Raw genomic sequence first — 53408 nt, 5'->3', positions numbered from 1 at the left:
CGGCGTCGCAGGCGTTCGCGACGAGGCGCGGCATGGTCCTTGGCATGAAGCAATGGCGGTGGGCGAGAGGCTTGGGCGCGGCAGGGCTGGCGCTCGCGGTGCTGGGCCTGGCCGCGGCCTGCGCGTCGGCGCGCGACGCCGCGCGCACGCCGCGCGCCGAGTCGGTGGCGCCGGGCGTCTACGTCGTGCGCGGGCTGCCCGGCGACGTGGACACCGTCAATCTCGGGCGCGTCGGCAATGCCGGCTTCATCGTCGGCGAGCAGGGCGTGATCGCGATCGACACCGGCACCTCGTATCGACATGGCCAGGCCTTGCTGCAGGCGATCGCGCAGGTGACCGACCGGCCCGTGCGGCTGGCCATCGTCACGCACCCGCGTCAGGAGTTCCTGTTCGGCGCGGCGGCCTTTCGCGAGCGCGGCATCGCCTTGCACATGCACCGCGACGCGGCGCGGCTGATGGCCTCGCGCTGCGAGACCTGCCTGAAGAACCTGCAGCGCCAGCTCGGCGAAGACGAAATGCGCGGCACCATCATGTGGCAGCCCGATGTCGCGTTCGACGGTTCGCCGCGGATCGACGCGATCGGCCGGCCGGTGCAACTGCTGTACTTCGGCCACTCCAGCGGGCCGGGCGACGTGGCGGTGCTCGACGAGCGCAGCGGCGTGCTGTTCGCCGGCGGCCTGCTCGATGCGCGGCGCATCCCCGACGTGCTCGACGGCGACCTCGCCGGCTGGCGCCGCGCGCTCGACGCGCTGCGCGCGCGCGCGCCGTCGGCCATCGTGCCCGGCCACGGCCCGGTGACCACGGTCGCCGCCATCGACGCCGAGCAGCGCTATCTCGTGCGGCTGGAGTGGCGCCTGACCCAGCTGCTCGAACGCGGCGTCGCGCTCAGCGAAGTGGCCGACGCTGCGGCGCTGCCCGAGTTCGACCGCTGGGACCAGTACGACACCATCCACCGCCGCAACGCCTCGATCATCTACGTGCGGCTCGAACGCGACCTGCTGTTTCGCGAGGAGAACCGTCGATGAGCCTGCTTCGGATTCGCCGGCGCGCATTGATCGCGTCGGCCGCATCGGCCGCGTTGCTGCCAGTGGTGGGGCGCGCCGCGCCCGGCGGCCTGCCGAGCAACGTCGGCCACGCCGACTCGTCGCCCGAGTGGGAGCGCCTGCGCGAGAAGCTGTTCGGCGCGCGCCCGATCGTGGCCGACGGCAGCCGCGTGCAGCTGGTGGTGCCGCTGCGCGCGGCCTACGGCGCCTCGGTGCCGGTCAAGGTGGTGTCGAAGCTGGCGCAAAGCGAGTCGCTGTACGTCAAGCGGCTGGTGCTGCTGGTCGACAAGAACCCGTCGCCAGTCGCGGCGACGCTCGATCTCACCACCGACATCGGCCAGGCCGACCTGGAGACGCGGCTGCGCGTCGACGAGTACAGCCACGTGCGCGTCGTCAGCGAGCTGTCCAACGGCGAGCTGCACACCGACTCGCGCTACTGCAAGGTCTCGGGCGGCTGCTCCGCGCCGCCCAACCGCGACCAGCTGCACAACATCGGCAAGACGGTGATGAGGCTGCCCGAAGGTGTGCACATGGGCCGGCCGACGCCGGTCGACCTGACCGTGATCCACCCCAACGACACCGGCTTCGAGCTGAACCAGCAGACGGTGATGTACATCCCGCCGCATTTCGTGCGCTCGATCAAGCTGCGCTACGGCGAGCGGCGCCTGTTCGATGCCGAGCTCGACTTCTCGGTCAGCGAGAACCCGAGCCTGCGCTTTTGCTTCGTGCCGCGCGAGGCAGGCGAGCTGCGCGCAGAGGTCGAGGATTCGAAGGACGGCCGCTACAGCGGCGTGCTGAGGATCGGCTAGCGGCCGAGACCGAAGGCCGGCTGGCTCAGGAACTCTCCGACTTCGTCGTCATGATCGCGCCGATGTTCGGCGCGATCGGTGCGTCCGAGACTGGTGCAGCCCATTGGGGGCTTCACCCATCGAGGAACACGCATCATGAAGAAGGACGACTACATCAAGCTGGTCACCGAGCTGCACAAGATCGCGGGCGATCCCAAGGATGCGCCCGACGATGCGGTGAACAACTTCGCGCTGAACGGGCACACCGTCGCGCTGGCGTTCGACGAGTCCATTCCGGACGTCGTTTTCGTCCTGGCCGATTGCGGCGGCACGTCGCTGGACAACGATCGCGCGCTGCTCGAGGCCAATACCCAGCTTCCGAGTGCCCAGGACGGTTACGGCTGCTACGGCCGCTGGAACGCGACCGACTCGATCGTCTACCGGGCCCAGCTGCCTTTCGCTCCGACGACGAAACCCGAAGACATCGCCAAAGAAATGGCGCAGATCGCCGCGCGCGCGGTCGCAGGCCTGCCCACCAACACGGCCACCGCCGCGAAGTAAAGGGAGATCGCCATGTTCCTCAAGCCACTGATGGGCCTGCGGCAGGTCCACGGCAAGCTGCCGCCGGCCGCCAAGCTGATGCCGCCCATCCCGAAGACGCCGGTCCGCAAGCTCTACGTGCGCGGCCTTCCGACGCAGTTCATCAAGTCGAAGCATGTCGCGCAGGTCGGGGAAGGGGTCTCCACCATCGTTCCCGGGCACGTCGATGCGGCATTCGTTGCCCAGGATCTGGAGGAGCTCAACACCGGACTCGGGAGCTGGCTCATTGCGATTGGAAAGCAAGGAAGCCAAATCGACTTGCCGGAAGGGATGGCGTCGGTGCTCAAGTCCTTGCTGCAGTCCGGGCGCGACGCGGGCAATGTCAAAGGCGGTGCCGCGGTGACCCTGGGGCAGCAGCCCGATCCGAGCGGCTTCGTCCACCGCGCGTGGAAGTGCCGCAGCGTCACGGATCCCGATACCCAATTCTGGAATACCGAAACCGACGCGAAGAAGCTGACCGATCCCCATTCGGGAACGGATTCCTCCGCAGCCACCATGGTCGACCTGGGCACGTTCACGCCGGCGCTCTGGTTGGTGCTGCTTCACGCGTTGTGGGAGCGCGGCGACAAGCACTACGCGCTGGCCGGTAAGACGCAGACCGTGCCCTACCACCTGTGGACCGCGCAGGAATGGATGGACTTCCTGCGCGGCGTGGGTGTGCATGGCGGCGAGAACTGCGTCGGCTTTCTCGAGTGGTTCTTCGACACCATCGCGTCGTACATGGCCCCGGGCGGCGAAATGCTGCCGCATCTGAAGCGGGCGCTGTCGCAATGCCGTCATGTCGAGGACGTGATGGCCGTGGCTCAGGCGTTCTTCAGGAAGAACGAAAAGGGCCACATCTCCCTCATCCCCAGCCCGCCGAAGCTGCTCACCCTGCCGTCGCAGGAGAAGAAGCAGGAACTCAACCGGGACGAGGTCAATGCCCTGCGGGAAAGCATGGGCATGGAGACCCTCGAGGAGGAAGAGGAAAGGGAGGCGAAGGAAAAGGCACAGGCTCTCGTCGAACGCCGGCAGAAGTCCGAGGCGCGCGCGACCAAGCTGCCGCTTTACGCCGACTACGCCAAGGCCTTCGGCGACGATCCCGACAAGCAGTTCGTTCGCTTCGCCGCGGCGCTGGTCGAGGACGAATCGATCTTCGAGCTCATCTTCACCGACCCACAGTACAAGCCCGCGGGCGAGAGGATGTTCGAGGTGCTGGGCAAGCGGCTGCGCGCGCTGCCGGCCAAGCAAGGCAAGGGCGTGGCCTTCGTCATGCTGCACCAGAACACCTATCCGGGCGACATCACCCACATCTCGACCACTGGATTCTCCAGGGACGACGGCCGGGTCTCGATCTCCCACCAGGAGTCGATTCCGAAGAAGGAAGGCAAGACCGAGATGATCGACGGCCTCGCGGTCGACATCATCGGCTGCGCATCGGCCAGCTACAACACGCTGACGATCACGAACGCGGTGCGCAAGAAGCACGGCCTCGCTCCGATCGAGTGGAAGGATCTGCCGATCGTGCGGTCGCTGCTGGAGACAGGGACGCCGATGATGTTGGCCGTCGACCTGGACGACTTCGACGGATTCGAGCAGTTCAACCTGCGCTCTGCACAGGAGTCCGCCAGCGCCCAGGGTCTGGACACGCACTACGGCACCAACCCCAGCATGACGCTGCAGGCACTGGCCGAAGGGGTGAAGTCGGGCAAGATTCAGCTCACGGAACAGCAGGCCAAGCTGCTGATGACCGAGCGACGCTTCGCCCTGCACCCCATGCTTCCGCCGCCCGGGCACGACGGCGACTTCAGCTGGGGCGATTCCACCAACAACTGCGCCCGTCAGACCTACCTGGCGCTGGAAGCCGGCAAAGCGCCCAAGGTGGCGGCTTTCAAGTACCGGCCGGGCATGACGCTGGCTCAGGTGACGCGTCTGTTCATCGATGCGGGCGTGCTGCCCAACACCGACCCCGACACGGCCGACCTGATGGACAAGGGCGGGTACACGTGGGACAGCAAGTCGCAGACGGTGATGGCCCATCCGTACTCGTTCCTGTGCCTGGCCTACTCCTGGTCGCTGGCGCCCGACGGTATGGCAGGTGTCGTCGAGCCGGACGTGCCTCGCCTCAAGCTGAAGAATCACGACGAACTCCAGAAGCGGCTGCTCGGATACCAGCAGAAGCTGCAGGCACTCGCGCAGAAGAACTGGGACGCCTTCAAGGCGAACTACCAGCCGTCCAAGGCGAAGGATGTGATCGTCACGCCGCCGCCGGGACCAATGGTGGCGCTCGGACCGGCGGACTGGCCTGCGGTCGCGGCGCATGTGAAGCGCCTGACGGAAGACGAGCGCAAGCGCCGCTTCCCGTACGGCGATCCGGATCAGGTGATCGAATCGCTCAAGAGGGGCAGGAGCCGGCTCTACGGCGTGCGCGATCCGAAGACGCACGAGATCCTCGTGATGCTGGAGGTCAAGCTCTACCTGCGGGGCGATGACTTCGTCGCGGAAGGCGCCATCAGCACCGTTCCCGAAGCGCGCAAGAAGGGTTGGGGGCTGTGGGCATTCAAGTGGTCCTGCGCTTGGGCGCGCAATCGAGGTGCGGTGCTGCGCGTCGGCCAGTTCCGCGCCGACAACGTGGCCGCCGCCAAGATCATCGACGACCTCGCGAAGGTCGGCCCCGTGGAGATCGTCAAGGATGACGGCAGCTATCGCTACTTCCAGATCCCGCTGGCGCAAGCCGACCGGGACTCCTGGTTGATGGAGCACTTCAGCCTGGGTCCGGCTGAACCGCAGCCGCCGTTGGCGGGCATGCCGCCGAAGAAGTAGCCGCGCGGCGCGTCGTCCGCCCTCGCGCGCCACCGCAGGGTTTGCCCTGCGGTGGCGCGCCCCGATACTCGGGGCCGATGAGATCCGGATGTCCGACATGGCTTCGCTGGCTGGCGGTGCTCGCGCTCGGCTGGAGCGCCGCTTTCGCCTGTTTGGCAGGTCTGCCGGCCGCCTATGAACCCGTCGTGCTGCAGCCCACCGGCCGGCCCGCGCGCGCCGAGTTCGACCTCGCGCCGCTGATCGAGCGCGCGCGTCGCGAAGGCCGCTGGCTCTACGTCTACCTGGGCGCGACCGATTGCCCCTATTGCCGGCGCTACGAGGCCTTCCTCGCGCGCCATGCCGACGAACTGGCGCCGCGGTTCGCGCGGCGCTGGCTGGTGGTGGAGCTGCGCAGCGAGCTGTCGGTGACGGCCGAGCGCCTGTACCTGCGCGCGGGCGGCGCGAGCCTGCCCTATGCCGCCTTCCAGCGCTCGATCGGCGACGAGCGCGCGCGGCTGCTGGTCTATCCCAGCGTCTGGCTGCTCGACGCCCAGGGCCGCCCGCTGATGCAGATGCCCGCGGGCACGGGCACCTTCGAGACGGTGGCCGAGCAGATCGAGATCCTGCAGCTGGTCCAGTAGCTCCCAGATCAGCCCTCAGTAGCCGGCTACTACCACCGGCCGCCGCGTCGTCTCAACAATGGCCGTTCCCCAACGCCCACCAAGGAGACAGGCGATGAGCAAGAAGATCCTGATGATCTGCGGCGACTTCGGCGAGGACTACGAGACCATGGTGCCGTTCCAGGCGCTGCTGGCGGTGGGCCACCAGGTCCATGCGGTGGCGCCGGACAAGAAGGCCGGCGATTTCGTCATCACGGCGATCCATGACTTCGAGGGCCAGCAGACCTACAGCGAGAAGCCGGGGCACCGCTTCACGCTCAATGCCAGCTTCGCCGACGTCAAGCCCGAGGGCTACGACGCGCTGGTCGTGCCGGGCGGTCGCGCACCGGAGTACCTGCGCATGAACGCCCGCGTGGTCGAGATCACGAAGCACTTCCTCGCCGAGGGCAAGCCGGTCGCGGCGATCTGCCACGGCGCGCAGCTGCTGGCGGCCACGGGCCTGCTCAAGGGCCGCCGCGTGTCGGCCTATCCGGCCTGCCAGGTCGAGGTGGAACTGGCCGGCGCAGAATACGTCGGCATCCCGGTCGATCAGGCGGTCACCGACGGCAAGCTCGTGACGGCGCCCGCCTGGCCGGCCCATCCGGCCTGGATCGCGCAGTTCCTCGCGGTGCTGGGCACGCGCATCACCCACTGAGCAAGGCCCGAGCATGTGCGAAATCTTCGTCAGCGCCGACCCCGCCAGCTACGACAGCCGCACGCGCTCGGTGCGGCTGCACGGCGTGGTGAGCAGCATCCGGCTGGAGAACCTGTACTGGACGGTGCTCGAAGAGATCGCGCAGCGCGACGGCATGAGCGTCGTGCAGCTGATCGAGAAGCTGTATGACGAACTGGTGCACTCGCGCGGGGCGGTCGGCAACTTCACGTCCTTCCTGCGCGTGTGCGCGCTGCGCTACGAGGCGCTGATCGCGCATGGGCGCATCCCGGCCGAGACGGCCGTGCCGATCCGCTCGCTCGATGCGCGCGCCGTGCTCGGCGACCTGCCTGGCGGGTGGGGCCGCGGGCACGATCCGGCGCCGCCGAGCGGCTCGCGGCACTGACCCCCCGGCCCAGGCGGCCCCGCAGCCCGCGCACGTCCTCATTCGGGTGGGGCGCAGCGCGCGGGCCCTGGATTTGGGCCTCCTTGTGGAGTAGGGTTCCTCGTCCTACTTGCCGCCGGCTGGATGCGGCATGGGGCCAGCAGTCCGAGGGGGCCAGAACATGCGCGATTTCGACGAGTCCACGCTGTGGCGCGTCAGCGAGTACGAGCGCGTGTGCCAGGAGACCGGTACCAGCGGCTTCACGCCGCTGGACGGCAAGTCCGGCATGCTGCCCAGCGAGTTCCTGGCCGACATGCGCCGGCTCGAGCGCGACATGCCGGCCGGCGTCGATGCGCTCGAGGTGGTCGCGACCTCGCTCCGGCACCACGAGCCTGCGCTGCTATGCCTTCAGTGCGAGGGCCTGGTCTGGCCGGTGACGCTGTTCCCGACCGAGCGGCTCTACCACTGTCCGCGCGACATGGCCGTGCTGCCGCACGCGAGCTTCGAGCACCTCGGCCTGCTCAGCTGCGACGCGCCGGGCGTGCGTCCGCCGGGGCACTGGATGCATGAGCGCATCGCCCAGGCCGAGCACTACCGGCAGCTCGACCCGCTGCTGTGGCTGCTGGCGCTGTACGGGCCGCGCACCGCGCTGCTCAGCGACATCGGCGGCACCGCGGCCTACCGGGCGGTCTACTCGCAGGACGGCTTGCGCCCACCGGTCTCGGGCGTCATCGCGTCGGCGATGGAGCACCTGCGCCGCGAGTCGGTGCCGCTGCGCGAGCTGGCCGGCTGGCCGGGCATGAGTCTCGAACGCGCCGCGCGGCTGCTCAACGGCCTGTACCTGACCGCCGGCCTGCTGGTGACGCGCTCGCACCCCGCGGCGCGCGCCGAGCCGGGCGCGGTGCGGCGCTTCCTGGGTGGCTGGTCGTCGACGCGGCGGTGATCGAGCCCCCACGCTCACTGCGTTCGCTGCCCCCCGAGGGGGCTGGCCGGCCTCGGGGCGGCCCGGCGGCCGGCCGCGCCCCCACGCTCGCTGCGTTCGCAGTCTTCGAGGGGGCTGGCCGGCCTTGGGGCGCCCGCGCGCCCGCACTCTCTGCGTGCGACTGCGCGCCCAGATGAATGCGGGTGCCGGCCAGCGCGACCACCTGGCCGGCGCGCAGCTTGCAGGTCTTGCGCAGCTCCATCTGCCCGTCGACCTCGACCTTGCCGGCGGCGACCATGGCCTTGGCGGCGCCGCCGCTGTCGGCCAGGCCGCAGGCCTTGAGCAGCGCGTCGAGGGTGATGTGGTCGCCGCGCACGGCGAAGTCGATGCGTTTCATCTGCGCATAATGCCTCGATGCGGCCGCTGTTCCTGTCTGCCTGGCTCGTCGTCGCGCTCGTCACGCCACCGGCCGGCGCCGCCGACACGGATGACGCCGCGCGCTACGTGCAGTTCGTGCAGGACTTTTCGGGCAATTGCACCGCGCGCAACGGCGTGCAGATCCTGGTGAAGAACGCGCATCCGAACCGGCCGATCCGCGTCTGGCTGGATCGCTACCACATGGGACGCGGCACCGGCGACCGTTCGCGCTCCGACCTTGCGCCGGGCGGCGAGCCCGAGCCGCTGGGCTGCTCGCGGTCGGACTACGGCGCGCAGGAGTGGCGCGTCGTGCGCGCCGTGTTCGTCGACTGAGGCCGCAGCCTCGGCTACCAGTCCTGGATCTCGGGGTTCTGGTAGCTGAACGTGTTGTCGAACGCCAGGTTCGAGAACGAGAACGACAGGCTCAGTTCGAGCGAGCTCACCTGGTGCCACCAGCCCAGCGGCAGGAACATCGTCTCGCCCGGCTCCAGCACGACCTCGAGCACCTTGACCTCGGCAAATCGCGGGTAGCGGGCGAGGTCGGGCGCGTCGACGTCGACCTCGCTGAACACGCCGTTGTAGTTGTACACGCGCGGCGTCTCGAGCGGCGAGACGAAGCGCCAGCGCTTGCGGCCCACCACCTGGGTGTGCAGCAGCATCAGCGTGTCGTGGTGCAGCGGCGTGATCGTGCCGCCGGGGCCGAACCAGAACGAGCAGGCGCGCGAGAGCGCCGAGCGGTCGCAGAACTCCGGCAGGCTGCCGATGTCGGCCAGCAGCGGCGCGAACTCGGGCCGGCGCAGCATCTCGTTGTTGGCCGTCAGGTAGTAGTCGTTGGTCGTGCCGCCTTGGACCACCTGGTCGACGAAGTCCGCCAGGCGCACGGTGCGTCGCAGCTCGAGCTTGTTCTGCTCGTAGCGGCGGTCCTTGTGCCGCTCGGCCTGCACTTCGACATCCAGGTGGCCGAAGCGCTGCTTCAGGTCGGCCGCCGACCAGCGCGACAGCGCCGGCCAGTCGCGCGCCAGCTCGGTGATCACCAGCGGACGGCAGCCGTGGACATAGCGGCTCATGAACTCGTCGGTGGAGACGTGGCTGCGCTTTTCCACCCGCTCGTAGTACGGCACGCGCTCCCACAACCGCTGCTGGTTGGCCAGCACCGATTCGAGCTTGCGGTGCAGCTGCTGCATGCGCCGCGCGGCGGCGAACACCGGGTCCGATTCGATCTGCGCGAGCGCCGCCTCGCAGGCTGCACGCGGCAGGTCGGCCGCCAGCATCGTCTGCAGCATCGACTCCGGCGTGCAGTCGCGCAGGCGGTTCTCCGCGACCCACTGCCACCAGTTCGAGGGCAGCAGCTCGGCGTCGATGCGCGGCGGGCGCGGTGCGGGGGGCAGCGGTGGCGGCTTCATCGCGGGCTTGGGGCTTGCCATTGCACCACCGAAGTCCCTGTCGCGCGAGCGATTTCCCGCGCGTTCACACTGTGCAATCCGTCGTTCATCCTGAAACGCATGCCGCTGAACCGATACGGCGCGACGGGTTTCCAATTCGGTTCCTGTTCGCGAGGAAACACCCATGAACGAGCAGCGATTGACCTGGCTACTGAGCGCGCTGGCCGCGCTCGTGGTGGCGGCCGCCGGCTACCTCGTGTGGCGCGAGTACGGGCGGCCGAAGCCGCCGCTGTCGCTGCCGGCCGAAGCCCCGGCCAGCGCGCCCCTGCCGGTGACGGAGGTGCCCGCCGAGCCGGCGTCGGCGGTGCGCTACCCGCTCGATCTCGGCGAGCCGGCCGCGTCGGCGCCGGGGCCCGGCGGCGAAGCGGGCATTCGCCAGGCGGTCGAGGGCTTGGTCGGCCGCAGCGCGGCGCTGAATTTCGTCCAGTTCGACGGCCTCGCGCGGCGCTTCGTCGCCACCGTCGACAACCTGCCGCGCGAGCGCGCGCCCTCGAACCTGTGGCCGGTCCATCCGACGGCGGGGCGCTTCAGCACCACCGATGCGAATGCGCTGCGCTACAAGGCCTTCGTCGACCTGGTCGCGTCGCTGGATGCCGAGCGCACGGTCGCGCTCTACAAGCAGTTCTATCCGCAGTTCCAGCGCGCCTACGAAGACCTCGGCTACCCCGGGCGCTACTTCAACGATCGCCTCGTCGACGTGATCGACCACCTGCTCGCGACCCCGGCGCCGGGCCAGCCGCCGGCGCTTTCGCTGCCCGAGGTGCGCGGTCCGAACCGGCCGGCGCTGCCTTGGGTGATGTACGAGTTCGACGATCCAGCGCTCGCCTCGCGCTCGGCCGGGCAGAAGGCCTTGCTGCGCATGGGCCCGGCCAACGCGCAGCGCGTGAAGGCCAAGCTTTCGGAGATCAGGGCGCTGCTGGTGCGACGGGCGCCGGCGGCGGGCTGAGCGCATCGGCTCGCGCGTTCGGCGCCTCGATCACGAGGTCCGCGGCCGGGTGCGCGACGCACGGCAGGATCCAGCCTTCGCGCTTCTCCTCGGCCAGCAGGCCCGGCCACTCGATGCGGTAGCTCACAGCGCCCTCGACCAGGCGGCTGATGCAGCTACGGCAGGTGCCGTTGCGGCAGGAACTGGGCAGCACGATTCCTGCGCGCCGCGCCGCCGCAAGCAGGGGCAGTCCGACCGGCGCGGCGAAGCGCAGTCCCGACGGCTCGAGGCGGATTTCGAACACTTGCTCGTCGCCGCAAGCGCCGCTGTGCTTAGAAGCAGTCACCGCCACCGGGCCCCTGGAGCCGGCAGGCCCAACGGAACATCGTGCGTCCGCCGTTCTTGGCCGAGCGCTGGAAGATCGCGGTCGGCTCGCGCTCGATCGCCTCGGGCAGCGGCAGGCCCAGCGCGGCGCCGCTGGTGTTGGTGAAGAAGCGCAGCCAGCAGCTCGCCTCGGCGGGGCACAGCGCAGCAATCGCGCGGTCGTAGTAAAGCGGGTCCGCGGCAGCCGTTTCCGGCACGACGATGAAGGTCGCCAGGCCGAGCCGGCCGGCCACTTGCCAATCGGGCGTCGACTGGGCGCGCGCGGCAGCGGTCGACAGCACGGCGGCAAGGCCCATGGCGATGGGCAGGGCGCGCTGCATGCAGGCATTCAAGGCGGTGTTCCTCCCGTGGCGGTGGAACGCCGCAGCGTGTCGATCACGACGGCCATCAGCGGCTGCCAGCGCCTGAGCGCGCGCCAGCCGAGCCAGCCGCGGCCGAGCAGCCGCAGCGTGCGCCGCGGGCGCAGCAGCGCCAGCGCGGCGCCGCCCAGCCACAACCATTGGCGATGGCGGCTCAGCCAGCGCCAGCCGTCGCGCAGCCGGTCGGCGGTGGCCAGCGGCGCTTCGAGCGCGCGTGACTGCAGGGCCATCTGTGCGCGCAGCTCAGCGCTGCGGATGCGCAGTGCGGTCTGGCGCTCGACGAGCGTCGGCTTCACGGCGCGTTGCCCTCCGGGCGCTGCGGCGACAGCGCCGAGCGGTCGCGCGCGAGTTCGTCGACGCTGGCCGCGAAGGCGCCGCGCGGCGCCTGCCAGCGGCTGCGCGCGGCGCGCCAGGCGAGCACGGCGCCGCCCAGGCTGGCCAGTGCCAGCACCGCCAGCGCGGCAATGCGATGGCTGTCCCAGAACAGCAGCACGACCAGCAGCGCGACGAGCAGCGTGCCGACGCCCAGCAGCACCGCAGCGACGCCGGCCCACATCAGTGCGGCGGCCAGGCGCAGCTTCTCCTGCTCGAGCTCGGTGCCGATCAGCTCGAGCCGCACCTGCGCCATCTCGACCAGCGTGGCCGAGAGGCGGCGCAGCGAGGCCAGCAGGCCGGTGTCGTCGCTCATCGCGGGGCGTTCAGCGGCGGCTAATCAGCAGCCCGATCACCAGGCCGATGCCGGCGGCGATGCCGATCGATCGCCAGGGGTTCTCGTGCACGTACTCGTCGGCGGCCCGGCCGGCAGCCTTGGCGCGCTCCAGGGCGTCGCGCTCGAGCTGGCCGAGGTTGGCCTTGGCGCGCGCCAGGCTGGCCTTGACCTTGTCGCGCATCTCGGCGGCGCTCTCGCCGGCCTGGCCGGCCGTGGCCTGCAGCAGGGCCTCGGCATCGGCGACCACGGTGCGCAGGTCTGCCATCAGCTTTTCGCTCGGGGTGGTGCTGATCTCGATCATCGACGGCTCCTCGGTTGGACGTGACGAGCGGCGGGCCGGGCCCGCCGCGCTGTCCGGACCTTAGCGCCGTTCGCCGCGCGCGGCCATGACTTGACGCAATGCCCGAGGCGCGGCATGCGGCAGCGTCGCCGCCGGGCCGTCCCAAGGCGACGCAGCCCCGTTGGGGGGGCTGCGAACGACGTGAGCGTGGAGACCCTCAGCCGCGCTCGTCGGGCAGGCCCTCGGCGCCGACGGGGGCGGGCGCGTCGTCGATCCAGGCATTGAGCAGCTTGTAGGTCACCGCCAGCACGACCGGGCCGACGAAGATGCCCACCAGCCCGAAGCCGAGCAGCCCGCCAATCACGCCGGCAAAGATCAGCAGCAGCGGCAGGTTCGCGCCGCGCTGGATCAGCACCGGGCGCAAGAAGTTGTCCATCGTGCCGACGATCAGCGTCCACACCAGCAGGAAGATGCCCCAGCCGGTCGAGCCGCTCCAGAACACCCACACCACGGCCGGCGCGAGCACGAGCGTCGGGCCCACCTGCACGATGCACAGCAGCAGCATCACGGCGGTGAGCAGCCCGGCCAGCGGCACGCCGGCGATCGCCAGGCCGATGCCGCCGAGCACCGACTGCGTCAGCGCGGTGACGCCCACGCCCAGCGCCACGCCGCGGATCGCGCCGGCGGCCAGCCGCACCGCGTGGTCGCCACGTTCGCCGCCGAGCCGGTGACCCAGGCGGCGAACGCCCGCGGCCGCGCGTTCGCCGCCGGCGTACATCAGCGCGGCGATCACGACGATGAGCACGGACTGCAACAGCAGCGCGCCTACCGTGCCGGCCTCCGACACCAGCCAAGTGCCGACCTGGCGCGCATAGGGCTGCAGCCGCACGATCAACTCGGCGATGCCGCCGTCGACGATCTGGATCCAGGCCTGTGCGATGCGCTCGCCGACGAAGGGCAGGCGTGCCAGCCAGTCGGGCGGCGCGGGCAGCTGCAGGCCGGGCAGGGCCTTGACCCATTCGGTGATCTGCGGGCCGTAGTCGACCACGGTGGCGACCGCCACCGTCAGCGGCAGCACGAACAGCAGGATCAGCAGCAGTGTCATCGCCGCCACGGCCAGGGCGCGGCTGCCGCGCAGCCGCTGCTGGAACCAGGTCAGCATCGGCCAGGTGGCCACGACGATCATCGCCGCCCAGATCGCGGCGCCCACGAAGGGGCGCAGGATCCACAGCGTGGCGGCCAGCAGCGCGCCGATGATCAGCACGTTGAGCGTGGTCTTGGTGAGATCGGACGGCGGCATGACGGTCATCTGCGGTTTTGCGGTGGCGGACTGCGCGCGAGTATCTTCGCTTCCGCGCCGGCCGCGGCGGGGCCCAGCGGGGCCGTTAGCATGCGCACCCGTCAGCCACCACGCCTTCCTGTCATGGCCGGATCCAGCCTGCTCGCCCTGCTCGACGACATCGCCACGGTGCTGGACGACGTCTCCGTGATGACCAAGGTCGCCGCCAAGAAGACCGCCGGCGTGCTGGGCGACGACCTCGCGCTCAATGCCCAGCAGGTCACGGGCGTGCGGGCCGAGCGCGAGCTGCCCGTCGTGTTCGCTGTGGCGCGCGGTTCGCTGGTCAACAAGGCCATCCTGGTGCCGGCAGCGCTGGCGATCAGCGCCTGGGCGCCCTGGGCGGTGACGCCGCTGCTGATGATCGGCGGCGCCTTCCTGTGCTTCGAGGGCTTCGAGAAGCTGGCGCACAAGTTCCTGCACTCCGAGCACGAGGACGAGGCTCACCACGCCGAGCTGACGCGCGCACTGGCCGACCCCAACGCCGACTTCAAGGCGATCGAGCGCGACAAGATCAAGGGTGCCGTGCGCACCGACTTCATCCTCTCGGCCGAGATCATCGCGATCACGCTCGGCGTGGTCGCCAGCGAGACGCTGGCGCGCCAGGCGACGGTGCTGGCTGGCATCGCGCTGCTGATGACCGTCGGCGTCTACGGGCTGGTGGCCGGCATCGTCAAGCTCGACGACGCCGGCCTGTGGCTCAGCCGCCGCCAGGGCGCTGCGCAGGCCCTGGGCCGCGGCATCCTGTGGCTGGCGCCGTACCTGATGAAGTCGCTGTCGGTCGTCGGCACCGCGGCGATGTTCCTGGTCGGCGGCGGCATCCTCGTGCACGGCGTGCCGGCGATCCACCACGCGATCGAGGCCGCCGCGCACGCCGTCGGGCCGCTGGCCGGCGCGGTCGTGCCGCTGCTGGGCGATGCGCTGGTCGGCGTGGCGGCCGGCGCGCTGGTGCTCGCGGTGGTGAGCCTCGTCAAGCGGCTGATGCCGGCCAAGGCGGTCTCGGGCTGAGCGATCCCGGCGGGTGCGGCCCTGCATCGAGGCGGATTGTGCTGCGCGGCGGATCGCGTTATGAACGGCCCTGGATGCCACGGCATCGATGAACCTTCACCGCGGGAGTCCCTCATGAGCGAGCACGTCTACAAGCAGGTCGAGCTGACCGGTTCGTCCCAGACCAGCATCGAGGACGCGGTGGGCAAGGCCATCGCGAAAGCGCACGAGACGGTGCGCAACATCCAGTGGTTCGAGGTCACCTCGACGCGCGGCCACGTCGTCGACGGCAAGGTGGCGCACTGGCAGGTGTCGCTGAAGATCGGCTTCACGCTCGAGTGAGCGTTTCTGCCCGGATGCCGGGCGGGCGTCGTGTAGGTGAGATTCCTACACGCACAGCGGCGATTTTCGGACAGCTCCCCTGGACCTTGGCTACATGCGGGAGGCCCTGGCGCTGCCTAGTCTTGGGGCATGGAAGTCCTCGATCTCAGGAGACCTGCCATGACCTCAGCCGCCGTCCCCGCCGCCTTCGCCCTGTCCGGTTTCGAGTTGCGCTTCGATTCGATGTTTACAGAGGGCCGCGGGCTGTCCTTTCCCTGCGACGCGAAGGGCCAGGTCGACCTCGACACGCTCAGCGAGCGCGCGCGCTGCAATTACCTCTACGCACGCGCCGTCGTCGGCCGCGAGTTCCTCACGCCGGCGGTGCGTCGCTGCTGAGCCCCGTCGGCGTATTTACCGTTCTCGACAAAACGTCAAGGACAAGTCACGGCCGCGGGCCTATCGTGTGACCGTGGAGCCGCCGTCGCGGCCTTCAGGAGAACGACACCGATGACTCGCTCGCACCAACGTTCGCATCCGCCCGCCTCGCTCCTCGTGGCCGGCACCTCAGGCAACTCGCTGCATCAGGCCGCGCGCCGCCGCGCATTGGCGCAGTTCGGCGCCTGTGCGGCCGTCGCGGCGGCATGGCCGCTGGCCTCGCGCGCCGCCGACGAGGACACCTACGACCAGGAGTCGACGCTCAAGGCCGCCACCGAGTTCTTCGGCCAGACCACCGAGGGTCTGGCCAAGGTGATCGAGAAGGCCTTTCGTGAACAGGGGCGGCCCAACGGCTACATCCGCGGCGAGGAAGTCGCGGGGGCGATCACCGTGGGCCTGCGCTACGGCGAGGGCGAGCTGATGCTCAAGTCCGGTGCGCGGTCCAAGGTCTACTGGGCCGGGCCGTCGATCGGCTTCGATCTCGGCGCGAATGCGTCGAAGGTGTTCGTGCTGGTCTACAAACTGCCCGGCGTCGATGCGATCTACAAGCGCTACCCGGGCGTGGACGGCAGCGTCTACGTGGTCGGCGGCGTCGGCATCAACTACCAGCGCCTGGACGGCGTGACGCTCGCGCCGATCCGCCTCGGCGTGGGCTGGCGTGCCGGTGCCAGTGTCGGCTACATGCACTACCGGCGCGAGAAGTCGCTCAATCCGCTGTAGGCGCCCCCGCCGGCGAGCGCCCGCGCCGCCGTGCACCGCGGTTGCGGGGGTATGCGGGCGCGGTTTGCGCGGCTCGGTCATGACCCGACCCGTCCTGGTCATGGAAGCGTCGCCGATGCGACGACGACACTGCCCGCTCTTTTGGCAGCACAGGGCGGGCTGGATTGATCGATTCCCAGGTGGCCGACGCGAGCCCCGCAAGCCCAGGCAGTGAGCCGTCGCGCCTTGACTGCCTGCGCGGCTATGACATCCTCGACACGGCGCCCGAGCGTTCGTTCGATGACATCGTCCTGCTCGCCGCCCGCATCTGCCAGGCGCCGATCGCGCTGGTTTCCTTCGTCGACGAGCAGCGGCAGTGGTTCAAGGCGCGCATCGGCCTCGACAGCGAACAGACGCCGCGCGACATCGCCTTTTGCAACCACGCGATCCGGCAGCCCGATGCGCTGCTGACGGTGCCTGACGCGCGGCTCGACGCGCGATTCGCGGGCAACCCGATGGTCACGTCGGCCCCGCACATCCGCTTCTACGCAGGCACCGCCCTGGTGACCCCCGACGGCCATGCCCTCGGCACGCTGTGCGTCAAGGACGTCGTGCCCCGCCAGCTCGACGCCGCGCAATGCGACGCGCTCGAGGCGCTGGGGCGCCAGGTCGTCACGCTGCTGGAGCTGCGCCGCAGCGTGCGCGAACGCCGCCTGCTCGACGAGCGCCACCGGCTGGTGCTGGAGTCGGTGGCCAACGCCATCGTCATGGTCGACGAGGCCGACCGCATCGTGCTCGCCAACGCGCAGGCGCAATCCATCTTCGGGCACGCGCCGTCCGATCTGATCGGCCAGCCGATCGACCTCCTGATCCCCCCGCGCCAGCGTCTGCAGCGGCGGCTCGAGCGCCAGGCGCTGCGGGCCGGCAGCGCCGCCCAGCCCCAGGCCGCCGAGACCCTCGGCCTGCATCAGGACGGCAGCACGATCGCCACCGAAACCGGCCTGACGCGCCTGGTCTCGGACCGACAGACTTACCTGATCGAGTCGGTGCTCGACGTGAGCCATCGCAAGTCGATCGAGGCGCGCCTGAACGCCATGCAGACGCTGCATCAGGCGATCGTCGACAACGCCGGCTGCGCCATCATCGCGGCCTCGCCCGAGGGGCTCGTCACGAGCTTCAATCCGGCCGCACAGCGGATGTTCGGCTACAGCGCCGAGGAGGTCGTGGGCCTGCGGCGCCCGGAGGTCGTCGACGGCGTGCTCGAACTGGCGGCGGCCACCTTGGCGTCGCGCCCGCCGGCGTTCGAGATGCCCGCCGCCGGCGACCGCGAGGGCGGCCCGAGCGGCTGCGAATGCGCGTGCGTTCGCAAGGACGGCAGCCGCATTCCCGTGCTGCTGTCGGTCACCGCGCTGCGCGACGGCTTCGGCGCCCAGACCGGCTTTCTCGGCCTGGCGATCGACATCAGCGATCGCAAGCGCACCGAGGACCTGCTGCGCGCCAAGAACGAAGACCTGCGCACCTTCGCCTACACCGTCTCGCACGACCTGAAGGCGCCGCTGCGCGGCATCGTCGGCTATGCGCAGGAGCTGATGCGCCGCCACCAGGACGGCCTCGGCGAGCGCGCGCGCTTCTGCCTCGCGCAGATCATCACCGCCACCAACAACCTCGACCAGCTGATCGAAGACCTGCTCGACTATTCGCGGCTGATCGCCGAGAAGCCGCTTTGCGGCAAGGTCAGGCTGCCCGAACTGGTCGATCGCATCCTGTCGGACCGCAGCCACGCGCTGGCCGAACAGGGCGTCGAGCTCGACGTGCATGTGCCCGGCCTGGTCGTGCGGACCTGGGAGCGCGGCCTGCACCAGGCGCTCAGCAACCTCATCGACAACGCCCTCAAGTACAGCCGCCAGGCGCAGCCGCCGCGCCTGCGCATCCGCGCCGAAGCGGCGGACAACGGCTGCCGCATCAGCGTCGCGGACAACGGCATCGGCTTCGACATGAAGTACCACGATCGCATCTTCGGCCTGTTCAACCGGCTTGTGCGCGCCAGCGACTACGAGGGCACGGGCGCGGGGCTCGCGATCGTCGCCAAGGCGGTCGACAAGCTGGGCGGGCGCGTTCATGCCGAGTCGGTGCCGGGGCAGGGCGCCGCCTTCTTCATCGAGGTGCCGCACCTGCCGGCCGAGGTCTGCGCTTCCTGATGAACGCCGCAACACGCCCCGACGGCGGCCCGCCCCGCCTGCGCCCGATCCTGATGGTCGAGGACAACGACATGGATCTCGACCTGTGCATGCAGGCCTTCAAGGAACATGCGATCGCCAATCCGCTGGCGGCCTGCCGCGACGGCGAGGAGGCCATCCAGTACATCGATGCGCATGCCGATCCCGCCGATCCGGCGCTGCCCGTCATCGTGCTGCTCGACCTGCGGCTGCCAAAGATCGACGGCATCGACGTGCTGCGCTACGCGCGACGGCATCCCGTCTGGCGGCAGGTCCCGTTCATCGTGCTGACCACGTCGCGCCAGGACAGCGACATCGGCGCCGCCTATCAACTGGGCGTCAACTCCTACATCGTCAAGCCGGTCGATTTCGTCGAGTTCACCGAGGTGGCGCGGCGCATCGAGATGTACTGGGTCCTCACCAACGTCCAGCCCTTCCACAGTCCCTGAAAGGGCCGCCGCGCCGCGGGCCGCACGATGAAATATCTCTACGCCGAGGACAACCCGGCCGATGCCGACCTGCTGCGCGCGCACTTTGCCGCCGCGGCGCCCGAGGTGCAGATCGACGTGGCCGACAGCGGCGAGGCCTGCCTGCGCAAGCTGGCCGCCGATCGCTTCGACCTCCTGCTGCTCGACAACCACCTGCCCGACATGGACGGCCTCGCGGTGCTGCGCGAGCTGCGCGAGCGCGGCCACACGCTGCCGGTCGTGATGGTCACCGGCGCCGGCGACGACAGGATCGTCTGGCGTGCGCTGCATGAAGGCGCCAACGACTACGTGCCCAAGTCGGCGGATTACCTGGACGGCCTGCCGCAGCTGCTGGCGACGCAGCTGCGCCGCCACCGCGACCGCAGCCTGCTCGACCGCGCGGACCGCAAGCGCCAGCACCGCGTGCTGTACGTCGAGCCCAACGCGATGGACGCCGAGCTGACGCTGGCGCACTTCGCGCAGTGTTCACCCGATCTGCAGCTGCATGTCGTGGCCAGCGCCGACCACGGGCTCGTGCAGCTGGATGGCCATCGCGACGATCGCGCCTTCGACCTCGTGCTGACCGACCTGCGCCTGCCCGGCATGTCGGCCATGGAGTTCATGCGCGCCGCGCAGCACCGCGACATCGAAGTGCCCTTCGTCGTCATCACCGGCCGCGGCGACGAGGCGACGGCGGTCGCGCTGCTGCGACTGGGCGCCTACGACTACATCGTCAAGCGCGACAACTACCTGGTCCAGCTGCCGCACGCGCTGCGCCACGCGCTGCACCGCTTCGAGCTCGACAACGTCACGCGCGGGCTGCAGGCCGAGCTGATGGCGCTGAACGCGTCGCTCGAGCGCAAGGTGGCGCAGCGCACCGCGCAGCTGCAGGCGGAGGTGCAGGCGCGGCTGCAGGCGCAGGCCGACCTGCAGCGCAGCGAAGACCTGCTGAAGATGGCCGGCCGCATGGCGCGGCTGGGCGCGTGGATGATCGACCTGCCGGCGCGCGGCATGGTCTGGTCCGAGGAGCTGGCGCAGATCTACGAGGCGCACGTCGACTGCGCCCCCAGTCTCGAGGACTTCATCGCCTCGTGCGAGCCACCGGGGCGCGAGACGATGCAAGCGCGCCTCGACGCCTGCCTGCGCGACGGTGCGCCCTTCGACGAGGAGGTGCAGATCGCCACGGCGGTCGGCCGCATCGTCTGGGTGCGCGTGATCGGGCAGGCGGTGCGAGACGCCAACGGAGGGCTGCTGCGCGTGCAGGGCACCGTGCAGGACATCGACGAACGCAAGCAGGCCGAGGCACACCGTCAAGACCTCGAGGCGCGGCTGCGCGAGTCGCAGAAGCTCGAGGCCATCGGCACCTTTGCCGGCGGCATCGCGCATGACTTCAACAACATGCTGGGCGCCATGCTCGGGCATGTGGCGCTGGCGCGCGGCGAGGTCGAGCCGCAGCATCCGGTGCAGTTCAGTCTCGGCCTGATCCACCAGACGGCGGCGCGCGGGCGCGGCCTCGTGCAGCAGATCCTCGCCTTCTGCCGCCGCCAGCCGCCCAGCTTCGTCGCCCAGCCGCTGCGTCGCCTGGTCGACGAGGCGATCGCGATGCTGCGCCCGATGCTGCCGGCGATCGTGCGCGTCGACGCGGTCTGCCGGCCGACGCCGGTGTGGATCGAGGCCGACGGCACGCAGGTCCAGCAGGTGCTGATGAACCTGTGCGTGAACGCCTGGCATGCGATGCGCGGCGGCCCTGGCCACATCGAGATCGGGCTCGACATCGTCGCGCCGGACCAGGCCGCGGCAGCCCCGGCGCATGCCCCGCGCGCGCACCTGTGGGTGCGCGACGACGGCTGCGGCATGGACGCCGCGACCCGCACGCGCATCTTCGAACCCTTCTTCACGACCAAGTCCGGCCACGGCACCGGCCTCGGCCTGGCCGTCGTGCACGGCATCGTGGCGGCACACCGCGGCTCGATCGTCGTCGACAGCGCGCCCGGCCAAGGCAGCGTGTTCCACCTCTACTTCCCGCTCGCCGAGCCGCGCCGCAGCGAGGCGCCGGCCCTGCCGCAAGACGAGGCCGACGACGCCCCGTTCGGTGCGCGCGTGCTCTACGTCGACGACGACGAAGTGATGGCGCTGGTCGTCGAGCGGCTGCTGCAGCGCGCGGGTGTTCGCGTCACGGTGTTCCAGGACGCACGCGCGGCGCTGCAACAGGTGCGCTGCGACGCGCAGGCCTTCGATGTCGTGGTCTGCGACTACAACATGCCCACGCTGACCGGCGTCGACCTCGCGCGCGCGCTGGGCGGCATCGCCCCGCAGCTGCCGGTCATCATCAGCTCCGGCTACCTGCCGGACGAGGCGCGTGCCGAGGCCATGCGCCTGGGCGTGCGCGGCATCGTGCACAAGGAAAACATCGTCGAGGACCTCGGTCGGCTGATCCGGCAGGTCCTGGCGCAGCAGCTGGTCAATTGAGCTCGCTGCGGCCGCCGTCGACCGCGGCGCGCGCATCGGCCTCGCATTGGGCCTGCAGTTCGGCCCAGCCGTCGGCGCCGAGGCGCTCCAGGGTCTCGATGTTGCGCTCGTAGATCGACTCGGCCTCGGGAAACGCGTCGACGGCGCGATCGACGCTGGCCTCGCGCAGCAGGTGCAGCGTGGGGTAGGGGGCGCGGTTGGTCGCGTTGGTGACGTCGTCCTCGTCGGTATCCTCGAACTGGTAGCGCGGGTGGAAACTCGCGACCTGCAGCACGCCGGCATAGCCGAGCTCGTCGACCGCGGCGTCGGCGGCCTCCAGGAAGTCGTTGTAGTCGAGGAAGTCGCCGAGCACGCGCGGATGGATCAGCAGCGTGGTGTCGTGCGCCGCCGGGTCGGCATCGGCCAGGCGGTGCATCTCCTCGCACAGCGCGGCCAGCAGCGCGTCTTCGTCCTCGGCCGGCGTGACGACATAGCGCACCTGGCCCTTGACCTGCACCGCGCGCGCGAACGGGCACAGATTGAGGCCGATCACCGCGCGCTCGACCCAGGCGCGCATGCGGGCGATGACGAGCGCGTCGTCGTCGTTGGGCAAGGTTTCCATGAGCGCATTGTCCCTCGCGGCTCGGCGATGATGCGCGCCTTGCCGCTTGCCGACCCCCGCATGACCTCGCTCGAACGACGCCTCGGACTCGACGCGCCCATCACGCGGCGCGACTTCCTGCAAGGCGTCGCGCTGTCGGGCGCCGGGCTCGCGGCCGGCGCGCAGGCCGCCTCGCCGGGCGGCTATCTCGGCCAGACCGATGCCGACAGCGCCGCCTTGCACGCGCTGCGCTTCGGCGCCGAGCGGCCCGAGCTGCCGGCCTTCGATGCCGCGCGCGACGAGACGCACGACCTGGTCGTCGTCGGCTCGGGCATCAGCGGGCTGTCCGCTGCGTGGCTGTACCGCCGCCATGCCGGCGCCGCCGCGCGCGTGCTCGTGCTCGACGGTCAGGCCGAGCTGGGCGGCCATGCGCTGCGCAACGAGTTCGTCAGCGCCGGCGGTCGGCGCGTGATCGGCTACGGCGGCTCGCAGTCGCTGGACTCGCCCTCGCAGTGGTCGCCGGCGGCGCGCGCCTTGGTCGCGGACGTGGGCATCGATCTCGCGCGCTTCGAGCAGTGGTACGACCGGCGCTGGTCCGAGGCGCGCTGCCTGACGCGGCGCGCGATGTTCTTCGACCAGGCGCAATGGGGCGAAGACCGCTTCGTTCGCCATGCCGCGGACGCCAAGACGGCGCAATGGGCGGCACTCACGCCGCTGCACCCGCGTGCAGCCGCCGATCTCGCCGGCCTGATCGAGCGGCCGCGCGACTGGCTGCCGGGCCTGTCGTGCCGCGCCAAGCGCGAACGCCTCGCCTCGATCACCTATGACGACTTCCTCACGCGCCTGTGCGGCCTGGATGCGCAGCTCACGCGCTTTTTCAGTACCCGCACACGGGCCTACCTCGGCGCCGGCACCGACGCCGCCAGCGCGCTCGACGCCTACGCGCTCGGCCTGCCCGGCTTCGCCGCGATGTCGCTTGGCGGCGCCGCCGACGAGGCGATGAGCCCGAGCGCGCGACAGGCAATCGCGGGTCGTGATGCCTACATCTACCACTTCCCCGACGGCAACGCCGGCCTGGTGCGCGCGCTGCTGCGCGGCCTGATCCCGGCGGCACTGCCGGGCGAAGGCATCGAGTCGCTGGTGCTGGCCGAGAGCGACGACGCCCAGCTCGACTCGCCCGGCAACGCCGTGCGCATCCGCCTGCGCAGCCCGGTGCTGCGCGTGCGCCATGCGGGCGCGCCGCGCGATGCGCAAGCGGTCGACGTCAGCTATCTCGATGCGCAAGACCGTACCCGCACGGTGCGTGCGCGCCACGTGGTGCTGGCCTGCTGGAGCCGGGTGATCCCGCTGTTGTGCGGCGACGAGTTGCCGCGTCGCCAGATCGAGGCGCTCGACGACCAGGTCAAGGTGCCGCTGGTCTATGCCAACGTGCTGCTGCGTGGCTGGCAGGCCTTTGCCGCCGCCGGCATCGACGGCTTCTCGATCCCCGGCGCGGACCTGTTCACCAGCGTCGGCATCGACATGCCGGTCAGCATCGGCAGCTACCGCTTCGCCGACCGGCCCGACGATCCCGTGCTGTTGCACCTGAGTGCGGTGGTGCTGGGCGGCGCGCCGGGCTCGTCGCCGCGCGAGCAGGCCGCCGCCGGCCGCGCCCGCCTGGCGACGCTGCGCTTCGAGGATCTCGAGCGCGCGATCCGCTCGACGCTGCAGCGCGCGCTGGGCGCCTTCGGCTTCGAGGCCGCACGCGACATCGAAGCGATCACGATCAACCGCTGGGCGCATGGCTATGCCTACGAGTACATGCGACCGTGGGACCGCTACTGGCCGCGCGGCGCGCTGCCCGCGCTCACCGCGCGCCGCGGCTGGGGCCGGGTGGCCATTGCAAACTCCGACGCCGGCGCCTTTGCCTATGCGCACGGCGCGATCGACCAGGCGGTGCGTGCCGTCGGCGAGTTGCTGCCGCAGGCGCGGCTGCCGCGGGCAGCGCAATTGCCGGGGCCGTTCGGGGGCTGACACGACAACGAGGAGATTGACGATGACACGCAAGCCTTTCTCGCGGCCGCTCGCGCTGGCCGCTGCGCTGTTGCTGGCGGCCTGCGCCAGCGTGACCAACCCGGTGACCGGCGAACGCGAGTTGTCGGTGATGGACGAGCAGGCCGAGATCGCCGAGGGCAAGAAGGCGCATGCCCAAGTGCTGCAGGAGTACGGCGTCGTGCAGGACGCTCGCCTGCAGGCCTACGTGAACGATCTCGGCCAGCGCCTGGCGAAGCAGTCGCATCGCGCCAACCTGCAATGGACCTTCACGGTGCTCGACAGCCCGGAGATCAATGCCTTTGCGCTGCCCGGCGGCTACGTCTATGTCACGCGCGGCATCATGGCCTACATGGAAAGCGAGGCCGACCTCGCCGGCGTGATGGGCCACGAGATCGGCCACGTCACCGCGCGCCACGGCGCGCAGCGCGCGACGCGCCAGCAGACCGCCGGCCTCGGCGTGCTCGCCGCCAGCGTGCTCGGCGCGGTGGCCGAGGCCTACGGTTTCGGCGGCGCCGGCGACCTGGCGAGCCAGGCCTCGCAGGCGGTGGCGGCCGGCTATATCGCCAAGTACAGCCGCGAACAGGAGCTGCAGGCCGACCAGCTCGGCGCCGAGTACCTCGCGCGCAACAGCTACGACCCGAAGAACATGGTCGACGTGATCGAGGTGCTCAAGCGCCAGGAGCAGTTCGCCGCCGACGCCGCGCGCGCCGAAGGCAAGCAGCCCAGGCAAGGCGGCGACTGGCTCGCCTCGCACCCGAGCAACGAGCAGCGCCTCGCGCAGATCCGCCAGACCGCGGCCAACTACGTCGGCAAATCGCCCGCCGGCGGCTACGCCGAAGACGGCCGCGCCCGCTACCTGCAGGCCATCGACGGCCTGGTGTTCGGCGACAGCCGCGAGCAGGGCGTGGTGCGCGGGCGCGGCTTCTATCACGAGCCGCTGGGCATCGCGATGACGGCGCCCCAGGGCTGGAAGATCCAGAACGCGAGCGACGCGATCACGCTGGTCAACGCGGCGAGCGACGCCGGGCTGGTCGTCAAGACGGTGCCCGACAAAGCCGGATCGACGCACGAGGAGATCCTGCGCAACGTCTTCAAGCCGACCGCCGGGCGCGTCGAGAAGCGCGAGCTCAACGGCTTGTCGGCCACGCATTTCGTCGGCCAGCGCCAGAACGCGCAGGGCCAGCGCCAGGCGGTGACGGCGACCGTGGTGACCGGGCCGCAGAAGCAGAACTACGTGATGCTCTACGCGGCGCGCAACGAACAGGCGCTGGCGCGCGCGATGCCACAGCTGGAAGAGGCCGAGAAATCGTTTCGCGCGCTGAGCGCAGCCGATCGCCAGGCCGCGCGACCCTGGAAGCTCAACGTTGCGCCGTTCCCGCGCGGCGGCTTCGCCGAGCTGGCGAAGCGCTCGCCGCTGCCGCCCGAGAGCGCCGAGCGGCAGCTGCAGCTGATCAACGGCGTCTACGGCGGCACGGCGGCGCCGCAGGTCGGGCAGAGCGTGAAGGTCGTCGAGTAGCGAGCGACCAGGCGAGCGCTACTTCGCCCAGCCGTCCTTCAGCCCGGTGATCTTGTTGAACACCGGGCGGCCGGGCGCGTGGTCGACGCGGTCGGCGACGAAGTAGCCGTGGCGCTCGAACTGGAACTTGTCGTCGGGCTTCGCCGTGGCGAGCGAGGGTTCCAGGTAGCCGGTGACGGTCTTCTTGCTCGCCGGATTCAGCACGGTCAGGAAGTCGCGGCCTGCGGCATCCGGCTGGGCTTCGGTGAACAGGCGGTCGTACAGGCGCACCTCGGCGGCGAGCGCGTCGTGCACGCCGACCCAGGTGATCGTGCCCTTGACCTTGACCGCATCGGCGCCCGGCGTGCCGCTCTTGGTGTCGGGCACCAGCTTGGCGAGCACCGCGGTGACCTGGCCGGCCGTGTCCTTCTCGCAGCCGGTGCACTCGATCACGTAGCCGTACTTCAGGCGCACCTTGTTGCCGGGGAATAGGCGGAAGAAGCCCTTGGGCGGCGTCTCGGCGAAATCGTCGCGCTCGATCCAGTCCTCGGGACCGAGGCTGAAACGGCGCGCACCGAGCTCGGGACGCTGCGGATGCGCGGGCGCCGAGCAGGCCTCGCGATGCGATTCGCTGCCGAACACCTCGGCCCAGTTCGTCAGCTTGAGCTTGACCGGCTCGAGCACCGCCATCGCGCGGGCGGCCTTGCCTTCGAGGTCGTCGCGCAGCGCGACGTCGAGCGTGGAATAGTCGATCCAGCTGTCGGCCTTGCTGACGCCGATGCGCTCGCAGAACAGCTGGATCGCCTCGGGCGTGTAGCCGCGCCGGCGCAAGCCCACCAGCGTGGGCATGCGCGGATCGTCCCAGCCGCTGACGTGGTGTTCGTCGACCAGCTGCTTGAGCTTGCGCTTGCTGGTGATCACGTAGGTGAGGTTCAGGCGGGCGAACTCGTACTGGTGCGGCCGAGGCTGCGCCAGCAGGCCCAGATCGCACAGCTTGTCGAGCAACCAGTCGTAGAACGGGCGCTGGTCCTCGAACTCGAGCGTGCAGATGCTGTGGGTGATGTTCTCCAGCGCGTCTTCGATCGGGTGCGCGTAGGTGTACATCGGGTAGATGCACCAGGCGTCGCCGGTGTTGTGGTGCGTGGCGCGCTTGATGCGGTAGAGCGCCGGGTCGCGCAGATTGATGTTGGGCGACGCCATGTCGATCTTGGCGCGCAGCACCGCGGCGCCGTCGGGGAGCTTGCCGTCGCGCATCTCGCGAAAGCGCGCGAGGTTCTCCTCGGGCGTGCGGCTGCGGTAGGGGCTGTTCGTGCCGGGCGTGGAGAAGTCGCCGCGCGTGGCGCGCATCTGCTCGGGCGTCTGCTCGTCGACGTAGGCCAGGCCGGCGGCAATCAGTGCCTCGGCCGCGCGGTACATGAACTCGAAGTAGTCGCTGGCGAAGTAGAGATGGTCGGTGCCGCCGGCCTGCCAGTCGAAGCCGAGCCACTTGACCGCGTCGACGATGGCGTCGACGTACTCCTGCTCTTCCTTCTCGGGATTGGTGTCGTCGAAGCGCAGGTGGCAGATGCCGCCGTAGTCGCGCGCCAGGCCGAAGTTCAGGCAGATGCTCTTGGCATGGCCGATGTGCAGGTAGCCGTTCGGCTCGGGCGGAAAGCGGGTGCGGATCTTCGCCGGGTCGGGCTGGCCTGTGGCCTGGTGGGCGGCGTCGCCGGGGCTGCCGGCGAAGCGGCGCTGGGCGTAGGTGCCGGCCTCGAGGTCGCGCTCGATGATGCCGCGCAGAAAGTTCGCCGGCTTGTGGCCGGGGGCGTCGGTGGCGTCTGAGGAATGGGCCATGGGTGCCAGATGGGGCGCTGTGGCGGGTCGAAACCCGCATGAATCAAGGGCTTGCGAGCGATTCTATCGACGGGGGTCGAAGCCCGCGTCGGCGCTGTTCACAGAGCTTTACTTACCCACGGACACAACCGGCTGTGAACCGCGCGCCGGCTTCAGTCGTTCAAACGGGTACGCGGCGTGCCAACGCTGCGCCAAGGAGTGATTCGATGAACAAGCTCGTGTCCCTGCGCAAGACCCTCGCCGTTGCCGCCCTGGGCGTCGCCGGCCTCGCGGCCACCGCCAGCGCACACGCCGGCAACGTGTTCTGGTCGATCGGCGTGAACCTGCCGCCGGTCGGAACTGTGGTTTCCAACGCGCCGGTCTATCCGGCGCCCGCCGTGGCCTACCCGGCACCGGCCGTGGTGTATCCCGCCCCGGCGGTGGTGTATCCGCCGGTGGTCTACACCCCGCCGCCGGTGGTCTATCGACCGGCCCCGGTGGTCTACCAGCCGGCGCCGGTGTACTACCAGCCCGGCTACTGGCGAGATGGACGCTATTACCACGACCGCGACGACCGCCGCGCCTATCGCCACGGCTGGCGCGACGGCCACCGCGCCGGCCACCGTCACGACGACTGACCAACAACGACAAGCGTGGTTCGAACGGCGCTGAATCCCAGGCTTCACCCCGCCCGCAAGCCCCGCGTCCGACAGGCCGCGGGGCTTGTCGTTTGGGGCGCTACATCGCCTTGAACCGATAGGCATAGAGCCGGCTGACGACGACGCGCTCGCCGGGGCGGCCGCGAAGCGTGAGGTGCAGCTTGCCGGCTTCGTCGCGCACGGCGGTCTCGATCGCGGTGGCGCGCACGATGGTGCCGCGGTGCACCTGCCAGAAGGCTTCTTCGTCGAGCCGCGGCTGCAGCTCGCGCAGCGAGGTGCGGATCAGGTGCTCCTTGCCGGCCGTGATCACGCGCACGTACTTGTCGGCCGCCTCGAACATCAGCACGTCGGCGACCGGCACCATGTGCAACGTCTGACCGCTGCCGGCCTGGATCACCTGCAGCGGCGCGGCCTGGGTCGATGACGGCGCGTCGGGCGTGCCGAGCAGGGCACGCAATTGCGCGAGCAGCGGCTCGGCCGCATCCGAGGGCACCGCCGGCGCGGCCGAGGCGCGCAGGCGCAACGCGGCGCGCAGCCGCTCGCAGGTCTGCGCCAGGCGTGCCGGCTGCACCGGCTTTTGCACGTAGTCGACCGCGGCGCGCTCGAACGCGGCCATCGCGTACTGGTCGTAGGCGGTCACGAAGACGATCAGCGGCAGCGGCCGGCCGTCGTCCGGCCAGTCCTCGACGATGGCCTGCGCGGCGTCCAGGCCGTCCAGGGCGGGCATGCGGATGTCCAGGAACAGCACCTGCGGGCGCAGCGCGAGCGCCCGCTCGACCGCCGCCTCGCCATCGCCGGCGTGGGCCAGCACCTCGAGTTCGGGCCACAAGGTCTTCAGCTCGGCGCGCAGCGCCTGCGCGAGCAGCGGTTCGTCTTCGGCGATGAGGGCGGTGGCGTGAATGGCGATGGCGCTCATTCGAGAGGCAAAGTGATGGTCGCAAGCGTGCCGCCGGCCGCAGCCGGCGCGAGCGAGAAGCGCGCGCGATCGCCATAGACGGCGGCGAGCCGCTCGCGCACCTGGTGGGTACCGAAACCGTGGCCTTCGGCCGGCGGGCGCTCGGGGTCGAGGCCGACGCCCGTGTCGTGCACGGCCAGCACCAGTGCGTCGGCGTCGCGATGGGCACGCACGGTGAGCCGCCCGCCCGCACGCGCGGGCTCGAGGCCATGCTGGATCGCGTTCTCCACCAGCGGCTGCAGCAGCAGCGGCGGCACCGGCTGCGCAGCCAGATCGGCGGGCAGCTCGAGCGCGACCTGCAGCCGCTCGTCGCCCATGCGCACCTGCATCAGTGCGAGGTAGTCGCCGATGCGCGAGAACTCGTCGGCCAGCGCGTGGCGGTCGCTGCGGCTGGCGGCCAGCGTCGCGCGGAGGAATGCGATCAGCCTGTCGAGCATGGCCTGGGCGCGCGGCGGATCGAGGGCGATCAGCGCGCGCAGGTTGGCCAGCGTGTTGAACAGCATGTGCGGCTCGAGCTGCGACTCGAGCAGCTTGAGCTGAGTCTCGGCGGCGACACGCTGGGCGGCCTCGGCCTTGGCATGGGTCGCGGCGAGCCGGCCGCGCAGCCAGAATAGATAGGTCGCGATTGCGCCGATCGTGATGCTGAACGTCAGTGTTCCGATCGAGCCTTGCCCCTTGAATTCCCAGGGCATCGGCAGGTCGAGGCCCGTCAGGAAGTTCCCGGCTGCGACGCCAACCGTATAGCCGGCCAGTGTGCCGGCCATGACGACGACCGTCATGCCGGGCCATCCTGGCCAGTGGTGACGGGCATGCTCGTGATCCGGAACGCCACGCCAGACCCAGCGGCTCATCGCCCGCCTCCCTCGGTCGATGATGAATCCGCACGAAAGCCCGATCGTGCAGGAATAGGCAAGGTTGTGGGCAAAGTTGCCGGCGTTGAGCGCCGTGAGGAAGACGGCCACGCCCAGGCACATCAGCATGGCGTGCAAGAGCCGCCTCGGCAGCGAATCGTTCGGCTTGATCATCGGGGCGCGTGTGCTTGGCATGGACTGGATCGATCCCGGGTGTGCGTCGCAGGCATGCTGGCTGACGCGCGTTTCAGTGGCCGCCGCCAGGCGACCGGCGCCGCCGGCGTGTCGTGAAACGCCATCTGCGCGGCGCGAAATGCGTCCCGATTTTTATGGTTAGGTCATCAAATCCAAGTTTCGTCGTGAAACTCCGGCCTCTGGCGCGCTCCTGTTGCACCTAAAATTCCGAATGTAAAGACAAGTGACCACAAAGCTTGCTTGCAGGGGAGGGTGGGATCAGCGCGCGCGAAAGCCGGCTGTTCTGCCACTGCAGCAGCAGGTACGCCGGGGATGGATTTCCGACTTCTCGACTGGTCCGCCTGGGCGGACGGTCTGGCTTCGCCTCAAGACTGGCACGCATGGGCGCGTCGGTCCGCCGGCGTTCCCCAGGTTGGCGCCGCGCCAAATCTGCCGGACGTGCCAGCAATGACCCGGCGCCGGCTGGGACGGCTTGGGCGCATCTGCTTCGAAGTTGCGCGGCGGGTCCATACGGGCGCGCCCGAACTGCCGGTCGTCCTGGCTTCTCGTTATGGAGACGCTGAGCGTGCACTCGAGCAGCTGGGTTTGCTGGTCGGGCCGGAAGGCGCCTTGTCGCCGACCGGGTTCGGCCTGTCGGTGCACAACGCAATCGGCGCCATTCACTCCATCGCCACGGGGTCGCGCGCGAATGTGACCGCGGTGGCCGCGGCGGGCGAGACCGCCGCCGCCGGCTTGACCGAAGCGGCCTGCCTGCTCGAGGACGGCGTGCCCGAAGTGGTGCTGGTCTGCTATGACGAAGACCTGCCGGCGGCATACGCGCGCTTCCAGGACGGCCCGATCGGTGCATGGGCCTGGGCCTGGCGCATCGGCCGCGCCGATGATGCCCACGAACGCTTGTCGCTCGTCGCTGGGCAGCCGTCGGACGGTGGAGGGTTGCAGGCCGGCTCGCTGCCCGACGGGCTGGACGTGCTGCGCTTCGTGCTGTCCGGCGACTCACGGCTCGAGCAACGGCATGCGGGGCGCTCGTGGATCTGGGGACGGCATGCTGCAAGCCATTGACCGTCTCTGGCGAACGTTCGCGACGGGGCTGTGTTTCGCGAGCTTCGGCCTGGGCGGATTGTTGCTGCGCCTGATCGTGTTTCCGGCGATGACGCTGATCGTGCACGAACACCGTCTGCGCATGACGCTGGCGCGAGCCCTGATTCGGCAGTCGTTCCGGCTGTTCGTGTGGATGATGCGCAGCGTCGGCGTCATCAGCGTCGAAGTGCGCGGTGCCGAACGCCTGGCGCGCAAGGGCCTGCTCGTGCTGGCCAACCATCCTTCGCTGATCGACGTCGTGCTGCTGATTGCGCTGCTGCGCGATCACGATTGCGTGGTCAAGGAGGCGCTGCGGCGCAACCCCTTCACACGCGGACCCGTGGAAGCCGCGGGGTTCATCACCAACGACGGGGGCCCGGCGCTGGTCGACGCCGCGATCGCTTCGGTGCGCAGCGGCAGCAACCTGATCATCTTTCCCGAGGGCACGCGCACGGCGATCGACGGCGAAGGCCCGCGGTGGCAGCGCGGCGCTGCCAATATCGCCGTGCGCGGCGGGTTGCCCGTGACGCCGGTGCTCATCCGTTCCACCCCGCCGGTGTTGCGCAAAGGCGAGCCCTGGTGGCGGGTGCCCCAGCGGCGGGCTCACTTTGTGCTCGATGTCCGTGAAGACATCGATGCACGCCCCGCCATCGATTCGGCGAGCAGCGAGGCGCAGGCCGCGCGCCTTTTCAACGAGCAGCTGCGCAACTACTTCACCAAGGAGCTGACCGTCCATGCAAACGCGTGAACTCGAAACGGAGATCAAGGAACTGCTGATCTCGTCGCTGGCTCTCGAGGATCTCGGCCCCGAGGACATCGACCCCGCGCAACCGCTGTTCGTCGAAGGTCTCGGCCTGGATTCGATCGATGCGCTGGAACTCGGTCTGGCGCTGCAAAAGCGCTATGGCGTGACGATGAGCGCCGACGCTCAGGAGGTTCGGCAGCACTTCGCGTCGGTACAGGCGCTGGCCAAATTCGTTGCCGCGCAGCGCACGCTGTGATTCAGGCGGCCGCGAGGAGGAGAACCCGATGACCCAAGACGAGATCCTGGCGCGCATGACGCAGATCTTCCAGGAAACCTTCGATATCGAGCCCGAACGCGTGCGCCCCGAGGCGCGCCTTTACGACGACCTCGACATCGACAGCATCGACGCCGTCGACCTGATCGTCCAGCTCAAGCCGCTGGTGGGGCGCCGCCTGCAGCCCGAGGCGTTCAAGTCGGTGCGGACCGTGCAGGATGTCGTCGATGCGCTGCACGGCCTCATCCACACGCCCGCGTCGGCCTGAGGAAGGGCCGCGTCCGCATGCTGCTGAGACTGCTGGCCGGCGCACTGACCGTGACCTACCCGCTGCTGGTGTGGTGGAGCCTGGGGCATTTGTCGGTGCGCTGGTTGGCGTTCGGCCTGATCGCCGTGGCCGCACTGCAGTGGGCCTATCGGCGCGCCGATGAAACGCGTGCCGGCGCCTATGGCCTGCTGATCCTCGCCATGGCGCTTCTGCTCGGCGTGACGGCGCTCGTGGCCGATGCGGTGGCGCCCTTGAAGCTGTATCCCGTGGTGGTCAATGCAGCGCTGTTGTTGTTGTTCGGCGCGAGTCTCATGCGCGGGCCCACCGTGATCGAACGGTTGGCACGCTTGCGCGAGCCGGAACTTCCCCCAGCTGCCGTGCAGTACACGCGCCGCGTCACGCAAGTCTGGTGCGGCTTCTTTATCGTCAACGGCAGCATCGCCGCGGCGACGGCGTTGTGGGCCGACACGCCGACCTGGGCGCTGTACAACGGCCTGGTGGCCTATGTGCTGATGGGTCTGCTGTTCGCCGGCGAGTGGTGCGTGCGGCAGAGCCGGCGCGCAAGGTTGTCGCGTGGCTGAACTGTTCCCTCTCGCGGCGCTGGCGCTGCCGGGCCGGGATCCGGCGGGCGTCGTCGCCTTGCGTGACGGCCGGCCGCTGATGCGAGCCGACTGGTTGGCGGCGATCGATCGCTGGCAGGCGGCGCTCACATCACCGCTGGCCCGGTCGGTGGCGCTCCATCACGACGATCCGTTCGAATTCTCCGCTGCACTGTGGGCTGCCTGGCACGCCGGGTTGCGGGTCGTGGTGCCCGGCAACCGGCAACCTGCAACGGTCGAGCGCATCGAGGCACAGGTCGACCTGATGGCCGGTCAACTTCCGCGCGGCCTGGAGCCGGTCGATGCAGCGTTGCCTTCAGCGCGCGTTGCGCTCGATCCACAGCGCTGCGAGCTGGTGTTGTTCACCTCCGGAACCAGCGGCGAGCCTCTGGCGATCGGCAAGACCCTGGCGCAACTCCAGGCCGAGATTGAGGTGCAGCACGCGCTGCATGGGCACGCATGGGCCGAGGTTGCCGGGCTCCAAGTTCATGCCACGGTGTCGCATCAGCACATCTACGGCCTGCTGTTTTCTCTGCTCTGGCCGCTGGCCGCCGGACGTCCATTCGAGACGCGGCGCATCGTCTACCCGGAGGAAATGGTCGCCCGCCTGGCCGCCTCGCCTTCGCTGCTGGTGGCCAGTCCGGCGCACCTCAAGCGCCTGCCGGACACCCTCGCGTGGGACCGCGTGCGCGGTCGCATTCGCGCCGTGCTGTCGTCGGGCGGCCCGCTGCCGCCCGAGAGCGCTCGAGAGTCCGGCGAGCGGCTGGGCGTCGCGCCGATCGAGATCTACGGCAGCTCCGAAACAGGCGGCGTCGCCTGGCGGCAGCGCGCCGTGCATGGCGACACATGGCAACCGTTGCCGCGCGTTTCGTGGCGCATCGAGGACGACCAGCTCGAGCTGCGCTCCCCCTTCCTTCCGAACGGCGACTGGTATCGCACGAGCGACCGCGTCTCGGCCGTCGACGGCGGCTTCGAGCTGCTCGGCCGCGTCGACCGCATCGTCAAGATCGAGGAGAAGCGTGTATCGCTGACGGCGATCGAGCAGGCTCTGCGGGCCACGCCGTGGGTGGCCGACGCGCGGACGCTGGTCCTGCCCGGCGCCGGCGCGGGCGAGCGCATCGCGGCCGTCATCGTGCCGAGCGAGGCGGGCTGGTCGCGCATCGAGGCCGAAGGCCCGCGCAGCTTGCGCGAGTCGCTGCGCGAGGCGCTGAGCGCGCACGTGGAACGCGTTGCACTGCCGCGGCGATGGCGCGAGCAGCTTGCGCTGCCTTTCAATGCCCAAGGCAAGGTCACATCGGCGGCGCTGGCGGCGCTTTTCGAGCGCGAGTCCGGTCTTCCGACGCTGCATTGGCAGCGACGCGATCCGATGGCCGCCGAGGCGCGCCTGTGGCTCGCGTGCGGCCATGCCGCCTTCGACGGGCATTTTCCGGATCAACCGATCTTGGCCGGGGTGTTGCAGGTCGATTGGGCCGTGGCCGCCGCCCGCGAAGCCTTCGGCCTGCGCGGCGCCGTCATGCGCCTTGAGGCGCTGAAGTTCCAGAAGGTCATCCGGCCCGGCATGCGGCTGACGCTGGCGCTCGAGTGGCGCGCGCAGACATCGGTGCTGGCGTTTTCCTGGACGTCGCAGGCCGGCGTGCATGGCGGCGGACGTGCCGTATTCGAGGAGACCCGCCATGGCTGAGCCCATGCTTCGCCCGGTGGCCGTGATCCCGGTCTACAACCATGGCTCGAAGGTGGGCTCGGTGGCCGAGCGGGTGCGCGCCTGGGGCCTGGACTGCGTGCTGGTCGACGACGGCAGCGAGCCGGGCTGCGCGGCCGTGCTCGATGGCCTCGCGCGAAGGGACGGGGTCATGCTCGTCCGATTGGCCCGGAACCAGGGCAAGGGCGGTGCGGTTACGGCCGGGTTGCGCGCTGCGCGGCAGCGCGGCTACACGCATGCGCTGCAGATTGACGCCGACGGCCAGCACGACACGGCGGACATCCCGGCCTTCCTTGCGCTGTCGCGCTGCAAGCCAGAAGCGGTGATCGCGGGGCGACCGATCTATGACGGCAGTGTGCCGATCGGTCGCCTGGTGGGGCGCTACGTCACCCACGTCTGGGTCTGGCTCCATACGCTGTCGTTCACGGTGCGCGATTCGATGTGTGGCTTTCGCGTCTACCCGCTGTCGCCGGTGGTGGCCTTGCTCGATCGCGTCTCGATTGGCAGGCGCATGGACTTTGACATCGAGGTGCTGGTGCGCCTGGTGTGGGCGGGCGTCGAAGTCGTGCAGCTGCCCACGCGCGTGACCTATCCGCAAGGCGGCGTGTCGCACTTTCGCGTGTGGCGCGACAACTTGCTGATCACGTGGATGCACACGCGGCTGTTCTTCGGCATGTTGCCGCGTGCCCCGAGACTTCTCTGGCGCAAGGTGGTCGCGTGAGCACGGCGACCCCAGCGCGTCACTGGGCCGCCATCGGCGAAAGCACGAGCGTCGCGGGCATCTGGACGCTGTGGGCGGTCTACCGCCTGTTCGGGCGCGCGCCGATGCGGCTGGTGCTCTATCCGGTCGTTGCCTGGTACTGGGCCACGCGGCGCGCAGCGCGTCACGCCTCGCTCGACTACCTGCGCCGCATCGAGCTGGCCCACGGTGCGCTCGGGCACGCGCCCGGGTGGCGCGACACGCTGCGGCACTTCTTTTCGTTCGCCGAAACGCTGCTGGACAAGCTGCTGGCCGTCAGTGGCCGCGCCGGCCTGTCAGGCGTGCGCAGCGAGGGACGAGGGGAGATCGCCGCGGCGCTCGCCAGGGGCGATGGCGCGTTGGTCGTGACGGCGCATGTCGGTTGTCTGGAAATGTGCCAGGCGCTGGCCGACCACGGCCAGCGCTGGCGGTTGACGGTGCTGGTCCATACGCGCCACGCCCAGCGCTTCAATGCCGTACTGCGCCGCCTCAACCCGCGCCAGCGCATCGAGCTGCTTCAGGTCACCGAAGTCGATGCCGCCACCGCGACAACGCTGCAGCAGCGCATCGCGGCCGGCGGCGTGGTCGCGATCGTCGGCGATCGCGTGCCGGTGCGGCAGAGCAAGACAGTGAGCCTGTCGTTCCTCGGCCGCGAAGCCGAGTTCCCGGTCGGCGCCTACGTGTTGGCCGCGCTGTTCAAGTGCCCGCTGTACTTCATGGGTTGTGTGCGCGAGCCAGGGCGCGGCCATGTGCAGGTTTTCGAGCTGCTGGCCGCGCGCGTGGAGCTGCCACGCGGCGATCGGGAGCAGGCCATGCGGTATTACGCCGCGCGCTATGTCGCCGCGCTCGAGCGCTTGCTGCGGCGCGCACCCCTCGAGTGGTTTAACTTCTTCGACTTCTGGGCGCAGCCAGCCAATGGCGCGCCGCATCGGAACGATCGCCAATGACTACTGCAGCCCATCCGGTCACCTTCGACGGCCGGCGCCTGTCCATCGAGGACGTCGTCTCGCTGGCCACGCGCGCGCGACGTGCCGAGCTTGGCCGCGATCCGGCCTTCCTGCGTCGCATCGCCCAGGGTGCCGAGCTGATCGATCGGCTGCTGCGCGAGGACGGCGTGGTCTACGGCGTGACCACCGGCTACGGCGACTCGTGCACGGTGAACGTGCCGCTGCCGCTCGTGCCCGAGCTGCCGCACCACCTCTACGCGTATCACGGTTGCGGCATGGGCCGCTTCCTCGCGCCCGACGAGACGCGCGCGGTGTTGGCTGCGCGCCTGCAATCGCTTGCGCAGGGACACTCGGGCGTCAGTGTGGAGCTGCTGCAGCAGCTCGAGCGGCTGCTCTCGCACGACGTGCTGCCGCTCATTCCGGCCGAAGGATCGGTCGGCGCCAGCGGGGATCTCACGCCGTTGAGCTACGTGGCCGCGGTACTGTGCGGCGAGCGCGAGGTGTGGTTCCAGGGTCATCGGCGGTCGGCCGGCGAGGTGCTGAACGAGCTCGGCATCGAGCCGTTGAAGCTGCGCCCGAAGGAGGGCTTGGCGATCATGAACGGCACCGCGGTGATGACGGCGCTGGCCTGCCTTGCCTTCGACCGCGCGGCCTATCTCTCGAAGCTGGCAACGCGGCTGACCGCCTGCAACGTGATCGCCTCGGACGGCAACCCGGCCCACTTCGAGGAGGCACTGTTTGCGGTCAAACCGCATGCCGGGCAGCAAGGCGTTGCGCAGCGCTTGCGCACCGAGCTGACTGGCGCCGCACTTGCCGCCGGCCATCGGCTGCAGGACCGATATTCCCTGCGCTGCGCACCCCACGTGATCGGCGTGCTCGAGGATGCGCTGCCCTTCCTGCGAGCGCAGATCGAAAACGAGCTCAACAGCGCCAACGACAACCCCATCATCGATGCCCAGGGCGGCCGCGTGCTGCACGGCGGCCACTTCTACGGTGGCCACATCGCTTTCGCGATGGACAGCCTCAAGACCCTGGTCGCCAACCTCGCCGACCTGCTCGATCGCCAGCTCGCGCTGCTCGTCGACACCCGCTTCAGCCACGGCCTGCCGGCCAACCTGTCCGGCGCAGCCGGCGAGCGCGCGCCGATCAACCACGGGCTGAAGGCGCTGCAGATCAGCGTGTCCGCCTGGACGGCCGAAGCGCTCAAGCTGACGATGCCTGCCTCCGTGTTCTCGCGCTCTACCGAGTGCCACAACCAGGACAAGGTCAGCATGGGCACCATCGCCGCGCGCGACTGCCTGCGCGTGATCGAGCTGGTCGAGCAGGTCAGCGCCGCGATGCTGATCGCCGCGCGCCAGGGACTGCTGCTGCGTCGGCGCGTCAACGCGTCGCTGCGGCTGGGCGATGTGCTGGCCGCGTTCGAGGCTGACCTGTCCGACCGCATCGAGCCTGTGATCGAGGACCGTGCCCTCGATGCCGACTTGCATGCCTTGTGCGGCGCGATCCGCGCTCAAGCCTGGAGGCTGCAATGACGCGCGATCTGAGCTGTGAAGTCGAGATCGTGCCGGCTTTCCACGACCTGGACCCGATGGACATCGTCTGGCACGGCAACTACGCGCGCTACTTCGAGATTGCGCGCTGCGCGCTGCTGGACCGCTTCGACTACGGCTACGTGCGCATGAAGGAATCAGGCTATGCCTGGCCGATCGTCGAACTGAGGCAGAAATTCATCCGCCCGGCCACCTTCGGCCAGAAGCTGCTCGTGCGCGCCGAGATCACCGAGTGGGAGAACCGCCTGCGGATGAACTACCTGATCCGCGACGCCGCGACCGGCCACAAGATCCACCAGGCCACCAGCACCCAGGTTGCGGTCGACATGCGCACGCGCGAGATGTGCTTCGTCTGCCCGCCCGTGCTGTGGGAGCGCCTGGGGGTGGCTCCATGATGCCGGCGCGGCGCGGGGCGCTGCTGTTCCTGATCGTCATGCCGCTGGCGGTTGGCGCCGCGCGTGCGGGTTCGCTGATCGAAGGCTTGCAGGAGCGCCTGTCCGGCCAGGGCCCGGCACTGCGTGGTGACTTCGAGCAGCAACGCCAATTGCGCGGCGCGCGCCAGCCTCTGGTGTCGCGTGGGGAGTTCCTGATCGTGCGCGAGCGCGGTGTGCTCTGGCGCACGCGCGAGCCGGTGGCGTCGGCGCTGGTCGTCACCCCGCAGGCCTTGCGCGTCATGGGCGAGGATGGTCGGCTGCTGCGCCAGCTCGACGCCCAGCGCCTGCCGGGTCTGCGCGAGTTCACCCAACTGATGCTGGGCCTCCTCGCCGGCGACCTGGGGCCGCTGACGAGCCAGTTCCGCATCGACGGTTCGCTCAACGGCGCGCATGGCTGGACGCTGGTCCTCGAGCCGCTTTCGGGCGCGGTGGCCTCGCAGATGGCCCGTATCCGCGTCGAGGGCGACCGCTACGTCCAGCAGGTGATCATCGAGGAATCGGCTGGCGACCAGACGGTGATCCGCTTCTCGTCTCAGCGCGCCGGCGAAGCGAGCGCCGTCGAACGCACGCTGCTCGATCCCAAGGGAGCCTGAAGCGGCGATGTCCCTGAGCCTGTCTACATCGCGCCGCGATCGCACCACGTCTTGGCCGGCGCTGGCCTGGTTGCTGGTCGTGCTGGTCATTGCGGTTCACCAATGGCATTGGTGGCGCACGCCCGATGCGCTCGATACCGACGTCATGGCGCTGCTGCCGCGCGACGGCGGTGCGCGCCACGCCGATCGCCTGTCGCAGCAGTTGGCCATGTCGGCGGCCCGTCGACTGGTCGTCCTGGTGGGGGCGGACGATGCGGTGGGCGGTGCCCAGGCCGCCCGGATCTTCGAGCAGGCGTGGCGCGAAGCCGCACCCGAGCTGCTGCCGGTGCCGCAGGTCGATGCAGCGCAGACTGTCGCCTCGCTCGCGCCCTGGCGTGACCGGTTGCTCAGCGAGGCTCAGCGCGAACAGATTCGAAGCGGCTCGCCACAGGCCCTGGCCGAGGCTGCGCTAGCTGATCTGTATCTGCCGGGGTTCCTGCCGCGCCTTGGCGCCTGGGGCGATGACCCGCTGAATCTGGGCGCGGCCTGGTGGCGAGAACGCATGCTGGCCACGCCGGTTCAGTGGCGCGATGGCCATGCTGTGGTCGAGGCGGACGGCAGGGTCTGGCACGTGCTGCTGCGCGAGTTGCCCGGTTCAGCCTTCGCGCTCGATGGCCAGGTGCGCCAGCAAGCGGCCATCGCACGCGCCGAGGCGGCGGCGCAGGCTCTGGTACCTCACACACGCGTGCGTGCTGCCGGGATTCCTTTGTTCGCCGAGGCTGCAGCACAGCGGGCCAGCGTCGAGATCAACGTGATCGGCTGGGGCTCGCTGGCGGCCATCGCGATCTTGATGCTGCTGGCGTTTCGCTCGCCCTTGCCGCTGCTGACCGTGGCACTGTCCCTGGCGGTCGGCTGCGCGGTCGCCGTCAGCGCCACCGCGTGGCTGTTCGGCCAGGTGCACCTGATCACGCTGGTGTTCGGCGCCACGCTGATCGGTGTGGCCGAGGACTACGGCATCCACTACTGGGCCGCGCGCACTTCGGCGCCGAGCGAGACGGCGCCGTCGCTGATGAAGCGTCTGATGCCTGGCATGCTGCTGGCCCTGCTCAGCACGGTGGCCGCCTACGCGGTGCTGGGCGCGGCGCCGTTCCCGGGACTGCGCCAGATGGCCGCGTTCTCCAGCATCGGTCTTGTGGCGGCCTTCCTGACGGTGGTGTGCTGGATGCCGTGGCTCGACAGCGGCGCGAAGCAGGGCGCGCTTGCGCGAGCCATCGGCTCGAGCCTGCTGCGCTGGCCGCGCTGGACTCTGCCGCGCACGCGGCGCGACTGGTGGTTCGCAGGTGTCGGCGCGGCGCTGGTCATCGTGGCCGGCGCCTTCGGCATGGCGCGGTTGAGTGCCAGCGACGACGTTCGCCAGCTGCAGTCAGCGCCGGCCGCGTTGATCGACGCCCAGCGCGAGGTCCAGCGGTTGCTGCGCGGGCCAAGCCCGGCGCAGTTCATCCTGGCCTGTGCCGCCGATGCAGACGCCGTGCTGGCGGTCGAGGAGGCGGTGCGGCCCCATCTCGCCGCGCAGCAGTCGCAAGGGCGACTCATCGGCTGGCAGGCGCTGTCGGACTGGGTGCCCTCGGCTGCACGCCAGCGCGAGAACGCCGCCTGGGTGGCGGCGGCAGAGACGGCCGTGCGCACCTTGGCCGCCGCGCAGCTCGGCGACGTGGCGCGGCGCGTGCCGCTGCGTGCCGGTGAGGCGCTCACGCTCGAGCACTTTCTTTCGCTGCCGATCGGCGCGCCGATGCGTGCCCAATGGCTTGCCTCGGGCGACCGAGGAGCCTGCAGCGCCATCTTGCTTGACGCGCCGACGCACGCGGGCATCGATGCGCTCGCAGTGGCGCTCGCCGACGTCCCCGGGGCCGAGATGGTGGACCGCCCCGCACGCATCTCGGCCACGCTGGCCACCTACCGCGTCGCGATGAGCTGGCTGCTGGTGGCCGGCTTCGCGCTCGTCTATGCCGTCCTGTGGCATCGCTTTCGTGCCGCCGCTTGGCGTGCCTGGCTGCCGACGCTGGTGGCCACCGGGCTGACCTTGTCGGTCCTGGGTTGGATGGGCGAGCCGTTCCAGCTGTTCAACGTGCTGGCGCTGATCGTGCTGCTCGGCGTCGGGGTCGACTACGGCATCTTCCTCGTCGAACACCGTGGGGACCCGTCGGCGTGGCTCGCCGTCGTGCTCGGTGCGGCCAGCACGCTGTTGTCCTTCGGGCTGTTAGGCCTGTCGACCACGCCCGCGCTGCGCGCCTTCGGGCTCACGCTGGCGCTGGGCCTCGCCTTCGTCTGGGTCCTTTCGCCGCTGCTGCGGCCCGCCTTGCCACGTTCCGGCCACTGACACCATGCTCACCAAGCGTTTCTCTCCCGCTCGCCAGACCGCATTTGCCGCCCGCTACGAAGCGCAGAAGATCGCCTTCGGCCCCGTGACGTTCCAGTGCGTGCGCTATGCCTGGAAGCGCGGCATGCTGCAGGCGCTGGCGGAAGCGGGCGAGCGCGGACGCAGCGTCACCGAGCTGTCGGCCGACGGTCGCTGGAGCGAGTACGCGCTCAAGGTCGCGCTTGAAAGCTGCCTGGCCGCCGGCGTGGTGAGCCTTGTCGAGGAGCGCTACGTGCTCGACAAGGCCGGCTACTGTGTGCTGAGCGACTCCATCACGCAGGTCAACATGGACTTTGTCCATGACGTCTGCTACCAGGGGCTCTACGATCTCGACCGCTCGCTCGATGAACAGCGCCCGCTCGGCCTGGGCGCCCTGGGCGAGTGGCCGACCATCTACCAGGGCCTGGTCGAGCTACCGGAGCCGGCGCGCAGCAGCTGGTTTGCGTTCGATCACCACTACTCCGACACCTCGTTCCCGACGATCCTGCCGGACGTGTTCGCGACCGCGCCGCGTCGCATCATGGACATCGGGGCCAACACCGGCAAGTTCAGCCGTGCCGCCCTGGGCCACGGCACCGACGTCGAGCTGCATCTCGTCGATCTGCCGCAGCAGCTGGCCGTGGCCGAGAGGACGCTGCGCGATGCCGGCTTGCTGGAGCGTGCGCAGCTGCATCCGGTCGACCTGCTCGATCTCGCGGCGCCGCTTCCCGGCGGCATGGACCTGGTATGGATGAGCCAGTTCCTGAGCTGCTTCAGCGAGCCGGTGATCGAATCGATCCTGACGCGCGCCGTGGCGGCACTGAACCCGGGCGGGCAGGTGCTGATCCTCGACACCTTGTGGGACCGTCAGCAGTACGACATCGCGGCCTTCTGCCTGATCAACACTTCGCCGTACTTCAGCGCGATGGCCAGCGGCAACAGCAAGGTCTATCGGGCCGCCGACTACGTGCGGCTGTGCGAGGCGGCCGGCCTCAAGCTGCTGACGGTTCGCGACGGGATCGGCTACTGCCACTCGTTGCTGCGCTTTGCGCTTGCCTGACCGAGTCCGCGCAATGAGTTGCTTCCTCAACGAACTCGGCATCGTCTGCTCGCTGGGCTCGGGCCACGGAGAGCTGCGCGGCGCGCTGTGGGCGGCCGACGCGCCACGCGGCATCACGGTCAGCGAGCACTGCAGTCCGGGCCGCCCGTTGCCGCTGGGCTGGGTGCGCGGTCCGTTGCCTCCGGTCGCTGGCTGGCCGCTGGAGCACCGCAGTCGTACCAATGCCCTGGCGGCGCAGGCCCTGGCGGCGATCCGCACGGCGGTCGATGCCGCGATCGAACGCTTCGGTCCGCGCCGCGTTGCGGTCATCGTCGGCGGCAGCACGGCCGGCGTGCCGGAGGGTGAGGCGGCCGCCGCGTGGCGCGAGCGTCATGGCGACTGGCCGAACGACTACAACTATCGCCAGCAGGAGATGGGCTCGACGTCGCGCTTCCTTGCCTGGATTCTGGGCGTGCAGGGACCGGCCTACACCGTCTCGACCGCCTGCTCCTCGGGCCCCAAGGCCATGGCGTCAGCGGCCCGTTTGCTGCGAGCCGGCGTGGTCGATGCCGTCGTCACGGGCGGAGCCGATGCGCTGTCGCGCTTCACCGTGGCGGGCTTCGGCTCGCTCGGCTCGCTGTCGGCCGAGCGCAGTCGGCCGTTGTCGGTTCACCGCGACGGGCTTAATCTCGGCGAAGGGGCGGCCTTGTTCCTGATGACGCGGGAACCGGGTCCGGTCCGGTTGTCCGGCTGGGGCGAAAGCTCCGATGCACACCACATGTCGGCGCCGGACCCGAGCGGCGCAGGTGCCAAGCTGGCGATCGGCCAGGCGCTGCAGCGTGCCGGCGTGGCGGCGACGGCGATCGACTACGTCAATCTCCACGGCACCGGCACGCCTCACAACGACGCGATGGAGTCGCTCGCAGTCGCCGAGCTGCTGGGCCGCGAGGTGGCCGTCAGCTCGACCAAGCCGCTGACCGGCCACGCGCTCGGCGCGGCCGGTGCGATCGAAGCCGGGTTCGCCTGGCTGTCGCTGCTCGACAATCCGCGCGGCCACCTCCCCGGTCATTGGTGGGACGGCGAGTACGACCCGGCGATCGCGCCGCTGCGCGTGGCGCGACCCGGAGAGCGGCTCGGTCGCCCACTGCGTCACGTGGCGAGCAACTCGTTCGCCTTCGGCGGCAGCAATGCCTGCCTCGTGCTGTCCGAAGGCTAGAGCGATGAACGAAGCGATCGAAGACTTCATTCCGCACCGAGGCCCGATGCGACTGGTCGATCGATTGATCGCCGCCGACGATGAGGCCGCGACCGTCGAGGCCGACGTGCCGAGCGAAGGCCGCCTCGTGCGCGACGGCCGCATGCCCGCCTATGTCGGCATCGAGCTCATGGCCCAAGCGGTGGCGGCCTGGGCCGGTGCGCGCGCACGCCGCGCGGGGGCCGCGCCGCGCACTGGCTACTTGCTGGGCACGCGCCGCTTCGAAGCCCGTTGTGCCGGGTTCGAAGCCGGAACCACGCTTCGCATCGACGTACGCTGCGAGCTGATCGGCGATGCGGGCCTGGGAATGTTCGACTGCGCCATCGTGCAGGCTGGCGACACGCTGGCAACTGCCCGCATCTCCGTTTACGAGCCGCGCGAGGAAGCGCCGGCACAGATTCCATGACGAACGAAGTACGCACGGTGCTGGTCACCGGATCCAGCCGCGGCATCGGCCGCGCCATCGCGCTGCGCCTGGCGAGCGACGGCTTCGCCGTGGTTGTCCACGGACGCAGTGCCAGCGCGGCTGCCGACGAAACGCTGGCGGCGGTGCGCGCGAGCGGCGGCGAGACACGGCTGCTGTGCTTCGACGTCGCCGACCGCGACGCGGCATGCACGGCCATCGAAGCCGACATCGAACGCCACGGCGCCTACCACGGCGTGGTCTGCAACGCGGGCATCGTGCGCGATGCCGCGTTCCCGGCGATGACCGGCGACGAGTGGGACGGTGTCATCCACACCAACCTCGACGCCTTCTACAACGTGCTTCACCCGGCGGTGATGCCGATGGTGAGGCGCCGCAGATCGGGCCGCATCGTGACGATCGCCTCGGTTTCCGGTCTGACCGGCAACCGCGGGCAAGCGAACTACAGCGCCGCCAAGGCCGGCCTGATCGGTGCGACCAAGGCCCTGGCCGTGGAGCTCGCGAGTCGTGCGATCACGGTCAATTGCGTCGCACCCGGGTTGATCGACACCGAGATGGTCGACCCTCATGTGCTGGACGAGGCCATGAAGCTGATTCCAGCCAAGCGCATGGGTCGTGCCGAGGAGGTGGCTGCGGCCGTCTCCTTCCTGATGTCGGACGACGCGAGTTACGTCACGCGGCAGGTGATCTCGGTCAACGGAGGCATGTTCTGATGAAGCGCGTCGTGATTACCGGTGTGGGCGCGATCAGCCCGCTCGGCAACGACTGGGCCACGGTGGAGGCCGTGTTGCGCGCGCGCCGCAATGCGGTGCGCGTGATCGACGAATGGCAGGACATCGAGGGCCTGAACACGCGGCTTGGGGTGCTGGCGCAGCCATTCGACTTACCGGCCCACTACAACCGCAAGGCCACGCGCAGCATGGGCCGCGTGGCGCTGATGGCGACGCGCAGTGCCGAGATGGCGCTCGAGGACGCCGGTCTGCTCGGACACGAGCTGGTCACGAGCGGACGCATGGGCATCGCGTTCGGGTCTTCCGCCGGTACGCCCAGCGCAACGGGGGACTTCGGCCGCCTGTTCACGAACAGATCCACCGAGGGCATCAACGCCAACACCTACATCAAGATGATGTCGCACACCGCCGCTGTGAACATGGGCGTGTTCCTCGGCCTCACCGGCCGGATCGTGACGACGTCGAGCGCCTGCACCTCCGGCAGCCAGGGCATCGGCTACGCGTTCGAGGCGGTGCGCAGTGGCGTGCAGACGGCCATGCTGGCCGGTGGGGCCGAGGAACTGGATGCCAGCGAGGCCGCCGTGTTCGATACGCTGTTCGCCACCAGCGTGCGCAACGATCGGCCCGACCTCACGCCGCGCCCCTTCGATGTCGACCGCGACGGGCTCGTGCTCGGCGAAGGCGCCTGCACGCTGGTGCTCGAAGAGCTGGATCATGCGCGTGGACGCGGCGCGACCATCCTGGCCGAAGTGGTCGGCTACGGCACGAACAGCGACGGTCGGCATGTGACCCAACCCGATCCCCGCACGATGGCCGTTGCGATGCGGCTGGCGCTCGAAGACGCCGGCTTGCGGGCCGAGCAGATCGGATACGTCAATGCGCACGGTACCGCGACGGCGCCAGGCGACGTGGCCGAGTCGGCCGCCACACACGCCGTGTTCGGCGCGGGGACGCCGATCAGTTCGCTCAAGAGCTATATGGGCCACACGCTCGGCGCATGCGGCGCCCTGGAGGCGTGGATGACGGTGCGCATGATGCTGTCCGGCTGGTTCGCGCCGACGCTCAACCTCCAGAACCCCGACCCGGCCTGCGCCCCCCTCGACCACGTCATGGGCGAGGGCCGAGCGATCGAGACCGACCTCGTGATGAGCAACAACTTTGCCTTCGGCGGCATCAACACCTCGTTGGTGTTTCGCCGCTGGATCGAATGACCCTTTCCTTCGTCAACCACTCAAGGAGAACCGCGAGATGAGTCTTCCTGTCCGCTGCGCCGCCGCGTCGCTGCTGGTCGCCCTGAGCCTGGCCGGCGCGGCGCATGCGCGCCAGTCTGCGCTGGTCGAGCCGCCGCGCACGATGCTGGTCGCACCTGACGGCGCTGCCACCGCCGAACGCGTGAAGGCCGCTGTCATCACAGGTTCCAGCGGCCTGGGTTGGGTAGTTCGAGAGGACGAAGCTGGTCGCCTGCGCCTGTCCTACAACAAGCAGGGCAAGCACGAGGTCACGATCGACTGTCTGTACGACGCGCAGGGCTACCAACTCAAGTACGTGTCCAGCATGAACATGAACTACGAGAAAGATGCGGCGGGCGAGCAGATTCACCCAAACTACAACCGCTGGATCGCCAACCTGATCAAGACCATCGGCCAAGCCTACGGCGCATCGGCGCCGCGGTAAGCGTCGCGAACGGCACCCATCAACGACAACGACCACGGGAGAATGAAATGAAGAAGCTTGTCATTGCCGCAGCCCTGCTGGGATCGCTCAGCCTGTCCGCATTCGCGCGCGATACCGAATACCGGATCCCGCTGTCCGAGGTGCTCGAGATGCCTGAGGCCAAGGAGAAGCTCGACGGCTCGGTGAAGTTCTTTCTTGCCGGCCAGAAGACGCCGGTCATCAAAGAACGGCGCGGCGAAGATGTCTCCAACAAGAAGACCAACGGCGTCGGCAAGGACGATCGGTTTGGCTGCAAGTGGGCCGCGCTGTCCGCGCTCATGGCCTTCCAGGACAAAGCCAAGCGCCTCGGCGCGAACGCGGTCGTCGACATCGTCAGCTACTACAAGAAGGACACGGTCTCCAGTCCGACCGATTTCGAGTGCCACGCCGGCGCCGTGATCATCGGCGTGACGCTCAAGGGCAGCTACGCCGTTGTCGCGCCCTGAGGGACGGCGCCTGTGCTGCTGCTGCGCGTCGATCGCGTCGGCGCCTGCGTCGAAGCGATAGATCCGCACGCCGCGCTCTCGGTCGATGAGTACGCCCGCTGGAGCCGCTTCGCGTCCGTCCGCCGTCGCCGCCAGTTTCTTGCCGGCCGGCAGTTGCTGCGTCAGATGCTGTCGGCTCAGGTCGGAGCCGGTGAGGGGGCGATCGCAGTGGAACCGGGCGGGGCCTTGCGCGTCGCGACGCCGGGCCTGTGGGTCTCGATCAGTCACAGCGGCGAGTGGGTCGCTGCGGCAGTGGCCGACAGGCCCGTGGGCGTCGATATCGAAGTGCCGCGACCCGGTCGCGATCTCTCGCGCCTTGCCGAATCCATCGGTTCGCTCTCGGGCGGCAGCGCAGACTTCTATACGACCTGGACGCTCAAGGAGGCGGTCATGAAGCGCTGGGGCATGGGGCTGGACCTGGCGCGCATGCGCGCGCTCGGGGCGCAGCCTATAGATCCCCAGCATGCCAATGCGCAAACCGCGTCGCTCGAACTCGATGGACGGTCGCCGCTGCTCTACCTTGCCGTGGCGGCCGACGGTGTCGGGGACCTGAGCGTCGAAAGCACGTTGTCCTGGTGCCGGGAAACCGTCGCGCACTGGCAGTTGATCGGGGCGCATCCCAGAAGCCGTTCGCGTGGATAGGTGTGGGCCCGGCAGGCCCATTCACGGCCCAGGTGATCGTGTCAAACCCACCCCAGCAGCTCGCCCCACAGCAGCGCCCCCAGCATTCGATCGGGTGACAGCGCAAACGCGCCGGCCACCAGCGATCCGCCGATGTACAGGCCCTGCATCGTGCGACGGTGCTCGCGGATGCGCCCGTGCGCCACGCTCCAGATGCTGCGCCCCAGCAGCAGGAAGGTGGCTACCGACAAGAGGTGGATCCACGAGAAGCCATGCCAGCCGCTGCCGGGATGCCGGATGAACAGGCTGGACGTGGCGGCAACCAGCATCAACGTGACCCAGGCATAGCCCGCGGCCCGATGCGACCGGGTGCCCTTGCGAACCCACAATGCGATCGGGCCGAGCACGGTGGCGGCGGCCATGGCGCTCAGGTGGATGGCGACGGTCGGTGTCATGTTGATCGACTCCAGGCGGTGGAACGCGATGGAGAAGATCTTCGGCGCCGCCTTGATCCGACGCGATGTCGTTGCGATGAAGCGCGCGCCGGCGTCGCGAAACGATGCGTGCCTGCCGCGAAACGATGCCTGAGAGTCTCAGCGCCTGCGCCCACCCCCCAGCAGCGAGCCCAGCACCCCGCGGATGATCTCGCGCCCCACCGCCGAGCCGATCGAGCGCGCGGCCGACTTGGCCGCCGCGTCCAGCGCGCCCTCGCGCTTGCCGCCGCGCGGGCCGGTGGAGCCGAACAGGATGTCGCCCAGCCCGCCGAGCACGCCGCCGCCGGCGTCGGGCGTGGGGGGCGGCACGGCCTTGCCGCGTCCGGCCTTGACCGCCGCCTCGGCTTCGGCCTGCATGTCCTGCGCGGTGTCGGCCGAGGTCGCGGCGCGTCCCTTGAGCTTCTCGTAGGCGCTCTCGCGGTCGACATGCTTCTCGTACACGCCGGCCACCAGCGAGCCGGCGATCAGCGCCTTGCGTTCGTCGGGCGTGATGGGGCCGATCTGGCTGCCCGGCGGGATCACGAACACGCGCTGCGTGATGCCGGGGCGGCCCTTTTCGTCGAGCAGGCTGACCAGCGCCTCGCCGACGCCCAGTTCGGTGATCGCGGTGGCGACATCGAGGTCCTTGTTGGCGCGCATGGTCTCGGCGGCCGACTTGACCGCCTTCTGGTCGCGCGGCGTGAAGGCGCGCAGCGCGTGCTGCACGCGGTTGCCGAGCTGGCCGAGCACGCTGTCGGGCACGTCGAGCGGGTTCTGCGTCACGAAATAGACGCCCACGCCCTTGGAGCGCACGAGGCGCACGACCAGCTCGATGCGCTCGACAAGCGCGGTGGGCGCGTCCTTGAACAGCAGGTGCGCCTCGTCGAAGAAGAACACCAGCTTGGGCTTGTCGGGGTCGCCGATCTCGGGCAGCAGCTCGAACAGCTCCGACAACATCCACAGCAAGAAGGTGGCGTACAGGCGCGGCGCGTTGAGCAGCTTGTCGGCGGTGAGGATGTTGATCACGCCCTTGCCGTCGGCGGTCTGCAAGAAGTCGCCGATGTCGAGCATCGGCTCGCCGAAAAACCGGTCGCCGCCTTGCTCCTCGATCTGCAGCAGGCCGCGCTGGATCGCGCCGACGGAGGCCGCACTGACGTTGCCGTACTCGGTGGTGAACTGGCCCGCGTTGTCGCCCACGTACTGCAGCATCGCGCGCAGGTCCTTGAGGTCCAGCAGCGCCATGCCGGCGTCGTCGGCGATCTTGAACACCAGGCTCAGCACGCCTTGCTGGGTCTCGTTGAGCGCGAGCATGCGGCCCAGCAGCAGCGGGCCCATGTCCGAGACGGTGGCGCGCACCGGGTGGCCTTGCTCGCCGAACACGTCCCACAAGGTGGCAGGGCAGGTCACTGGCTCGGGCTTGGGCAGGCCGCGCTCCTCCAGGATCTTGGCGATCTTGGGCGACAGCGAGCCGGCCTTGGCAATGCCGGTCAGGTCGCCCTTCACGTCGGCCAGGAAGACCGGCACGCCGATGCGGCTGAAGCTCTCGGCCAGCTTTTGCAGCGTGATCGTCTTGCCGGTGCCGGTGGCGCCCGTGATCAGGCCGTGACGGTTGGCCAGCTGCGGCAGCAGCGCGCATTCGATGTCGCCGTGTTTGGCAAGCAGGATCGGGTCGGCCATGGGGTCCTCTGTTCAGGGGGCGGTCGGTAGAATGCGGGCAATCCTAAGCTCACTCCAACAAAGAACATGGCCGGACATTCCAAGTGGGCCAACATCCAGCATCGCAAGGGCCGCCAGGACGAAAAGCGCGGCAAGATCTGGACGCGCATCATCCGTGAGATCACGGTCGCTGCCCGCAACGGCGGCGGCGACGTGGCGATGAACCCGCGCCTGCGGCTGGCGATCGAGAAGGCCAAGGCCGCCAACATGCCGGCCGACACGATCAAGAAGAACGTCGACAAGGCCACCGGCAACCTCGAGGGCGTGAGCTACGAGGAAATCCGCTACGAGGGCTACGGCATCGGCGGCGCGGCGGTGATCGTCGACACCATGACCGACAACCGCGTGCGCACCGTGGCCGAAGTCCGCCACGCGTTCAGCAAGTACGGCGGCAACCTCGGCACCGAGGGCTCGGTGGCGTTCCAGTTCAAGCACTGCGGCCAGTTCGTGTTCGCGCCCGGCACCAGCGAGGACAAGGTGATGGAAGTCGCCCTGGAAGCCGGCGCCGAGGACGTCGTCACCGATGACGATGGCGCCGTCGAGGTGCTGTGCGCGCCGGCCGACTTCGAGGCCGTGAAGGCCGCACTCGAGGCCGCCGGCCTCGCCCCCGAGCTCGCCGAGGTGACGATGCGCGCCGAGAACACGATCGCGCTCGAGGGCGAGGACGCCCAGCGCATGCAAAAGCTCCTCGACGTGCTCGAGGACCTCGACGACACCCAGGCCGTCTACCACAACGCCGAGCTCTGAACGCCCCCCCGCGGCGAACCTCTTGCTGAAGTCCCTCGAATGAAAGTCCTCGTGATCGGCGGCGGCGGCCGCGAGCATGCGCTGGCCTGGAAGCTGGCGCAGTCGCCCAAGGTGCAGATGGTCTACGTCGCGCCCGGCAACGGCGGCACCGCGCTCGACCTGCGGCTCGAGAACGTGCCGATCACCGAGGTGAAGGCGCTGGCCGACTATGCCCAGGCCGAGAAGATCGGCCTCACGGTCGTCGGCCCCGAGGCGCCCCTCGCGGCAGGCGTGGTCGACGAGTTCCGCGCGCGCGGCCTGCGCATCTTCGGCCCGACGCGCGCCGCAGCGCAGCTCGAAAGCTCCAAGGCCTTCGCCAAGGACTTCATGCGCCGCCACGGCATTCCCACCGCGGCCTACGACACCTTCACCGACGCCGACGCCGCGCATGCCTATGTCGACAAGCTCGGCGCGCCCATCGTCATCAAGGCCGACGGCCTGGCGGCTGGCAAGGGCGTCGTGGTCGCGACCACGCTGGCCGAGGCGCACGAGGCGATCGACTTCATGCTGCTGGACAACAAGCTCGGCGTGAGCCACAACGCCGGCGGCGCGCGCGTGGTGATCGAGGAGTTCCTGCAGGGCGAGGAAGCCAGCTTCATCGTGCTGGCCGACGGCAAGAACGTCGTGCCGCTGGCGACCAGCCAGGACCACAAGCGCCTGGGCGACGGCGATACCGGCCCCAACACCGGCGGCATGGGCGCATATTCGCCGGCGCCGGTGGTCACGCCGAACATCCACGCCAAGGCGATGCACGAGATCATCCTGCCCACGCTCGAAGGCATGGCCAAGGACGGCATCCCCTACACCGGCTTCCTCTATGCCGGTCTGATGATCGACGCCGACGGTAACCCCAAGACGCTGGAGTTCAACTGCCGCATGGGCGACCCGGAGACGCAGCCGATCATGATGCGTCTCAAGAGCGACCTGCTCGAGGTCATGACGCACGCCGCCGACGGCACGCTCGACCAGGTCGAGCTGCAGTGGGACCGCCGCGTCGCGCTGGGCGTCGTGATGGCGGCCAGCGGCTATCCGCTCGATCCGCGCAAGGGCGCGGTGATCAGCGGCCTGCCGGCCAACGGCCAGCAAAGCGCCGACGACGCGATGGTGTTCCACGCCGGCACCGCGTCGCACGACGGCGCAGTGGTCGTCTCGGGCGGACGCGTGCTGTGCGTCACCGCTTTGGGCGAGTCGGTTCGCACCGCGCAGCAGCGTGCCTACGAGGTGCTCGCGCCGATTTCGTTCGAGGGCATGCAGTTCCGCCGCGACATCGGCTACCGGGCCATCAAGCGCTGAGCGACGCTTGCGAAACGAGTCATTGCCGGTCACGTTCGAGGGCAGTGCCGCGGCCCGCGGGCTGCTGCGCGCGCTCGGCTGGCGCGTGCGCTTTCATGGCCTGCCGAGCAGGCAGGGCGTGATCGTCGTCTATCCGCACACCTCCAACTGGGACTTCCCGATCGGCCTGCTCGCCAAGTGGGCGATCGGCATCGAGCTGAGGTACTGGGCCAAGGACAGCCTGTTCCGGTGGCCGCTGTTCGGCCGCTGGATGCGCTGGGTCGGCGGCGTGCCGGTGGTGCGCAACGCGCCCAGCGGCGTGGTCGGGCAGATGGCCGAGCGCTTTGCGCAGGCGCGCGAGCGCGACGAACTGCTGTGGCTGGCCGTCACGCCCGAGGGCACGCGCGCCTGGCGCCCGCAGTGGCGCAGCGGCTTCTACCACCTGGCCCTGAAAGCCGGCGTGCCGCTGGGCATCGCCCGCCTCGACTGGGGTGCGCGCGAAGTGGCTTTCGACAGGTTTTTGGCCCTGAGCGGCGATATCGTTGCGGACCAGGCGGCGATTGCCGCTGCCTTCGCCGGCGTGCGCGGCAGGCGGGCCGAACTGGCCGGTCCGATCGAATTCAGGGAAGGTTCATGACTGTCGACACCGCGGCCGTGCGCCGCTGGCTGCTCGAGCTGCAGCAGGGCATCGTCGAGGCGATGGAAGCCGAGGACGGCGGTCGTTTCATCCGCGACGCCTGGCGCAAGCCGCCCGGCGAGCGCCTGCAAGGCGAGGGCATCACGCGCCTGCTCGAAGACGGCGCCGTGCTCGAGCGCGCCGGCGTCGGCTTCTCGCACGTCAGCGGGCCGAGCCTGCCGCCGTCGGCCAGCCAGCATCGGCCGGAGCTGGCCGGCGCGCGCTTCGAGGCGATGGGCGTTTCGCTCGTGTTCCATCCGCGCAACCCCTATGTCCCGACGGTGCACATGAACGTGCGCATGCTCGCGGCCTTTCCCCCCAACGGCGCACCGGTCACCTGGTTCGGCGGCGGCATGGACCTCACGCCCTACTACGGCTTCGAAGAGGACGCGCGGCACTTCCACCGTTGTTGCGCCGACGCATTGGCGCCGTTCGGCGCCGACAAGTACCCGCGCTTCAAGCGCTGGTGCGACGAGTACTTCTTCCTCAAGCACCGCAACGAGCCGCGCGGCATCGGCGGGGTGTTCTTCGACGACTTCGCCGAAGGCGGCTTCGACAACGCCTTCGCGATGACGCGGGCCGTCGGCGACGCCTTCCTCGGGGCCTGGCGGCCGATTCTGCAGCGCCGCCGCGACACGCCCTACGGCGAGCGCGAGCGCGACTTCCAGGCCTGGCGGCGGGGCCGCTACGTCGAGTTCAACCTGGTGTGGGACCGCGGCACGCTGTTCGGCCTGCAGTCCGGCGGGCGCACCGAGAGCATCCTGATGTCGCTGCCGCCGATCGTGAAATGGCGCTACGACTGGCAACCCGCGCCCGGCTCGGCCGAGGCGCGCCTGGCGAGCGACTTCCTGCGCCCGCGCGACTGGCTCGGCGAGGGCAGCTGATGGCCACTGCCAGTCCGTCCAGCCCGCTCAGGCGCATCGGCGTCTTCGGCGGCACCTTCGATCCGCCGCACATGGGCCACCTGGTGCTCGCGCGCACCGCCAAGGATCAGCTCAACCTCGACGGCGTGCTGTGGATCCCGGCCGGCCAGCCGTGGCAGAAGGCCGACCGGTCGATGA

The 53408-nt window shown here is 69.7% G+C and carries 58 protein-coding genes and 1 pseudogene (1 of these 59 running past the window's edge); 45 read left to right on the top strand and 14 right to left on the bottom strand.

Annotated elements, in window-relative coordinates:
* Positions 1–44: 44 nt before the first annotated feature.
* The 8 genes from ACO2TI_RS02245 (at position 45) to ACO2TI_RS02210 (ending at position 7851) form a co-directional block, all read left to right on the top strand.
* Positions 45–1025, top strand: a complete 981-nt coding sequence (locus tag ACO2TI_RS02245) for an MBL fold metallo-hydrolase (RefSeq protein ID WP_423281810.1) — start codon at positions 45–47, stop codon at positions 1023–1025.
* On the top strand, positions 1022–1852 hold the full coding sequence (locus tag ACO2TI_RS02240) for a quinoprotein dehydrogenase-associated SoxYZ-like carrier (protein WP_423281809.1): 831 nt from the start codon (positions 1022–1024) through the stop codon (positions 1850–1852). Before ACO2TI_RS02245 ends, ACO2TI_RS02240 begins: the two co-directional genes overlap by 4 nt.
* Before the next feature lie 135 nt (positions 1853–1987).
* Positions 1988–2392 (top strand): hypothetical protein, encoded by a 405-nt coding sequence (locus tag ACO2TI_RS02235; RefSeq protein ID WP_423281808.1) that lies wholly within the window; start codon positions 1988–1990, stop codon positions 2390–2392.
* A gap of 12 nt (positions 2393–2404) precedes the next feature.
* A complete protein-coding gene (locus ACO2TI_RS02230; protein ID WP_423281806.1) occupies positions 2405–5233 on the top strand; it encodes a hypothetical protein in 2829 nt (942 codons plus the stop codon).
* Between the two features lie 77 nt (positions 5234–5310).
* The gene (locus ACO2TI_RS02225; RefSeq protein ID WP_423281805.1) at positions 5311–5853 is read left to right on the top strand and encodes a thioredoxin family protein; all 543 of its coding nucleotides are present in this window, start codon (positions 5311–5313) and stop codon (positions 5851–5853) included.
* 94 nt (positions 5854–5947) lie between these two features.
* On the top strand, positions 5948–6526 hold the full coding sequence (locus tag ACO2TI_RS02220; RefSeq protein ID WP_423281803.1) for a DJ-1/PfpI family protein: 579 nt from the start codon (positions 5948–5950) through the stop codon (positions 6524–6526).
* Positions 6527–6539: 13 nt separating this feature from the next.
* The gene (locus tag ACO2TI_RS02215) at positions 6540–6929 is read left to right on the top strand and encodes a ribbon-helix-helix domain-containing protein (protein ID WP_423281802.1); all 390 of its coding nucleotides are present in this window, start codon (positions 6540–6542) and stop codon (positions 6927–6929) included.
* Positions 6930–7089: 160 nt separating this feature from the next.
* Complete coding sequence (locus ACO2TI_RS02210; protein ID WP_423281801.1) at positions 7090–7851, top strand: hypothetical protein; 762 nt, start codon at positions 7090–7092, stop codon at positions 7849–7851.
* Between the two features lie 175 nt (positions 7852–8026).
* On the opposite strand, the pseudogene ACO2TI_RS02205 reads toward ACO2TI_RS02210, so the two are convergent.
* Positions 8027–8227, bottom strand: a pseudogene (locus ACO2TI_RS02205) (RNA-binding S4 domain-containing protein); the annotation flags it as partial.
* 17 nt (positions 8228–8244) lie between these two features.
* On the opposite strand from ACO2TI_RS02205, the gene ACO2TI_RS02200 reads away from it, so the two are divergent.
* Positions 8245–8580: a hypothetical protein gene (locus ACO2TI_RS02200; RefSeq protein WP_423281800.1), complete on the top strand. Its 336-nt coding sequence runs from the start codon at positions 8245–8247 to the stop codon at positions 8578–8580.
* A 14-nt stretch (positions 8581–8594) separates the two neighbouring features.
* Here ACO2TI_RS02200 and ACO2TI_RS02195 read toward each other — a convergent pair whose 3' ends face one another.
* Positions 8595–9650 (bottom strand): cupin-like domain-containing protein, encoded by a 1056-nt coding sequence (locus ACO2TI_RS02195; RefSeq protein WP_423281799.1) that lies wholly within the window; start codon positions 9648–9650, stop codon positions 8595–8597.
* A 163-nt stretch (positions 9651–9813) separates the two neighbouring features.
* Between ACO2TI_RS02195 and ACO2TI_RS02190 the strand changes: the two genes are divergently transcribed.
* Entirely contained in the window at positions 9814–10635 is an 822-nt protein-coding gene (locus tag ACO2TI_RS02190) for a DUF3014 domain-containing protein (RefSeq protein WP_423281798.1), read from the top strand.
* On the opposite strand, the gene ACO2TI_RS02185 is transcribed toward ACO2TI_RS02190, so the two are convergent.
* From ACO2TI_RS02185 to ydiK, 6 genes are all read right to left on the bottom strand, one after another.
* The gene (locus tag ACO2TI_RS02185; protein WP_423281797.1) at positions 10595–10918 is read right to left on the bottom strand and encodes a 2Fe-2S iron-sulfur cluster-binding protein; all 324 of its coding nucleotides are present in this window, start codon (positions 10916–10918) and stop codon (positions 10595–10597) included. The genes ACO2TI_RS02190 and ACO2TI_RS02185 overlap by 41 nt on opposite strands.
* A gap of 28 nt (positions 10919–10946) precedes the next feature.
* Positions 10947–11318, bottom strand: a complete 372-nt coding sequence (locus ACO2TI_RS02180; RefSeq protein WP_423281796.1) for a hypothetical protein — start codon at positions 11316–11318, stop codon at positions 10947–10949.
* 8 nt (positions 11319–11326) lie between these two features.
* The gene (locus ACO2TI_RS02175; protein ID WP_423281795.1) at positions 11327–11653 is read right to left on the bottom strand and encodes a YqjK family protein; all 327 of its coding nucleotides are present in this window, start codon (positions 11651–11653) and stop codon (positions 11327–11329) included.
* Positions 11650–12045 carry a phage holin family protein gene (locus ACO2TI_RS02170; RefSeq protein WP_423281794.1) on the bottom strand — a complete coding sequence of 132 codons (396 nt, stop codon included), beginning with the start codon at positions 12043–12045 and terminating at the stop codon, positions 11650–11652. The genes ACO2TI_RS02175 and ACO2TI_RS02170 overlap by 4 nt, the downstream gene beginning before the upstream one ends.
* Before the next feature lie 10 nt (positions 12046–12055).
* The gene (locus ACO2TI_RS02165; protein ID WP_423281793.1) at positions 12056–12367 is read right to left on the bottom strand and encodes a DUF883 family protein; all 312 of its coding nucleotides are present in this window, start codon (positions 12365–12367) and stop codon (positions 12056–12058) included.
* A 196-nt stretch (positions 12368–12563) separates the two neighbouring features.
* Positions 12564–13646 (bottom strand): AI-2E family transporter YdiK, encoded by a 1083-nt coding sequence (ydiK, locus tag ACO2TI_RS02160; RefSeq protein WP_423281792.1) that lies wholly within the window; start codon positions 13644–13646, stop codon positions 12564–12566.
* 123 nt (positions 13647–13769) lie between these two features.
* Between ydiK and ACO2TI_RS02155 the strand changes: the two genes are divergently transcribed.
* The 7 genes from ACO2TI_RS02155 to ACO2TI_RS02125 all read left to right on the top strand — a co-directional run bounded on the left by ACO2TI_RS02155 (position 13770) and on the right by ACO2TI_RS02125 (position 21276).
* Positions 13770–14690: a DUF808 domain-containing protein gene (locus ACO2TI_RS02155; RefSeq protein WP_423281791.1), complete on the top strand. Its 921-nt coding sequence runs from the start codon at positions 13770–13772 to the stop codon at positions 14688–14690.
* A 114-nt stretch (positions 14691–14804) separates the two neighbouring features.
* Positions 14805–15011 (top strand): dodecin, encoded by a 207-nt coding sequence (locus ACO2TI_RS02150; RefSeq protein ID WP_423281790.1) that lies wholly within the window; start codon positions 14805–14807, stop codon positions 15009–15011.
* Positions 15012–15170: 159 nt separating this feature from the next.
* Complete coding sequence (locus ACO2TI_RS02145) at positions 15171–15386, top strand: hypothetical protein (RefSeq protein ID WP_423281789.1); 216 nt, start codon at positions 15171–15173, stop codon at positions 15384–15386.
* Between the two features lie 111 nt (positions 15387–15497).
* Positions 15498–16145: an EipA family protein gene (locus ACO2TI_RS02140; protein WP_423281788.1), complete on the top strand. Its 648-nt coding sequence runs from the start codon at positions 15498–15500 to the stop codon at positions 16143–16145.
* 179 nt (positions 16146–16324) lie between these two features.
* On the top strand, positions 16325–18322 hold the full coding sequence (locus tag ACO2TI_RS02135; RefSeq protein WP_423281787.1) for a GAF domain-containing sensor histidine kinase: 1998 nt from the start codon (positions 16325–16327) through the stop codon (positions 18320–18322).
* On the top strand, positions 18322–18789 hold the full coding sequence (locus tag ACO2TI_RS02130) for a response regulator (protein ID WP_423281785.1): 468 nt from the start codon (positions 18322–18324) through the stop codon (positions 18787–18789). The genes ACO2TI_RS02135 and ACO2TI_RS02130 overlap by 1 nt, the downstream gene beginning before the upstream one ends.
* A 27-nt stretch (positions 18790–18816) precedes the next feature.
* Entirely contained in the window at positions 18817–21276 is a 2460-nt protein-coding gene (locus ACO2TI_RS02125) for a response regulator (protein WP_423281784.1), read from the top strand.
* On the opposite strand, the gene ACO2TI_RS02120 is transcribed toward ACO2TI_RS02125, so the two are convergent.
* Positions 21269–21877, bottom strand: coding sequence for a DUF1415 domain-containing protein (locus tag ACO2TI_RS02120; protein WP_423281783.1), 609 nt, complete (start codon positions 21875–21877; stop codon positions 21269–21271). The genes ACO2TI_RS02125 and ACO2TI_RS02120 overlap by 8 nt on opposite strands.
* 60 nt (positions 21878–21937) lie before the next feature.
* Between ACO2TI_RS02120 and ACO2TI_RS02115 the strand changes: the two genes are divergently transcribed.
* Together ACO2TI_RS02115 and ACO2TI_RS02110 are read left to right on the top strand one after the other, a co-directional pair.
* Complete coding sequence (locus tag ACO2TI_RS02115) at positions 21938–23869, top strand: NAD(P)-binding protein (protein WP_423281782.1); 1932 nt, start codon at positions 21938–21940, stop codon at positions 23867–23869.
* A 22-nt stretch (positions 23870–23891) separates the two neighbouring features.
* A complete protein-coding gene (locus tag ACO2TI_RS02110; protein ID WP_423281781.1) occupies positions 23892–25406 on the top strand; it encodes a M48 family metalloprotease in 1515 nt (504 codons plus the stop codon).
* Positions 25407–25424: 18 nt separating this feature from the next.
* Here the strand turns inward: ACO2TI_RS02110 and ACO2TI_RS02105 are convergent, their stop codons facing one another.
* Complete coding sequence (locus ACO2TI_RS02105; RefSeq protein WP_423281779.1) at positions 25425–27218, bottom strand: glutamine--tRNA ligase/YqeY domain fusion protein; 1794 nt, start codon at positions 27216–27218, stop codon at positions 25425–25427.
* A gap of 206 nt (positions 27219–27424) precedes the next feature.
* Here ACO2TI_RS02105 and ACO2TI_RS02100 point away from each other — a divergent pair, with 206 nt between their 5' ends.
* Positions 27425–27835: a hypothetical protein gene (locus ACO2TI_RS02100; protein ID WP_423281778.1), complete on the top strand. Its 411-nt coding sequence runs from the start codon at positions 27425–27427 to the stop codon at positions 27833–27835.
* A gap of 100 nt (positions 27836–27935) precedes the next feature.
* Here ACO2TI_RS02100 and ACO2TI_RS02095 read toward each other — a convergent pair whose 3' ends face one another.
* The gene (locus ACO2TI_RS02095) at positions 27936–28772 is read right to left on the bottom strand and encodes a LytR/AlgR family response regulator transcription factor (protein ID WP_423281777.1); all 837 of its coding nucleotides are present in this window, start codon (positions 28770–28772) and stop codon (positions 27936–27938) included.
* Positions 28769–29836, bottom strand: a complete 1068-nt coding sequence (locus ACO2TI_RS02090) for a sensor histidine kinase (RefSeq protein ID WP_423281776.1) — start codon at positions 29834–29836, stop codon at positions 28769–28771. Before ACO2TI_RS02090 ends, ACO2TI_RS02095 begins: the two co-directional genes overlap by 4 nt.
* A gap of 333 nt (positions 29837–30169) precedes the next feature.
* Here ACO2TI_RS02090 and ACO2TI_RS02085 point away from each other — a divergent pair, with 333 nt between their 5' ends.
* Genes ACO2TI_RS02085 through ACO2TI_RS01990 form a run of 20 tightly spaced genes read left to right on the top strand, consistent with a single transcriptional unit; the run spans position 30170 to position 47445 of the window.
* Complete coding sequence (locus ACO2TI_RS02085) at positions 30170–30916, top strand: beta-ketoacyl synthase chain length factor (protein WP_423281775.1); 747 nt, start codon at positions 30170–30172, stop codon at positions 30914–30916.
* Positions 30900–31682 (top strand): lysophospholipid acyltransferase family protein, encoded by a 783-nt coding sequence (locus tag ACO2TI_RS02080; protein ID WP_423281774.1) that lies wholly within the window; start codon positions 30900–30902, stop codon positions 31680–31682. The genes ACO2TI_RS02085 and ACO2TI_RS02080 overlap by 17 nt, the downstream gene beginning before the upstream one ends.
* Positions 31669–31935: a phosphopantetheine-binding protein gene (locus ACO2TI_RS02075; protein ID WP_423281773.1), complete on the top strand. Its 267-nt coding sequence runs from the start codon at positions 31669–31671 to the stop codon at positions 31933–31935. The genes ACO2TI_RS02080 and ACO2TI_RS02075 overlap by 14 nt, the downstream gene beginning before the upstream one ends.
* 28 nt (positions 31936–31963) lie before the next feature.
* A complete protein-coding gene (locus ACO2TI_RS02070) occupies positions 31964–32221 on the top strand; it encodes an acyl carrier protein (RefSeq protein WP_423281772.1) in 258 nt (85 codons plus the stop codon).
* Between the two features lie 17 nt (positions 32222–32238).
* The gene (locus tag ACO2TI_RS02065; RefSeq protein WP_423281771.1) at positions 32239–32802 is read left to right on the top strand and encodes a hypothetical protein; all 564 of its coding nucleotides are present in this window, start codon (positions 32239–32241) and stop codon (positions 32800–32802) included.
* Positions 32795–34501, top strand: a complete 1707-nt coding sequence (locus tag ACO2TI_RS02060; protein WP_423281770.1) for an AMP-binding protein — start codon at positions 32795–32797, stop codon at positions 34499–34501. The genes ACO2TI_RS02065 and ACO2TI_RS02060 overlap by 8 nt, the downstream gene beginning before the upstream one ends.
* Positions 34494–35240 (top strand): glycosyltransferase family 2 protein, encoded by a 747-nt coding sequence (locus ACO2TI_RS02055; RefSeq protein WP_423281769.1) that lies wholly within the window; start codon positions 34494–34496, stop codon positions 35238–35240. The genes ACO2TI_RS02060 and ACO2TI_RS02055 overlap by 8 nt, the downstream gene beginning before the upstream one ends.
* Positions 35237–36205, top strand: a complete 969-nt coding sequence (locus ACO2TI_RS02050; protein ID WP_423281768.1) for an acyltransferase — start codon at positions 35237–35239, stop codon at positions 36203–36205. Before ACO2TI_RS02055 ends, ACO2TI_RS02050 begins: the two co-directional genes overlap by 4 nt.
* Entirely contained in the window at positions 36202–37737 is a 1536-nt protein-coding gene (locus ACO2TI_RS02045) for an HAL/PAL/TAL family ammonia-lyase (protein WP_423281767.1), read from the top strand. Before ACO2TI_RS02050 ends, ACO2TI_RS02045 begins: the two co-directional genes overlap by 4 nt.
* Entirely contained in the window at positions 37734–38150 is a 417-nt protein-coding gene (locus ACO2TI_RS02040; RefSeq protein ID WP_423281766.1) for an acyl-CoA thioesterase, read from the top strand. Before ACO2TI_RS02045 ends, ACO2TI_RS02040 begins: the two co-directional genes overlap by 4 nt.
* The gene (locus ACO2TI_RS02035; protein WP_423281765.1) at positions 38147–38782 is read left to right on the top strand and encodes a LolA family protein; all 636 of its coding nucleotides are present in this window, start codon (positions 38147–38149) and stop codon (positions 38780–38782) included. The genes ACO2TI_RS02040 and ACO2TI_RS02035 overlap by 4 nt, the downstream gene beginning before the upstream one ends.
* Before the next feature lie 7 nt (positions 38783–38789).
* Positions 38790–41138: an MMPL family transporter gene (locus ACO2TI_RS02030; RefSeq protein ID WP_423281764.1), complete on the top strand. Its 2349-nt coding sequence runs from the start codon at positions 38790–38792 to the stop codon at positions 41136–41138.
* A gap of 4 nt (positions 41139–41142) precedes the next feature.
* Positions 41143–42216 (top strand): class I SAM-dependent methyltransferase, encoded by a 1074-nt coding sequence (locus ACO2TI_RS02025; protein ID WP_423281763.1) that lies wholly within the window; start codon positions 41143–41145, stop codon positions 42214–42216.
* Positions 42217–42229: 13 nt separating this feature from the next.
* Positions 42230–43411: a beta-ketoacyl-ACP synthase gene (locus ACO2TI_RS02020; RefSeq protein ID WP_423281761.1), complete on the top strand. Its 1182-nt coding sequence runs from the start codon at positions 42230–42232 to the stop codon at positions 43409–43411.
* A 4-nt stretch (positions 43412–43415) separates the two neighbouring features.
* On the top strand, positions 43416–43856 hold the full coding sequence (locus tag ACO2TI_RS02015; RefSeq protein WP_423281760.1) for a hypothetical protein: 441 nt from the start codon (positions 43416–43418) through the stop codon (positions 43854–43856).
* Positions 43853–44587, top strand: coding sequence for a 3-ketoacyl-ACP reductase FabG2 (locus ACO2TI_RS02010; protein ID WP_423281759.1), 735 nt, complete (start codon positions 43853–43855; stop codon positions 44585–44587). The genes ACO2TI_RS02015 and ACO2TI_RS02010 overlap by 4 nt, the downstream gene beginning before the upstream one ends.
* Positions 44587–45816 (top strand): beta-ketoacyl-ACP synthase, encoded by a 1230-nt coding sequence (locus tag ACO2TI_RS02005; protein ID WP_423281758.1) that lies wholly within the window; start codon positions 44587–44589, stop codon positions 45814–45816. Before ACO2TI_RS02010 ends, ACO2TI_RS02005 begins: the two co-directional genes overlap by 1 nt.
* A 37-nt stretch (positions 45817–45853) precedes the next feature.
* Positions 45854–46279, top strand: a complete 426-nt coding sequence (locus ACO2TI_RS02000; RefSeq protein ID WP_423281757.1) for a hypothetical protein — start codon at positions 45854–45856, stop codon at positions 46277–46279.
* A 47-nt stretch (positions 46280–46326) separates the two neighbouring features.
* Positions 46327–46764 (top strand): excinuclease ATPase subunit, encoded by a 438-nt coding sequence (locus tag ACO2TI_RS01995; RefSeq protein ID WP_423281756.1) that lies wholly within the window; start codon positions 46327–46329, stop codon positions 46762–46764.
* Positions 46765–46776: 12 nt separating this feature from the next.
* Complete coding sequence (locus ACO2TI_RS01990; RefSeq protein ID WP_423281755.1) at positions 46777–47445, top strand: 4'-phosphopantetheinyl transferase family protein; 669 nt, start codon at positions 46777–46779, stop codon at positions 47443–47445.
* 41 nt (positions 47446–47486) lie between these two features.
* Here ACO2TI_RS01990 and ACO2TI_RS01985 read toward each other — a convergent pair whose 3' ends face one another.
* Complete coding sequence (locus ACO2TI_RS01985; protein ID WP_423281754.1) at positions 47487–47879, bottom strand: DUF2306 domain-containing protein; 393 nt, start codon at positions 47877–47879, stop codon at positions 47487–47489.
* 138 nt (positions 47880–48017) lie between these two features.
* Positions 48018–49574, bottom strand: coding sequence for a helicase HerA-like domain-containing protein (locus tag ACO2TI_RS01980; RefSeq protein WP_423281753.1), 1557 nt, complete (start codon positions 49572–49574; stop codon positions 48018–48020).
* A gap of 66 nt (positions 49575–49640) precedes the next feature.
* Between ACO2TI_RS01980 and ACO2TI_RS01975 the strand changes: the two genes are divergently transcribed.
* The 5 genes in view from ACO2TI_RS01975 to nadD are tightly spaced (at most 39 nt apart) and all read left to right on the top strand, a layout consistent with a single transcriptional unit that may run on beyond the window.
* Positions 49641–50360 (top strand): YebC/PmpR family DNA-binding transcriptional regulator, encoded by a 720-nt coding sequence (locus ACO2TI_RS01975; protein WP_423281752.1) that lies wholly within the window; start codon positions 49641–49643, stop codon positions 50358–50360.
* A 39-nt stretch (positions 50361–50399) separates the two neighbouring features.
* Positions 50400–51692 (top strand): phosphoribosylamine--glycine ligase, encoded by a 1293-nt coding sequence (gene purD, locus ACO2TI_RS01970; RefSeq protein WP_423281751.1) that lies wholly within the window; start codon positions 50400–50402, stop codon positions 51690–51692.
* 7 nt (positions 51693–51699) lie between these two features.
* Complete coding sequence (locus ACO2TI_RS01965; RefSeq protein ID WP_423281750.1) at positions 51700–52308, top strand: 1-acyl-sn-glycerol-3-phosphate acyltransferase; 609 nt, start codon at positions 51700–51702, stop codon at positions 52306–52308.
* Entirely contained in the window at positions 52305–53231 is a 927-nt protein-coding gene (gene hemF, locus ACO2TI_RS01960) for an oxygen-dependent coproporphyrinogen oxidase (protein WP_423281749.1), read from the top strand. The genes ACO2TI_RS01965 and hemF overlap by 4 nt, the downstream gene beginning before the upstream one ends.
* Positions 53231–53408: the beginning of a nicotinate-nucleotide adenylyltransferase gene (nadD, locus tag ACO2TI_RS01955; RefSeq protein WP_423281748.1), read on the top strand. 467 nt of this gene lie beyond the right edge of the window; only the first 178 of its 645 coding nucleotides appear in the window; its start codon is at positions 53231–53233; its stop codon lies beyond the right edge, outside the window. The genes hemF and nadD overlap by 1 nt, the downstream gene beginning before the upstream one ends.

The sequence above is a fragment of the Caldimonas sp. KR1-144 genome (assembly GCF_049446155.1).
Taxonomy (GTDB): Bacteria; Pseudomonadota; Gammaproteobacteria; order Burkholderiales; family Burkholderiaceae_C; genus Rivibacter.
Note: the sequence above shows the minus strand (reverse complement) of the source record. Positions and strands in the feature narration are given on the sequence as shown.

Coding starts and splice junctions, on each gene's coding strand:
- ACO2TI_RS02245 (WP_423281810.1), top strand. CDS start 45: ATGAAGCAATGGCGGTGGGCGAGAGGCTTGGGCGCGGCAGGGCTGGCG.
- ACO2TI_RS02240 (WP_423281809.1), top strand. CDS start 1,022: ATGAGCCTGCTTCGGATTCGCCGGCGCGCATTGATCGCGTCGGCCGCA.
- ACO2TI_RS02235 (WP_423281808.1), top strand. CDS start 1,988: ATGAAGAAGGACGACTACATCAAGCTGGTCACCGAGCTGCACAAGATC.
- ACO2TI_RS02230 (WP_423281806.1), top strand. CDS start 2,405: ATGTTCCTCAAGCCACTGATGGGCCTGCGGCAGGTCCACGGCAAGCTG.
- ACO2TI_RS02225 (WP_423281805.1), top strand. CDS start 5,311: ATGAGATCCGGATGTCCGACATGGCTTCGCTGGCTGGCGGTGCTCGCG.
- ACO2TI_RS02220 (WP_423281803.1), top strand. CDS start 5,948: ATGAGCAAGAAGATCCTGATGATCTGCGGCGACTTCGGCGAGGACTAC.
- ACO2TI_RS02215 (WP_423281802.1), top strand. CDS start 6,540: ATGTGCGAAATCTTCGTCAGCGCCGACCCCGCCAGCTACGACAGCCGC.
- ACO2TI_RS02210 (WP_423281801.1), top strand. CDS start 7,090: ATGCGCGATTTCGACGAGTCCACGCTGTGGCGCGTCAGCGAGTACGAG.
- ACO2TI_RS02200 (WP_423281800.1), top strand. CDS start 8,245: ATGCGGCCGCTGTTCCTGTCTGCCTGGCTCGTCGTCGCGCTCGTCACG.
- ACO2TI_RS02195 (WP_423281799.1), bottom strand. CDS start 9,650: ATGAAGCCGCCACCGCTGCCCCCCGCACCGCGCCCGCCGCGCATCGAC.
- ACO2TI_RS02190 (WP_423281798.1), top strand. CDS start 9,814: ATGAACGAGCAGCGATTGACCTGGCTACTGAGCGCGCTGGCCGCGCTC.
- ACO2TI_RS02180 (WP_423281796.1), bottom strand. CDS start 11,318: ATGCAGCGCGCCCTGCCCATCGCCATGGGCCTTGCCGCCGTGCTGTCG.
- ACO2TI_RS02170 (WP_423281794.1), bottom strand. CDS start 12,045: ATGAGCGACGACACCGGCCTGCTGGCCTCGCTGCGCCGCCTCTCGGCC.
- ACO2TI_RS02165 (WP_423281793.1), bottom strand. CDS start 12,367: ATGATCGAGATCAGCACCACCCCGAGCGAAAAGCTGATGGCAGACCTG.
- ydiK (WP_423281792.1), bottom strand. CDS start 13,646: ATGCCGCCGTCCGATCTCACCAAGACCACGCTCAACGTGCTGATCATC.
- ACO2TI_RS02155 (WP_423281791.1), top strand. CDS start 13,770: ATGGCCGGATCCAGCCTGCTCGCCCTGCTCGACGACATCGCCACGGTG.
- ACO2TI_RS02150 (WP_423281790.1), top strand. CDS start 14,805: ATGAGCGAGCACGTCTACAAGCAGGTCGAGCTGACCGGTTCGTCCCAG.
- ACO2TI_RS02145 (WP_423281789.1), top strand. CDS start 15,171: ATGACCTCAGCCGCCGTCCCCGCCGCCTTCGCCCTGTCCGGTTTCGAG.
- ACO2TI_RS02140 (WP_423281788.1), top strand. CDS start 15,498: ATGACTCGCTCGCACCAACGTTCGCATCCGCCCGCCTCGCTCCTCGTG.
- ACO2TI_RS02130 (WP_423281785.1), top strand. CDS start 18,322: ATGAACGCCGCAACACGCCCCGACGGCGGCCCGCCCCGCCTGCGCCCG.
- ACO2TI_RS02125 (WP_423281784.1), top strand. CDS start 18,817: ATGAAATATCTCTACGCCGAGGACAACCCGGCCGATGCCGACCTGCTG.
- ACO2TI_RS02120 (WP_423281783.1), bottom strand. CDS start 21,877: ATGGAAACCTTGCCCAACGACGACGACGCGCTCGTCATCGCCCGCATG.
- ACO2TI_RS02115 (WP_423281782.1), top strand. CDS start 21,938: ATGACCTCGCTCGAACGACGCCTCGGACTCGACGCGCCCATCACGCGG.
- ACO2TI_RS02110 (WP_423281781.1), top strand. CDS start 23,892: ATGACACGCAAGCCTTTCTCGCGGCCGCTCGCGCTGGCCGCTGCGCTG.
- ACO2TI_RS02105 (WP_423281779.1), bottom strand. CDS start 27,218: ATGGCCCATTCCTCAGACGCCACCGACGCCCCCGGCCACAAGCCGGCG.
- ACO2TI_RS02100 (WP_423281778.1), top strand. CDS start 27,425: ATGAACAAGCTCGTGTCCCTGCGCAAGACCCTCGCCGTTGCCGCCCTG.
- ACO2TI_RS02095 (WP_423281777.1), bottom strand. CDS start 28,772: ATGAGCGCCATCGCCATTCACGCCACCGCCCTCATCGCCGAAGACGAA.
- ACO2TI_RS02090 (WP_423281776.1), bottom strand. CDS start 29,836: ATGATCAAGCCGAACGATTCGCTGCCGAGGCGGCTCTTGCACGCCATG.
- ACO2TI_RS02085 (WP_423281775.1), top strand. CDS start 30,170: ATGGATTTCCGACTTCTCGACTGGTCCGCCTGGGCGGACGGTCTGGCT.
- ACO2TI_RS02080 (WP_423281774.1), top strand. CDS start 30,900: ATGCTGCAAGCCATTGACCGTCTCTGGCGAACGTTCGCGACGGGGCTG.
- ACO2TI_RS02075 (WP_423281773.1), top strand. CDS start 31,669: ATGCAAACGCGTGAACTCGAAACGGAGATCAAGGAACTGCTGATCTCG.
- ACO2TI_RS02070 (WP_423281772.1), top strand. CDS start 31,964: ATGACCCAAGACGAGATCCTGGCGCGCATGACGCAGATCTTCCAGGAA.
- ACO2TI_RS02065 (WP_423281771.1), top strand. CDS start 32,239: ATGCTGCTGAGACTGCTGGCCGGCGCACTGACCGTGACCTACCCGCTG.
- ACO2TI_RS02055 (WP_423281769.1), top strand. CDS start 34,494: ATGGCTGAGCCCATGCTTCGCCCGGTGGCCGTGATCCCGGTCTACAAC.
- ACO2TI_RS02045 (WP_423281767.1), top strand. CDS start 36,202: ATGACTACTGCAGCCCATCCGGTCACCTTCGACGGCCGGCGCCTGTCC.
- ACO2TI_RS02040 (WP_423281766.1), top strand. CDS start 37,734: ATGACGCGCGATCTGAGCTGTGAAGTCGAGATCGTGCCGGCTTTCCAC.
- ACO2TI_RS02035 (WP_423281765.1), top strand. CDS start 38,147: ATGATGCCGGCGCGGCGCGGGGCGCTGCTGTTCCTGATCGTCATGCCG.
- ACO2TI_RS02030 (WP_423281764.1), top strand. CDS start 38,790: ATGTCCCTGAGCCTGTCTACATCGCGCCGCGATCGCACCACGTCTTGG.
- ACO2TI_RS02025 (WP_423281763.1), top strand. CDS start 41,143: ATGCTCACCAAGCGTTTCTCTCCCGCTCGCCAGACCGCATTTGCCGCC.
- ACO2TI_RS02020 (WP_423281761.1), top strand. CDS start 42,230: ATGAGTTGCTTCCTCAACGAACTCGGCATCGTCTGCTCGCTGGGCTCG.
- ACO2TI_RS02015 (WP_423281760.1), top strand. CDS start 43,416: ATGAACGAAGCGATCGAAGACTTCATTCCGCACCGAGGCCCGATGCGA.
- ACO2TI_RS02010 (WP_423281759.1), top strand. CDS start 43,853: ATGACGAACGAAGTACGCACGGTGCTGGTCACCGGATCCAGCCGCGGC.
- ACO2TI_RS02005 (WP_423281758.1), top strand. CDS start 44,587: ATGAAGCGCGTCGTGATTACCGGTGTGGGCGCGATCAGCCCGCTCGGC.
- ACO2TI_RS02000 (WP_423281757.1), top strand. CDS start 45,854: ATGAGTCTTCCTGTCCGCTGCGCCGCCGCGTCGCTGCTGGTCGCCCTG.
- ACO2TI_RS01995 (WP_423281756.1), top strand. CDS start 46,327: ATGAAGAAGCTTGTCATTGCCGCAGCCCTGCTGGGATCGCTCAGCCTG.
- ACO2TI_RS01985 (WP_423281754.1), bottom strand. CDS start 47,879: ATGACACCGACCGTCGCCATCCACCTGAGCGCCATGGCCGCCGCCACC.
- ACO2TI_RS01980 (WP_423281753.1), bottom strand. CDS start 49,574: ATGGCCGACCCGATCCTGCTTGCCAAACACGGCGACATCGAATGCGCG.
- ACO2TI_RS01975 (WP_423281752.1), top strand. CDS start 49,641: ATGGCCGGACATTCCAAGTGGGCCAACATCCAGCATCGCAAGGGCCGC.
- purD (WP_423281751.1), top strand. CDS start 50,400: ATGAAAGTCCTCGTGATCGGCGGCGGCGGCCGCGAGCATGCGCTGGCC.
- hemF (WP_423281749.1), top strand. CDS start 52,305: ATGACTGTCGACACCGCGGCCGTGCGCCGCTGGCTGCTCGAGCTGCAG.